Origin of the sequence: Psychrobacter sp. AOP22-C1-C5, from assembly GCF_052378885.1 — a bacterium.
In the GTDB taxonomy this organism is placed as follows: Bacteria; Pseudomonadota; Gammaproteobacteria; order Pseudomonadales; family Moraxellaceae; genus Psychrobacter.
Map to the genome: position 1 here is coordinate 57,672 of NZ_JBQSYC010000005.1, position 57,671 is coordinate 115,342.

50 protein-coding genes and 1 tRNA gene (2 of these 51 cut by a window edge) are annotated in these 57,671 nt (G+C 42.9%); 19 read left to right on the plus strand and 32 right to left on the minus strand.

All coding sequences use genetic code 11. The annotated features are described in order from the left end of the window. A protein-coding gene (gene icmH / locus ACT3TH_RS08500; protein WP_444755415.1) for a type IVB secretion system protein IcmH/DotU crosses the window boundary here: on the plus strand, window positions 1-548 show its 3' portion. 265 nt of this gene lie to the left of the window's left edge; 548 of the gene's 813 nt are visible here — the last part of the coding sequence; the start codon falls outside the window, past its left edge; its stop codon occupies window positions 546-548. A 189-nt stretch (window positions 549-737) separates the two neighbouring features. Here icmH and ACT3TH_RS08505 read toward each other — a convergent pair. Together ACT3TH_RS08505 and ACT3TH_RS08510 are read right to left on the minus strand one after the other, a co-directional pair. Next, window positions 738-813: transfer RNA gene (locus tag ACT3TH_RS08505), tRNA-Asn, on the minus strand. Window positions 814-1,098: 285 nt separating this feature from the next. After that, on the minus strand, window positions 1,099-2,301 hold the full coding sequence (locus ACT3TH_RS08510; RefSeq protein WP_444755416.1) for a pyridoxal phosphate-dependent aminotransferase: 1,203 nt from the start codon (window positions 2,299-2,301) through the stop codon (window positions 1,099-1,101). 366 nt (window positions 2,302-2,667) lie between these two features. Between ACT3TH_RS08510 and ACT3TH_RS08515 the strand changes: the two genes are divergently transcribed. The 7 genes from ACT3TH_RS08515 to ACT3TH_RS08545 all read left to right on the plus strand — a co-directional run bounded on the left by ACT3TH_RS08515 (window position 2,668) and on the right by ACT3TH_RS08545 (window position 10,235). Further along, complete coding sequence (locus ACT3TH_RS08515; protein ID WP_444755417.1) at window positions 2,668-3,405, plus strand: SDR family NAD(P)-dependent oxidoreductase; 738 nt, start codon at window positions 2,668-2,670, stop codon at window positions 3,403-3,405. 73 nt (window positions 3,406-3,478) lie between these two features. Continuing rightward, window positions 3,479-5,197, plus strand: a complete 1,719-nt coding sequence (locus ACT3TH_RS08520; RefSeq protein WP_444755418.1) for an NAD(P)/FAD-dependent oxidoreductase — start codon at window positions 3,479-3,481, stop codon at window positions 5,195-5,197. A gap of 41 nt (window positions 5,198-5,238) precedes the next feature. Beyond that, entirely contained in the window at window positions 5,239-6,207 is a 969-nt protein-coding gene (locus ACT3TH_RS08525) for a DUF1365 domain-containing protein (protein WP_444755419.1), read from the plus strand. Between the two features lie 110 nt (window positions 6,208-6,317). Beyond that, a complete protein-coding gene (locus ACT3TH_RS08530; protein WP_444755420.1) occupies window positions 6,318-7,790 on the plus strand; it encodes a class I SAM-dependent methyltransferase in 1,473 nt (490 codons plus the stop codon). Window positions 7,791-7,827: 37 nt separating this feature from the next. Continuing rightward, window positions 7,828-8,238: a DUF2177 family protein gene (locus ACT3TH_RS08535; RefSeq protein WP_444755421.1), complete on the plus strand. Its 411-nt coding sequence runs from the start codon at window positions 7,828-7,830 to the stop codon at window positions 8,236-8,238. A gap of 137 nt (window positions 8,239-8,375) precedes the next feature. Next, window positions 8,376-8,930 carry an acyl-CoA thioesterase gene (locus ACT3TH_RS08540; RefSeq protein ID WP_444755422.1) on the plus strand — a complete coding sequence of 185 codons (555 nt, stop codon included), beginning with the start codon at window positions 8,376-8,378 and terminating at the stop codon, window positions 8,928-8,930. A 219-nt stretch (window positions 8,931-9,149) separates the two neighbouring features. Further along, window positions 9,150-10,235, plus strand: coding sequence for a cation diffusion facilitator family transporter (locus ACT3TH_RS08545; RefSeq protein ID WP_444755423.1), 1,086 nt, complete (start codon window positions 9,150-9,152; stop codon window positions 10,233-10,235). Window positions 10,236-10,383: 148 nt separating this feature from the next. On the opposite strand, the gene dps is transcribed toward ACT3TH_RS08545, so the two are convergent. After that, window positions 10,384-10,866 (minus strand): DNA starvation/stationary phase protection protein Dps, encoded by a 483-nt coding sequence (dps, locus tag ACT3TH_RS08550; RefSeq protein ID WP_444755424.1) that lies wholly within the window; start codon window positions 10,864-10,866, stop codon window positions 10,384-10,386. A 430-nt stretch (window positions 10,867-11,296) separates the two neighbouring features. Here dps and uvrB point away from each other — a divergent pair, with 430 nt between their 5' ends. After that, entirely contained in the window at window positions 11,297-13,408 is a 2,112-nt protein-coding gene (gene uvrB / locus ACT3TH_RS08555; protein WP_444755425.1) for an excinuclease ABC subunit UvrB, read from the plus strand. 294 nt (window positions 13,409-13,702) lie between these two features. Beyond that, window positions 13,703-14,071: a hypothetical protein gene (locus ACT3TH_RS08560; RefSeq protein WP_444755426.1), complete on the plus strand. Its 369-nt coding sequence runs from the start codon at window positions 13,703-13,705 to the stop codon at window positions 14,069-14,071. A 121-nt stretch (window positions 14,072-14,192) separates the two neighbouring features. On the opposite strand, the gene ACT3TH_RS08565 is transcribed toward ACT3TH_RS08560, so the two are convergent. Together ACT3TH_RS08565 and ACT3TH_RS08570 are read right to left on the minus strand one after the other, a co-directional pair. Further along, window positions 14,193-14,582: a hypothetical protein gene (locus ACT3TH_RS08565; protein ID WP_444755427.1), complete on the minus strand. Its 390-nt coding sequence runs from the start codon at window positions 14,580-14,582 to the stop codon at window positions 14,193-14,195. A 274-nt stretch (window positions 14,583-14,856) separates the two neighbouring features. Beyond that, window positions 14,857-15,372 (minus strand): hypothetical protein, encoded by a 516-nt coding sequence (locus ACT3TH_RS08570; protein ID WP_444755428.1) that lies wholly within the window; start codon window positions 15,370-15,372, stop codon window positions 14,857-14,859. Window positions 15,373-15,676: 304 nt separating this feature from the next. Here ACT3TH_RS08570 and recJ point away from each other — a divergent pair, with 304 nt between their 5' ends. After that, entirely contained in the window at window positions 15,677-17,515 is a 1,839-nt protein-coding gene (recJ, locus tag ACT3TH_RS08575) for a single-stranded-DNA-specific exonuclease RecJ (protein WP_444755429.1), read from the plus strand. 30 nt (window positions 17,516-17,545) lie between these two features. Here the strand turns inward: recJ and ACT3TH_RS08580 are convergent, their stop codons facing one another. The 6 genes from ACT3TH_RS08580 to ACT3TH_RS08605 form a co-directional block, all read right to left on the minus strand. Next, a complete protein-coding gene (locus ACT3TH_RS08580; RefSeq protein ID WP_444755430.1) occupies window positions 17,546-18,211 on the minus strand; it encodes a trimeric intracellular cation channel family protein in 666 nt (221 codons plus the stop codon). Window positions 18,212-18,317: 106 nt separating this feature from the next. Beyond that, window positions 18,318-18,953, minus strand: coding sequence for a trimeric intracellular cation channel family protein (locus ACT3TH_RS08585; protein WP_444755431.1), 636 nt, complete (start codon window positions 18,951-18,953; stop codon window positions 18,318-18,320). Between the two features lie 104 nt (window positions 18,954-19,057). Continuing rightward, a complete protein-coding gene (locus ACT3TH_RS08590; protein WP_444755432.1) occupies window positions 19,058-20,203 on the minus strand; it encodes a multidrug resistance efflux transporter family protein in 1,146 nt (381 codons plus the stop codon). 60 nt (window positions 20,204-20,263) lie between these two features. Then, complete coding sequence (gene queE, locus ACT3TH_RS08595; protein WP_444755433.1) at window positions 20,264-20,989, minus strand: 7-carboxy-7-deazaguanine synthase QueE; 726 nt, start codon at window positions 20,987-20,989, stop codon at window positions 20,264-20,266. Between the two features lie 411 nt (window positions 20,990-21,400). Next, complete coding sequence (gene dapD / locus ACT3TH_RS08600) at window positions 21,401-22,222, minus strand: 2,3,4,5-tetrahydropyridine-2,6-dicarboxylate N-succinyltransferase (protein WP_444755434.1); 822 nt, start codon at window positions 22,220-22,222, stop codon at window positions 21,401-21,403. A 148-nt stretch (window positions 22,223-22,370) separates the two neighbouring features. Next, complete coding sequence (locus tag ACT3TH_RS08605) at window positions 22,371-23,327, minus strand: alpha/beta fold hydrolase (RefSeq protein ID WP_444755435.1); 957 nt, start codon at window positions 23,325-23,327, stop codon at window positions 22,371-22,373. Between the two features lie 529 nt (window positions 23,328-23,856). On the opposite strand from ACT3TH_RS08605, the gene ACT3TH_RS08610 reads away from it, so the two are divergent. From ACT3TH_RS08610 to ACT3TH_RS08620, 3 genes are read left to right on the plus strand one after another with little or no spacing between them, the layout of a single operon-like run. Further along, window positions 23,857-24,879 carry a TAXI family TRAP transporter solute-binding subunit gene (locus ACT3TH_RS08610; protein ID WP_444755436.1) on the plus strand — a complete coding sequence of 341 codons (1,023 nt, stop codon included), beginning with the start codon at window positions 23,857-23,859 and terminating at the stop codon, window positions 24,877-24,879. Continuing rightward, the gene (locus ACT3TH_RS08615; RefSeq protein WP_444755437.1) at window positions 24,860-25,399 is read left to right on the plus strand and encodes a DUF1850 domain-containing protein; all 540 of its coding nucleotides are present in this window, start codon (window positions 24,860-24,862) and stop codon (window positions 25,397-25,399) included. Before ACT3TH_RS08610 ends, ACT3TH_RS08615 begins: the two co-directional genes overlap by 20 nt. Next, window positions 25,374-27,431, plus strand: coding sequence for a TRAP transporter permease (locus tag ACT3TH_RS08620; RefSeq protein ID WP_444755438.1), 2,058 nt, complete (start codon window positions 25,374-25,376; stop codon window positions 27,429-27,431). The genes ACT3TH_RS08615 and ACT3TH_RS08620 overlap by 26 nt, the downstream gene beginning before the upstream one ends. Window positions 27,432-27,543: 112 nt before the next feature. Here the strand turns inward: ACT3TH_RS08620 and lipA are convergent, their stop codons facing one another. After that, a complete protein-coding gene (gene lipA, locus ACT3TH_RS08625; RefSeq protein ID WP_444755439.1) occupies window positions 27,544-28,587 on the minus strand; it encodes a lipoyl synthase in 1,044 nt (347 codons plus the stop codon). Window positions 28,588-29,128: 541 nt separating this feature from the next. On the opposite strand from lipA, the gene acnB reads away from it, so the two are divergent. Next, window positions 29,129-31,732 (plus strand): bifunctional aconitate hydratase 2/2-methylisocitrate dehydratase, encoded by a 2,604-nt coding sequence (acnB, locus tag ACT3TH_RS08630; RefSeq protein ID WP_444755440.1) that lies wholly within the window; start codon window positions 29,129-29,131, stop codon window positions 31,730-31,732. Window positions 31,733-31,930: 198 nt separating this feature from the next. Next, window positions 31,931-32,371, plus strand: a complete 441-nt coding sequence (locus ACT3TH_RS08635) for a DUF805 domain-containing protein (protein WP_444755441.1) — start codon at window positions 31,931-31,933, stop codon at window positions 32,369-32,371. Window positions 32,372-32,483: 112 nt separating this feature from the next. On the opposite strand, the gene ACT3TH_RS08640 is transcribed toward ACT3TH_RS08635, so the two are convergent. Further along, entirely contained in the window at window positions 32,484-33,281 is a 798-nt protein-coding gene (locus ACT3TH_RS08640; RefSeq protein WP_444755442.1) for an enoyl-CoA hydratase/isomerase family protein, read from the minus strand. Between the two features lie 273 nt (window positions 33,282-33,554). Here ACT3TH_RS08640 and ACT3TH_RS08645 point away from each other — a divergent pair, with 273 nt between their 5' ends. Beyond that, window positions 33,555-34,367 (plus strand): alpha/beta fold hydrolase, encoded by an 813-nt coding sequence (locus tag ACT3TH_RS08645; protein WP_444755443.1) that lies wholly within the window; start codon window positions 33,555-33,557, stop codon window positions 34,365-34,367. 283 nt (window positions 34,368-34,650) lie between these two features. Here ACT3TH_RS08645 and ACT3TH_RS08650 read toward each other — a convergent pair whose 3' ends face one another. The 7 genes from ACT3TH_RS08650 to ACT3TH_RS08680 form a co-directional block, all read right to left on the minus strand. Continuing rightward, entirely contained in the window at window positions 34,651-35,727 is a 1,077-nt protein-coding gene (locus tag ACT3TH_RS08650; RefSeq protein ID WP_444755444.1) for an HpcH/HpaI aldolase/citrate lyase family protein, read from the minus strand. A 108-nt stretch (window positions 35,728-35,835) separates the two neighbouring features. After that, window positions 35,836-37,017 carry a cysteine protease StiP domain-containing protein gene (locus tag ACT3TH_RS08655; RefSeq protein ID WP_444755445.1) on the minus strand — a complete coding sequence of 394 codons (1,182 nt, stop codon included), beginning with the start codon at window positions 37,015-37,017 and terminating at the stop codon, window positions 35,836-35,838. A gap of 48 nt (window positions 37,018-37,065) precedes the next feature. Beyond that, the gene (locus tag ACT3TH_RS08660) at window positions 37,066-37,908 is read right to left on the minus strand and encodes an HAD hydrolase family protein (protein ID WP_444755446.1); all 843 of its coding nucleotides are present in this window, start codon (window positions 37,906-37,908) and stop codon (window positions 37,066-37,068) included. After that, complete coding sequence (locus tag ACT3TH_RS08665; RefSeq protein ID WP_444755447.1) at window positions 37,905-38,579, minus strand: hypothetical protein; 675 nt, start codon at window positions 38,577-38,579, stop codon at window positions 37,905-37,907. The genes ACT3TH_RS08660 and ACT3TH_RS08665 overlap by 4 nt, the downstream gene beginning before the upstream one ends. Continuing rightward, a complete protein-coding gene (locus ACT3TH_RS08670; RefSeq protein ID WP_444755448.1) occupies window positions 38,566-39,864 on the minus strand; it encodes a phosphoribosyltransferase domain-containing protein in 1,299 nt (432 codons plus the stop codon). The genes ACT3TH_RS08665 and ACT3TH_RS08670 overlap by 14 nt, the downstream gene beginning before the upstream one ends. Window positions 39,865-39,908: 44 nt before the next feature. Then, on the minus strand, window positions 39,909-41,126 hold the full coding sequence (locus ACT3TH_RS08675; protein ID WP_444755449.1) for a trypsin-like peptidase domain-containing protein: 1,218 nt from the start codon (window positions 41,124-41,126) through the stop codon (window positions 39,909-39,911). Window positions 41,127-41,199: 73 nt separating this feature from the next. Beyond that, on the minus strand, window positions 41,200-42,342 hold the full coding sequence (locus ACT3TH_RS08680) for an ATP-grasp domain-containing protein (RefSeq protein WP_444755450.1): 1,143 nt from the start codon (window positions 42,340-42,342) through the stop codon (window positions 41,200-41,202). A gap of 343 nt (window positions 42,343-42,685) precedes the next feature. Here ACT3TH_RS08680 and ACT3TH_RS08685 point away from each other — a divergent pair, with 343 nt between their 5' ends. Beyond that, window positions 42,686-43,978 (plus strand): TerD family protein, encoded by a 1,293-nt coding sequence (locus ACT3TH_RS08685; RefSeq protein WP_444755451.1) that lies wholly within the window; start codon window positions 42,686-42,688, stop codon window positions 43,976-43,978. A gap of 104 nt (window positions 43,979-44,082) precedes the next feature. Here the strand turns inward: ACT3TH_RS08685 and ACT3TH_RS08690 are convergent, their stop codons facing one another. From ACT3TH_RS08690 to queC, 12 genes are all read right to left on the minus strand, one after another. Then, window positions 44,083-44,691 carry a TerD family protein gene (locus ACT3TH_RS08690; protein WP_444755452.1) on the minus strand — a complete coding sequence of 203 codons (609 nt, stop codon included), beginning with the start codon at window positions 44,689-44,691 and terminating at the stop codon, window positions 44,083-44,085. A gap of 60 nt (window positions 44,692-44,751) precedes the next feature. Further along, window positions 44,752-45,504 carry a TIGR00266 family protein gene (locus ACT3TH_RS08695; RefSeq protein ID WP_444755453.1) on the minus strand — a complete coding sequence of 251 codons (753 nt, stop codon included), beginning with the start codon at window positions 45,502-45,504 and terminating at the stop codon, window positions 44,752-44,754. 219 nt (window positions 45,505-45,723) lie between these two features. Beyond that, window positions 45,724-46,299: a TerD family protein gene (locus ACT3TH_RS08700; RefSeq protein WP_444755454.1), complete on the minus strand. Its 576-nt coding sequence runs from the start codon at window positions 46,297-46,299 to the stop codon at window positions 45,724-45,726. Window positions 46,300-46,573: 274 nt separating this feature from the next. Continuing rightward, window positions 46,574-47,494, minus strand: a complete 921-nt coding sequence (locus ACT3TH_RS08705; protein WP_444755455.1) for a glutaminase — start codon at window positions 47,492-47,494, stop codon at window positions 46,574-46,576. Between the two features lie 202 nt (window positions 47,495-47,696). Beyond that, window positions 47,697-48,761, minus strand: coding sequence for a DUF475 domain-containing protein (locus tag ACT3TH_RS08710; protein WP_444755456.1), 1,065 nt, complete (start codon window positions 48,759-48,761; stop codon window positions 47,697-47,699). A 193-nt stretch (window positions 48,762-48,954) separates the two neighbouring features. Then, a complete protein-coding gene (locus ACT3TH_RS08715; protein ID WP_444755457.1) occupies window positions 48,955-49,530 on the minus strand; it encodes a TerD family protein in 576 nt (191 codons plus the stop codon). A 244-nt stretch (window positions 49,531-49,774) separates the two neighbouring features. Continuing rightward, entirely contained in the window at window positions 49,775-52,081 is a 2,307-nt protein-coding gene (gene rlmKL / locus ACT3TH_RS08720) for a bifunctional 23S rRNA (guanine(2069)-N(7))-methyltransferase RlmK/23S rRNA (guanine(2445)-N(2))-methyltransferase RlmL (protein WP_444755458.1), read from the minus strand. Between the two features lie 124 nt (window positions 52,082-52,205). Continuing rightward, window positions 52,206-53,393, minus strand: a complete 1,188-nt coding sequence (locus ACT3TH_RS08725; protein WP_444755459.1) for a mechanosensitive ion channel family protein — start codon at window positions 53,391-53,393, stop codon at window positions 52,206-52,208. A 119-nt stretch (window positions 53,394-53,512) separates the two neighbouring features. Then, entirely contained in the window at window positions 53,513-55,009 is a 1,497-nt protein-coding gene (locus ACT3TH_RS08730) for a dihydrolipoyl dehydrogenase (protein WP_444755460.1), read from the minus strand. Window positions 55,010-55,137: 128 nt separating this feature from the next. Continuing rightward, window positions 55,138-55,635 carry a peroxiredoxin gene (locus ACT3TH_RS08735; protein ID WP_444755461.1) on the minus strand — a complete coding sequence of 166 codons (498 nt, stop codon included), beginning with the start codon at window positions 55,633-55,635 and terminating at the stop codon, window positions 55,138-55,140. Between the two features lie 196 nt (window positions 55,636-55,831). Continuing rightward, window positions 55,832-56,161: a hypothetical protein gene (locus ACT3TH_RS08740; RefSeq protein WP_444755462.1), complete on the minus strand. Its 330-nt coding sequence runs from the start codon at window positions 56,159-56,161 to the stop codon at window positions 55,832-55,834. A gap of 221 nt (window positions 56,162-56,382) precedes the next feature. Then, a complete protein-coding gene (gene queC, locus ACT3TH_RS08745; RefSeq protein ID WP_444755463.1) occupies window positions 56,383-57,165 on the minus strand; it encodes a 7-cyano-7-deazaguanine synthase QueC in 783 nt (260 codons plus the stop codon). Window positions 57,166-57,421: 256 nt separating this feature from the next. On the opposite strand from queC, the gene ttcA reads away from it, so the two are divergent. Further along, window positions 57,422-57,671 carry the beginning of a tRNA 2-thiocytidine(32) synthetase TtcA gene (gene ttcA, locus ACT3TH_RS08750; protein ID WP_444755464.1) on the plus strand. 902 nt of this gene lie beyond the right edge of the window, so only the first 250 of its 1,152 coding nucleotides appear in the window; the start codon lies at window positions 57,422-57,424; its stop codon lies off the right edge, out of view.

A 57,671-nucleotide genomic window follows, 5' to 3' on the forward strand; every position in this document is an offset into this window, starting at 1 on the left:
ATGAAGCCAAGTATGCTTATTGTGCCTTGATTGATGAGACGATCATGACGTCACAAGAGCCGGAGTTTCAGACGCTAAAAGATGCGTGGGAGCTTAACCCTTTACAGTTAGACTTGTTTGGCTCACAAATTGCTGGTAATGAGTTCTTTGAGCGCCTAGATGGTTTACGTGAGCAAGGAGAGAAGCGCCTTCCTGCCTTAGAAATTTATCATTACGCCATGCTACTTGGGTTTCAGGGTAAGTATCGTTTGGAAGCCCCAGAAAAGATCCGCTATCTTATTTCACGCTTGGGTGATGAGATTGAGCATCTGCGTGGCAATAAAAACGAATTCTCGCCATTTTGGGCCATTCCTGATCAAATCAAACATACGCTCACGAGCGAAACACCGCTGTGGGTGATTCTTGCCGTCATTGCAGTGTTATTAAGTGCGATATTTGCTACCATGTGGCAGCTTACAAATAGCTTCTCTGACACTCAGCTCTCAGCATACAGACAGGTGATTCAAGAAAACAAAGAGCAAGCGCATATTTCAATTTTCTTACCTTAACTGCTACTTATTATTAGTCCAAAATAAAAAACCAATTGTTGCAGTAGCATTTCTTTTCAAGGCGAATTGAGATGCTTTGTTCAATTGGTAAAATCAATAGGCATAAAAAAACCCCCATCAAAGTGATGAGGGTCTTGGCAAATGCCATAATTGAATCAAAGGTGACTCAAGAACTTTATAACTACAATGTGGCTCTCCAACCTGGGCTCGAACCAGGGACACACGGATTAACAGTCCGTTGCTCTACCAACTGAGCTATTGGAGAATAAGCTGTAAGTGTTTCACTTCTTACAACGAGCCTTAGAAGTCTCTAACGAGTTCTTACTAAGTGGGGCGTATTCTAGCAAAAATAAAAAATACGTCAAGCCTTTTTTGCATAATTCATGAAGATTATTATTTTAATGGCATAGTGCACTATTTTTTGACAAAGAATGGTTCCTTAGAAAGGAAAATAGTAGTCGCTTAAACCTTTATGACAAAGGCGCCTCATATCATTTATGAGGCGCCTTTGTTTATCAAAGTACTCTTTAGACCAATCGCTCGTTAGAAGTTATTCAGCAACGTCTAAATCAGCAACTGCTTTTTCGATACGTGATAGAGCATCTTTTAGCGTGGCTTCATCAGTTGCGTAAGAAATACGCATGTAGCCGCCAAGACCGAATGCGTCACCCGGTACTACTGCAACGCCCACTTTATCTAATAACCATTCTGAAAATTCTGTACAAGAGGAGAGGCCAGCTGCTTTGATAAGTGGCTTGATTTCTGGATAGACGTAAAATGCGCCATCAGGACGCAGGCAAGTAATGCCTTTAATGGCATTCAAACCATCAACGACAAGATCACAACGCTTTTCAAATGCCGCTACCATCGGTTCTAGTACGCTTTGGTCACCACTAATAGCGACTTCTGCAGCGACTTGACTGATAGAGGTTGGGCATGACGTTGATTGTGATTGTACTTTTTTCATTGCGCCAATCAGTTTTGCAGGGCCACCAGCATAGCCGATACGCCAGCCTGTCATTGCATAGGCTTTAGAGACACCGTTTAAAATAATTGCACGGTCTTTAAGCTCAGGCGCTGCATTTAAGATATTGTAGAACTTATCACCCGTCCAGCGAATGTGCTCGTACATGTCGTCTGAGGCCACATAGACTTGTGGGTGCTTTTTCAGTACTTCAGCGATGGCTTTTAACTCATCTAGCGTGTAAATCATACCGGTTGGGTTAGAGGGACTATTCAATACCAACATTTTGGTTTTGTCAGTGATAGCCGCTTCTAACTGCTCGGCGGTGATTTTGAAATCTTGCTCAGCGGGGCATTCAACAATAACTGGCACGCCTTCTGCAATGATTACCATGTCAGGGTAGCTGACCCAATATGGCGCTGGAATGATTACCTCATCGCCTGGATTGATAAAAGCTTGGGCAAGGTTAAAGAATGATTGTTTACCACCGACTGATACTAAGATTTCGTTAGGCTCATAGCTAATATCATTGTCACGTTTGAACTTATCAATGATGGCCTTTTTAAGCTCTGGCGTACCATCAACAGCGGTGTATTTGGTAAAGCCATTATTAATAGCTTCAATTGCCGCTTTTTTAATGTGCTCAGGTGTATCAAAATCTGGTTCGCCTGCACCTAGACCGATAATATCTTTGCCCGCAGCCTTTAGCTCTTTGGCTTTATTGGTAATTGCTAGCGTAGGTGATGGCTTGATGCTGTTGACGCGGTCCGACAGTTGCAACTCGCTCATAAGAGATCCTTTTTATGGTGGGGATGGGTTAGTGAGACTATATTCGCTTTTCCTTTTGGCATTGTAGCATGCGCCAATTATACTGTCTTATAGAGGTGGTAACAGAGAATAACGGATTCATCAACGGTTTTAATCCTATTGTAATGGATAAACAAGCTAAGTGAGTTAGGTCTAGGAATAATTGCGAAACCACAACAATAAACCTATCGCTTTAATCTATTATTGTTTAGATTTAATAAATAAAATGGATGATAACTTAATAAAATGCGATTAATATTGTAGGTGGTATAAGAATAACAATTGGGTACTTAAACTTGGGTAAATTGTGGATTTTTCACTACAAAAATGACTAAAAGGACGTTTACGATGACAGATTCTTCAAAAAGACTTCATATCCTCATTACTGGAGCAACTTCTGGTATTGGTTATCAATTAACAAAAGATTATCTGCTAGAAGGCCATCATGTATATGCTGTTGGTCGTGATGATAACGCCTTAGCTGAGCTCAAATCATTGGGAGCCGAAACCATTGAGTTGGATTTGATGGATCGTGACAAGGTGCTAGAAGCTTTTAACAAAATCAGTGAGGTTGATTTGGCAATTTGCGGCGCAGGTATGTGTGAATATTTGGACATGCCAAACTTTGATAGTGCGTCATTTATGAAGGTCATGTCAGTGAACATGGGTACGTTAGCACATGCCATCGAAGGCGTATTGCCGAAGCTAATCGCCTCAAAAGGTCGTTTGGTGGGGATTGGCTCAGCCTCTGCTTACGTACCGTTTGCCCGTGCGGAAGCCTATGGTAGCTCAAAGGCCGCCATTCATTATCTGATGAAAACTTTACAGATCAGCTTAGCAGAGCATGATGTCTCAGTCAGCCTAGTCGTGCCTGGTTTTGTCGAAACCCCAATGACCAAACAGAACGATTTTCCTATGCCATTTATCCAAACACCCGAGCAGGCGAGTCAGGCCATTCGTGATGGTATAGAAAGTGGTCATGACGTGATCGAATTTCCCAAAAAACTCACGTTGCCGTTAAAAGCGCTGGGTACGTTGCCAGATTTGGTTTGGCAGCAGGTTAGTGGGAAACTCAATAAAAAATAACCCATCATCGTTGCCACAAGCATGGTCCATTAAAGAAAATAGTCCACCAAAGAAAATAGAAAGGAACGCCAGTATGCCGTTTATCAGCTTCAAGCGTGCAAGTAAGCAAACAACAGCGAAGAAAAATAGTAATAGTGCAAAAAGTTCTGACAATACTCAAACTAAAAAACGTATTGCTATCATCGGTTCGGGTGTGTCAGGACTGACTTGTGCGCATTATCTGGTGGCGCAACATGACGTGACGGTGTTTGAGGCCAATGATTATATCGGCGGTCATGTAAATACCATCGATGTGACGCTACAAGAGGGCAAAAAAGCCAAAAGTAGCAAAGTAGAAAGTAGTGCGATAGACACAGGTTTTATTGTGTTTAATGAACGCACCTATCCCAACTTTTTCCGTTTGCTTTACGACTTAAAAGTGCCGTTTCAAACGACAGACATGAGCTTTTCGGTAAAGAATACGTCGCGTCGTTTTGAATACAATGGTCATACGCTCAACACACTATTATCGCAGCGTAAAAACGTTCTCAATCCTAAATTTTGGCAATTTATCAAAGATGTCTTACAGTTTAATAAACACATCAAGCAGCTACGTCAGGACTATGAAGCTGCCCGCGCACAAGGCAAAGATGTCAGCGCCTTCACTGAGCAAACGCTCGGTGGCTATCTCGCTGAGAAACGCTACGGTAAGTTGTTTGTAGATAACTATCTGTTGCCAATGGTCTCTGCTATTTGGTCAACCAGTCTGAGTGACGTGCAAGATTTTCCCTTGGTGTTTTTTGCTCAGTTTTTCGACAACCATGGTTTGCTCGATGTGGTGAATCGTCCGCAATGGTTCACGATTAAAGGCGGCTCAAAACAATATGTCAATAAGTTGGTGACTCGCTTTGTCAAAGCGGGCGGCAAGATACAGGTCAATTGCCCTGTGCAGTCTGTAACTCGTAATGTTGATCATGATAACGTGAGGTTAACGATTCAGGACAAAAGCAGTGTCAATGGCGAGCCTGAAAGTCTTGTGTTTGATGAAGTTATTTTTGCTTGTCACGCTGATACTTCACTTAATATTCTAAAAGATGCCAGTGCAGAGGAAACTGAGGTGCTGAGTCAATTCCGCTTTACTAAAAATACCGCTGTCCTTCATACCGATACCAGTGTGTTACCCAAAAAACCACTGGCATGGGCTAGCTGGAACTATTTGATAGACGAGAAGTCTACTGGCAAAGCGAGCGTCCAAACCAAGCCCGAAGACATGGAGTCGCCCGCAAAACCAGTGCTGACTTATCATATGAATATTTTGCAGCGCCTCACCAAAAAACATAATTATTTAGTCACGCTTAATCAAGATATTAATGAAAAACAAGTCATCAAACGCATTGATTACAGTCATCCAGTTTTTGATAAAGCGATGATCGCCACTCAAACCAAGTGGACAAGTATTTCTGGTAGCGGCTTGCACACGCATTTCTGCGGGGCTTATTGGTTCAATGGTTTTCATGAAGATGGGGTGCGCAGTGGTTTGCGAGTGTGTCAAGCACTCGGGCATCATATCGATATCAAAGACAGTGTGGATCCGACTCATCTGCCAGATGCCGATAGCGCCCATACACCATTTCTTTATAAAGACCTGCCTATCAAAGCAGATACCAAGTTGCGCACACTAAATCACCGTCAGGTCACAACCGCAACTACCAATCAGGAGCTTATCGAGTACGTTGAGCAATTACAAACGGCTCATATGGATAGCAGTTTGAATAAAAAACGCGGCTTATTTGGCCGTCGTAAACAACAATAATTTTGCCATAAAAATGCAGCAACCCTAACGAAGAGAGTGCTATGCCTGTCAAAGATGATTCGTCTAATAGCGCCTTACCGCATCAATTATTCCATGGCACAACGTGGCACAGCCGGCTGCTGCCAAAAGTGCATAAGTTTGTCTATCCATATCGCTATTGGGGCGTCAATGTTAGCTCATTAGCCACCGGGCAAACACTTCCTGAGGTCAAGATGGCAACTTCTGGTAAAGGTAGAATTTTAGGGAAATTACCGTTATTTTCAGCGAAGAAAAAGGCATTACAGCAGTTTTGTCCTGATGATTATTTACAGAGCTTAAATAGCCTAAGCATAAATAGCGGTGTGAATAACCTTAACAATAAAGAAAACGGATTGAATAGTTTTCAAGCACTTGAACATCGTCTACAACAAGCATTTACTGACCAGACTGGTAGCGTGCCAACAGGTGATATGCTTGGACTGTTGGTTTGCCGGAATGCTGGTTTGTATTTTAGCCCCGTCAATTTTTATGTGGGTTTTGATAAACAGCAGACGCCGACCCATTTATTGGCTGAGGTTTCTAATACGCCATGGGATAAGCGTCATTACTATGGATTTTTACTCGATGGTACAGACACTGAGTTTCGTCATGACAAAAACTTTCATGTGTCACCCTTCAATCCTATCGACCAGCAATATCGCTGGCAAGTGACTATAAAGAATACGACGAAAAACGAGATGGAGAGCAAGCTAGATAACGGTTTACAAGTTCGTATCGCTATTGATATCAGTGATGAGCGCGGTGAAGTATTAAAAACTGGTATAAAAATGTCGGGTGTACCGATGACAGATGATTCTATCCGCAAAAGCTTGCGACAAAATCCATTAATGAATATAACGTCTTTAACACGTATCTATTGGCATGCGTTTAAGCTCTATGCGATAAAAAAAGTACCCTATATCAATTATGATGAAAAGCTGGCCGACAGTCAGCAGCAAACAGCAACGACTCAAAAAGATACTTTTTCATGAGAGGGTGCAGGTCAACAATAGGGTGCTGGACGATTGGGCAGTAAAAATTTCAAAAAATGTCACAAATTTAACATCAAAATTTAGCACACTTAGACAAGGATAAATACACGATGCCAGCACGACCGACCGACCGAGCACCAATCTCGACATTAGAGAAATTGACGGCACGAATGAATAAAGCAATCAATGAGAGCGTTATTTTGCAACCAGTGGGTAATGGTGTCAATCATTTGGCAAGAAAGCTTATCTTTCGTGCATTAACCCATATTCAGTTTGGTAGCCTAACTATTATCGAAGCATTTGACGAGCAGTCATCTTATACACGTCGTTTTGGTAGCAAGTCTACCGATACGATGAGTAGCTCGTCAGTCGGTCGACATCCATTACAAGTAACTTTAACAATCCATGATTGTGCTGTTTATCGTCAATTGCTACTTGGTGGCTCTATTGCCCTAGCAGACAGCTATATTAATGGTGAGTGGGATACAGATGATTTGACTGGATTGATTCGCTTGGCGGCGCGTAATTTGGCAGTACTGAACAAACTGGAGAATCGCTTTGCTGGTGTGAGCAAGGCATTTGAAAAAGCGAAGCATCAGTTACGTAGTAATGATAAATCTGGAGCCAAGTCCAATATATTGGCACATTACGATTTGGGTAACGACATGTACCAGCGTTTTTTGGACGATACGATGATGTATTCATCAGCGGTATATCGCACACCTGAGGTGCCACTTAGCGAGGCACAGCAGCATAAATTGGCGCTTATTTGCCAGCGATTGCAACTGACTGCTGAGGATCACGTTATCGAAATCGGCACTGGTTGGGGTGGTTTTGCTATTTACGCTGCCACACATTACGGTTGTCAAATAACCACGACGACTATCTCAGACGCTCAGTATGATGAGGCACAGCGCCGAGTCGAAGCGGCTGGGCTGTCTGATAAAATCACACTGCTGAAACAAGACTATCGTGAGCTGACAGGCCACTATGATAAATTGGTCAGTATTGAAATGATTGAAGCGGTCGGGCACGAATATTTACCGACTTTCTTTGCTAAGTGTAATAGCTTGCTTAAACCCACGGGGCTAATGGTACTGCAAGCGATTACCTTTAATGATCAAAACTATAAAGAGTATGTAAATTCAGTCGATTTTATCCAGACACACATTTTCCCTGGTGGTTGTCTGCTCTCAAACCAAGAATTGAATACGCAATTTGCTGAGCAGACAGATATGGTCATCAAGCAATTGCACGATTATGGCTTTGACTATGCGCATACGTTACGGGATTGGCGCAAAGCATTCATGGCACAGCGCGAAGAAATAATAGCGCTCGGTTATGACGACGCCTTTATTCGTTTATGGGATTTTTATTTCTGCTATTGTGAGGGTGGTTTTTTGGAGCGGACGATTGGAGTGGTGCAATTGACAGCCGTGAAGCCAGATAATATCGATACGATGCATTTCTCTGATTTGCCGGCTAATGACTCTCTTAGTGAGACGCAAAGCAGCCACTTAATTCACGATTTGATGCATGATGATGGTGATTGTACGTGCGGACATCACACCATGTCTTCGTAAGCTGTGATTGAAATAATCTAACTAAAAGGAGTTTGTTATGGGTTATGTATTTATCTATCTTGCTGCTGTGGTCATATTTTTGGGTATCGATGCGGTTTGGCTCACGACCATGAAAGGGGCTTTTTATGAGTCGCGTATCGGTCATTTATTGGCTGACGAGCCAAACATGATTGCCGCAGGCGTGTTTTATATGTTCTATGTATTGGCACTATGTATACTAATCTTATATCCACAAATCAAAGCGAGTGCATCAATTGGTCATATTTTCTTACTCGGTGGTTTAATTGGGCTGATGGCTTATGGCACGTATGACTTTACTAGCTTAGCCTTATACAAAGGTTTTACATTGGATACAGCATTGGTCGACTTCGCTTGGGGAGGGATTTTGACAGGGTCTGTTAGTGCTATGGTTGCTTGGTTGGCTTATCGCTTTCATTGGTTGAGTTAAACCAGAGTCGCATCGTTAAGTTATCCATTTACATAACCGAGACCATTAGTCGACAGATGGCAATTTGCGCTATGTCTTACGCTACTGTATAAATGACATTCAGAATAAACAAGTTTTAGACAATCGTAAGGAACGTTATGCCGCAATACAATACCAGCTCAACTGCCAAGAAAGCCCCTTTAAATCATGAGCTATACATGTCGATACTAATGACACCTGATATGGCGAATTTCATTGGCAATGTACATGGTGGAGATTTGCTCAAAATGCTTGATCAGGTCGCCTATGCGTGTGCCAGTCGCTACAGTGGCAACTATGTAGTGACGCTATCTGTTGATCAAGTGATGTTCCGTGAGCCTATCTATGTTGGCGAGTTGGTGACTTTTGCTGCCAGTGTCAATTATGTGGGCAATACCTCTATGGAGATTGGTATTCGTGTCGAAGCAGAAGACGTCCGTGCCCGTAAAGTACGCCATACCAACAGCTGTTATTTTACGATGGTGGCTATTGATGACAATGGTAAACCAACAGCAGCGCCGCCTCTTAATATTAAAGATGAGATGCAGCAATGCCGCGCTGATGCCGCGCTAGAGCGTAAAAATTTGCGTATGGAAAGCTCTCATCGTCCAAGTTGCGATATAAAAAACAAGGTGGGCGAGCTGACTTACAATCAAGAAGATCATGGTAAATAACACAGTCGCTCATGGTTCAATGAGGACGCTTGTAAGACTTACTATATAAAATTAACAACCACTCACTAAAAAGCCACTGATACTTTATGTAAGAATACGCTATCTTGCCTCCAAGCTATTTAGACCCTTCAAACCATTGGATGGATTCAGTAAGTTCTACTAAAAGTAAAACCTCCTAGAAAACCGTGGTCAACCATTCGCTATTTTATTGAGACTGTCATGAGTGTCAGACCATCAGAACCCCCTTCACATCGTCCTGATTCTATTCAGTCAGTACCGCGAAACAGTCGCACTCGCGGTGCTGGCAAGTCCATAGATAATCCTGCTGATTCCAAGAGTGCCTCTAGTCCTGCAACCGATAAAGAGGATCAACACTCCGGTTCATTAACGACTGTACTAATAGCCGTTGGAGCAAATCTTATCATTGCGATTGCAAAGACGGTAGCAGCATTTATGACGGGCTCTGCGTCTATGATAGCGGAGTCAGCACACTCATGGGCAGATGCAGGGAACGGCACTTTATTGATTGTTGCCGAAAAAAAGGCGATTAAACCTGCTGACGACAGTCATCCGCTAGGCTACGGTAAAGAATCCTATGTTTGGTCAATGATTGCAGCTTTTGGCGTCTTTATGGCGGGCTCTATTGTCTCCATTTATACTGGCATCACTGAATGGAATGCAGCAGAAAGCGAGACCAACTATACTATTGGTTTTATCGTATTGGCGGTTGCCTTTTTACTCGAAGGGTTTTCGCTCGTACAAGCATATTTACAGAGTAAAAAGCATGGCAAGGCGATTAATATTAGCGCCATCGGTTATGTAGTCAATACTTCAAACCCGACGTTGCGTGGTGTATTTTTTGAAGATTTAGCCGCTGTGACTGGGTTAATCATCGCTGCCGCAGCGATGGGTATGCATGCTTATACAGGAGAGCCGTTTTGGGATGCCTTAGGTTCTATCATTGTTGGCTTATTATTGGGTGTGGTTGCTATCTTTTTGATCAGTCGCAACCGAGACTTTTTGGTTGGTCATAAAGTGTCAGAGGACATCCACTTTTACGCATTAGAGAAACTACTCAACCATCCAGATATTGATAGTGTCTCCTACTTACACTTAGAGTGGGTAGGACCTAGAAAAATATTTATGGTGGCAGCAGTAGACATCGCTGGCAATCAAAAAGAACAAGAGCTTGCGCAAAAATTTGAAGACATTGAAAATGAGTTCCGTGGTAATCCTTTGTTCCAAGAGGCGATATTAACCCTATCAATACCCAATGCCGAAATCTTAGTACTGCCTGACAGTTAAAAGATTTATCCTAAGCTTGGTTATTATCAATTGCATTTATGGCAAATACTGCTGTTTTCTCAAATAGACATAAAAAAGGTCACCCCTTAGAGTGACCTTTTTACTTTGTGTAGACTAAGGCTAACAATTAGCCAAAACTATAAAAGCCTTATTTCTTCGGCGCGTTTGCACCAATGAACCATGCATCTTTATCGATGATACGGCTGGCTTCAGTCAACAAATCAGCGGTATCTTCATCACCAGCATCACCCGCAGTATCGATAGCTTCACGTAGCGTTTCAGCAACTTGCTTATAACGATCTGTAATTTCACGGACATGCTGATCTACTTCGGTAATATCGGTTGGATAATCAGCCAAAATAGAGTCTTTTGCTACACGACTGGCTAGACCATTTGGTTGACCGCCCAAAATGACAATACGTTCAGCAATGGTATCTGATACTTCACGGATACGATCTGCTGTGTCATCTAATAACTGATGAACCCCAATAAAGCCAGTACCTTGTAGGTTCCAATGGCACTGTTTACCATCTAATGTAAGATCGATAACATTGGCCAAATTTGCATTTAGCAATTCGATCATTTTTTTGGCGGTATCGTCTGAAATTCCACTTGCGTAACGTTCTCTCATAATTTACTCCGTTATTTTAGTTTTACTAAATCGTATTTTAATGAATATGTTGTTATTAATATTATGCGTAATATTTATCTAATTATGTTTGATGAACATATATAGATTTACTGCTTGTTAATTCAGTATGAATAATAACAGCTTACGCAAAGGATAAAACCCTCAAGCGTTATGCTTTGTTAAGTGGTCGTGTAATAGGTTTGTTAACCATGAAAAGCTTTGTAAATTTAGCTCAGACTGTGTGCGTTTTATATAACCGTTTCATGGTTATTTAGCGCAAATGCACTATAAGTAATGCGTGGATATGTCCATACATTGGGTTGAATTAGTGGAAGTAATAACTGAAGAAAGCCAGTCATTATTCTTTAAAAACCTACATTTAGACCCCATATTGTTCTAAACCTTAATAATTAATAAGAAGAAAGCCATTATGCGAATGCCTGAACCGCGCTCATCGCGTCAGTTAAATCAATTGGCCACTCAGCTCCAAGGTGAAGCTGAAATCAGTGGTGTTAATGCGTCAGGGACGCAAATATCGAGTCGTGCTTTTGAGATGGTGACAGACTTCGAGCCAGCAGGGGATCAGCCACAAGCGATTGAAAAGCTTGTTAAAGGTATTAATTCTGGGATGGACGAACAGTTGCTGCTCGGTGTGACAGGTTCTGGTAAGACATATACGATGGCCAAAGTCATCTCTGAGTGCCAGCGTCCGACAATCATCATGGCGCACAACAAAACCTTGGCCGCACAGCTATATGGTGAGTTTAAGTCGTTTTTCCCCAACAACGCGGTTGAGTATTTCGTCAGTTATTATGACTACTATCAGCCTGAGGCGTATGTTGCGGCCAGTGATACCTTTATCGAAAAAGACAGTGCCATAAATGATCATATTGACCAGATGCGCTTATCAGCCACGCGTGCACTGTTGGAGCGCCGTGATGCAATTATTGTCGCTTCGGTATCATGTATTTATGGTTTGGGTGATCCTGAAAGCTATTTGAAAATGCTATTACATATCGTCGTCGGCGATAAGATCGATCGTACTGCGACGATTAAGCGTTTGGTTGAAATGCAATATACACGGAATGAGTTGGATTTTGGTCGTGGTACTTATCGCTTGCGGGGTGAATTGCTCGATATTTATCCTGCTGAATCTGAGCAGCTAGCAGTGCGTGTGCATCTGTTCGACAATGAAGTAGAAAAGATCACTTGGTTTGATCCTTTAACAGGTAAAACCGTGCGTAGCGTCCCACGTATTACCATTTATCCAAAATCCCATTATGTGACACCGCGCAACAAGCTTGAAGCGGCAAGCCATACCATTCGTGAGGAGCTAGAGCCACGTTTAGAGTATTTCCGTGAAAACAACAAGCTGATTGAAGCGCAGCGTCTAAAAGAGCGTACTCAGTATGATCTTGAGATGATTCAGCAACTTGGCTACTGTAATGGTATCGAAAACTACTCGCAGCATCTCTCAGGTCGTCCATCAGGAGAAGCACCGCCGACCTTATTTGATTATATTCCAGAGGACGCGCTACTGTTTCTTGATGAGTCGCATGTGACCGTCTCGCAGATTGGCGCAATGTATAAAGGCGATAGATCTCGCAAAGAAAACTTGGTTAACTATGGCTTTCGCCTGCCAAGTGCGATGAACAACCGTCCAATGAAGTTTGAAGAATGGGAGCGTATCAAACCCAAAACTATCTATGTAAGTGCCACGCCAGCTTTGTATGAGCTAGAACACAGTGAACAAGTGGTCGAGCAAGTTGTGCGTCCAACGGGCTTGATTGATCCAGAGATTGAGATACGTCCTGTATTTACTCAAGTCGATGATGTGCTATCGGAGATTACCAAGCGCCGCGATAAAGATGAGCGCGTACTGATTACCACATTGACTAAGCGTATGTCAGAGGATTTAACCAGCTATCTAAAAGAGTACGATGTAAAAGTCGCGTATTTGCATTCGGACATCGATACCGTCGAGCGCATGCAGATTATCCATGAGCTACGTACTGGCGTCCATGATGTCTTGGTCGGTATTAACCTGTTGCGTGAGGGTTTGGATATGCCAGAGGTGTCATTGGTCGCGATATTTGATGCGGATAAAGAAGGCTTTTTGCGTTCGGAGCGTTCACTGATTCAGACCATTGGCCGTGCGGCGCGTCACATCAATGGTAAAGCCATCCTTTATGCTGATCGCATTACCAATAGTATGCAAAAGGCGATAGATGAGACGGATCGTCGCCGTGAAAAACAAGTGGCGTTTAACCTTGAACACAATATAACGCCAAAAGGTGCGCGTCGCAGTATCACCGATAAAATCGACACGGGTGATGACGAGAATGCCAATGACAATCAAGTGATTCCTATCAAGAGCAATCTGCCCGATGTGGATATCAACATTTTGCGCAGTCCTGATTTGCTGGCCAAAGAGATTAAGCGGCTTGAGAAGCAAATGCAGCAAATGTCGCGTGACTTGAAGTTTGAAGAAGCGGCAAAAACGCGGGATAAAGTGCTTGAGCTCAAAGCACATTTAATCTAGATAGCATTTAATAGTTAAAGAGGTGAGTTGCATGGTTTGCAGCTCGCCTTTTTTAGTTCAATATCTGAAAAAAATACTTCGTATTTAAGCCAACTCCAATATCTTGAAACAGAATTCTCGCGTTTTTACTAACATCAAACGCAGTTTTACATATCCCACCTTAAAAAACGCCAGCATATCTTATAGGATGTATTAATAAAGCACGATCTACCAAGCACGCTAACAACTGCTGGATGGTAGTCATAAAATCAGGCGTGCTCACGTACTATATAAATTAAAAGCTAGGGAATTGTTATGTTTGATATAAAATCGTTTTTTAAAAGAGAAGTAGAAAAAAAACTTATTGATGTTGATGATTATATTTTTATGCCTGAGCGTGTAGAGATGGAGCTGGAAGGCGGGTCACTAAACTGTGTGTTAAATAGCGATGGTCGAGTTGATATTTTTTATACTAAGGATGGTATAACTGAGGTTGGTTCGGCAACCCGTAAGCATCCCTTTACTGCTTTTGAAACTGAGTTACATCATGGTGTCTATGATGATGTTATCGGAGATTTAGTCAAAGAAGTAGAAAAAGTAATTGATGGGTCTTCTAAATATTTCCGTCGAAACAGAGTATTGCCTTCTACTTCTTTATTATCCAATCCTTCGGACATAAGTTAATTGTAGATGGAACGAGAACGTTAGCAGAGCAGAAAGTTTAATCGCAAAAAGGGGCATCATATACGATGCCCCTTTTTTATTTTAAAATCTAAGTATCACTTAACTGTAGATACCTGACAATTTATTTGGTAAAACTTGCATAGCAGCTTTGTAGAGACTTTGCGACGACTTTTGCGACGAGCTGCGTACGGTACTGTGAATCTATGGCAGCATTTCCCAATTCAACAAGAGTTACTTGCTGCGGTGCTTGCTCACTGACGCAGCCACACACATTACTCTTTACTGCTTCCTGTTGCGTTTCGGTCATAGCAACGCTAGCAATACGCCAAGCACTTTGTTTCTCAATTTGGCTACGGCACTGGTTATCAATGGCTGACTTAAAGACACTCATACCGATCTCGTTTGCCGTACCGATCGCATTACCAGTTGTATTATTAGCGCCATCTGTCGTTGCACATCCGGTCAAAGCAAAAGTCGCGAGTAAGATGGTTGAAGCAAAGCGTTTTTTCATAGGGTAATCCTCAAAGGTAGTTGATTGGTATTATGATGAAAACTCATATACGTAGAAGTATGAGTCGCTTGATTATGGTTTGTGAAATTATGGTCTGTGATTATTACATACTTTTAAAACAGTTATTCATTACTTGCATAGCAAAAGTAAGGGTGTTTTAAATTCCCCTCAGCAAAAAGTTTTTTTGATCATCATGCATCAAAAAACCAGCTAAGACATAATATCTTAGCTGGTCAAAGTTTTACAAGACTGTATGATTGCTCATTTGACTGTCTTAGACATTCTTACCATGTTGTTTTTGTTGAATATCTTTCGCCAATTTATAACATTCATTAATATGGTCATTAGCGATTTTCTTAAAGATAGTATAGCCCATCGTCGCTGCAACCAGCTGGCCACCCAGTGGGATGAATTTGGTTACTTGCTTAGCTGCGATACGACCGCCAAAGCCTTGAATGGTCTTTTTAACAATACCGCGTGTTGCCATGAGTCCAGCAAAATCGACAGTACGGTCTTTAACTGCGCTCCAATGTACTTCTCTTGATTGCAAGTCGATAGCAGACTTACGGCTCTCAATTAGACCAAAGCGTTCACTGATCTCAGGTAGAAGATGAGTCAACATACCTGCATCAATGGCTACATCAAAAAATGGAACAGGTACTACTGCCACACCAGCAGAAACTCTAGCACGGCTTTTCACCAGTTTTTGGCACTCTTTTTTGACTTGTTCAAGATCCAAACTTGGATCAATAGTATTTGGTAATTTTTCAGCAACTGGAGTGGTTTTCATAGGATATCCTTATAAAAAATTAATTAAAATAAATAACAAGTGTTTCAGATAATGACTATTCTATGCATTTATAGACAGCATACAATCATTGCTTTGTAGCAAAATGCAGACAATTACTGTGACTGTGCACCGTTTTTGTAAATATAGTATGGTTTCATAAGGTAATGAACACGTTATCGAGGATATTTATCAAAATATACTCTCAATAATCATAGCTAACGCAATATTATGAAATCATAGAGCCTGTACTAAAGTGATAAAAATTGTCATTGTGAGCCTCTCTTAAAGTCAGTAGAATACGCACATGCTAAATTTAACCCCCCGTTGTACCCATACTCGTATCGACGAGTTGCCTCCCGCGTTGCAAACACTTGCTGCTCAATCATTCACTCTTGCTCGTCTGTACGCAGGTCGCGGTATTACTGAGCCTGATGAGCTTGATACCGCATTGTCTGGCTTATTGCCTGCCGAGATGCTGCATGGTGTTACAGAGGCTGTTCGTCTACTAGACGTGGCGATTGATGAAGGTCAGCGCATCTTGATCGTGGGCGACTTTGACTGTGATGGCGCGACCAGTACCGCGCTGATGATGCGCGCGCTCAAAAAGATGGGTGCTATGGTCGATTTCTTAGTACCGGATCGCTTCAAATATGGTTATGGTCTAACACCAGAGATCGTCGAATTGGGTATAAAGACGTTTCAGCCAGACATGATAGTGACGGTAGATAACGGTATCTCTAGTCATGAAGGCGTGGCGCGGGCGCAGGCTGACGGTCTTACTGTCATTATTACTGACCATCATTTGACTACCAAAGAGACGCCACCTGCGGAAGCTGTGGTCAATCCCAATCAGCTCGACTGCGACTTTACCAGTAAAGCACTGGTCGGGGTGGGCGTAGCGTTTTATGTGCTCGGCCGTTTGGCAAAACTGCGGCGCGAAGCTGGTAAGTCTACCGTACAAGTTAGTCAGTATTTAGATTTGGTGGCGCTTGGTACGATTGCCGATGTTGGTGTACTCGATAAAAATAATCGTATCTTAGTACATCACGGACTGGCAGCTATCCGTCAGGGACGTTGTTGTTTAGGTATTTTGGCACTTCTTGAGCAAGCAGGTCGTGACCCCAAGCAACTGCATGCACAGGACTTCGGGTTTGTTTTGGGTCCACGTATCAATGCTGCTGGACGTATGGATAATATGCGTATCGGTATAGAGTGCTTATTGACTGAAGATTGGAGCACAGCGCAGCGTCTGGCGCAGGAGCTTGAGCAGTTAAATCGTACTCGTCGTCAGGTCGAAGGTGAGATGCGGGCACAAGCAGACAATATTGTTCAGACGTTGGCTGATAGTAATGCCAGTAATAATGAAGACACTGATACTGCCGCTAATAGTAATGAGAACAGCGATATCATTGTTCAACATGTAACTAATAAAAAGGCTATCAATAGTAATAAGCGCAGTATCGTCTTATATCAGGACGATTGGCATCAAGGTGTTATTGGTATCGTCGCTGGGCGTTTAAAGGAAAGTCACTATTTGCCTAGTATCGTCTTTGCACCAGCAGACACACAGCAGACTGGTGATGATGACGCCATCAAAGGGTCAGCGCGATCTATTGCTGGCGTGCATATTCGTGACGCGATTGAGCAAGTTGCTGAGCGTTATCCCGATCTCATCAGCCATTTTGGTGGTCATGCAATGGCAGCAGGTTTGACAATTAAACGTCGTAATTTTGAGGCGTTTGAGTCAGCTTTTAACGATGTCATGGCACAGATGGATGATGATGTGTTTGCAGAGCAAAAATTTACTGATGGGCCGTTGCAAGCCAGTGATTTTAGCTTATGGTTCGCTGAGCATTTGGCTCATGCGAGTATCTGGGGACATGGCTTTGCGCCGCCGATATTCGATGGCCTATTTGAGGTACTGAGTTTTAAGGTTTTAAAAGACAAACATCTCAAGTTGTCGTTACGGTATCCTAACGTACAGTATCCAATTGAAGCAATTTATTTCAATTTTGACAGTAGCGCTTGGGATTACCGCGCCGAGCAAGTACATTTGCTCTTTCAGTTAGATATCAATGAGTGGAACGGCAAACAAAGCTTACAGCTCATGGTGAGGGACTTGGCGGTGGTAGAAAAAACCTAAGACATGAAGGGCTGTTAAAATTAAGGGCCTTTAATACTTCCATTCAAGTGTCGGAAATTGCCAATCATAGCGTATCGCAAGCATGCGCAACGTAAAAATCGTACTCATGGTAGCAATATCTGCAATCCAAGCAGTCACGCCAAGATTGTGCAGAGCAAAATAAAGAATACCGCCAGCCAGTGCGGCAGTGATATAAATCTCCTGCTGTAAAACCAGCGGGATTTCGTTGCAGATCATGTCACGAATGATACCGCCAACCACAATGGTGATGACGCCTAACAATAAAGCCACGGGGACATTTGCGCCCATACTATCAGCGACTTTGATACCAATTAGCGTAAAAGCGGACAGTCCAATGGTATCTGAGAGTTTGAGGAATTTATTAACGCGTCTTGAGTTGGGATGGAAGAATATTTGCATGATCAATGAAGAGAGGGTGATAACGGTCAGATAACTCATGTCCACCATCCAAAACAAGGGATGACGATTCAATATGACGTCGCGGACAGTCCCACCACCGATAGCAGTCACGATGGACACCAGTAGACAGCCAAACACATCGAAGTTTTTGTGCTTGGCCAGTATCGTGCCCGAAATACTACAAGCGACGATACCAATCATATCAAACAAATATATCAAAGAGCGCGGGTCAAAAGTGGTGATCAGGGCGGCAGTGTCCAATGCAATAGCCAACATGAGCAAGTCTCATTAATTATGGATGATTATCAAGCAGTATCGAATGTGTCTCAAGTTGAAACGAACACCACAATACTCCTAATCCCAAGTTGCTACTAAGCTCAAGTTAAGCAACTAAGCGAATCGAGGGCAAGTGCCAATCAAATTTAAGCGCTAGCATACGTACAGCAAAGATGACAAATAGCATAATGAACTCATTGATACCAGCGCTAACACCGAAGTACTGCAAAATCAAATACGTGACGGACCCTGCAATACTGGCCGTAATATAAATCTCACGCTGTAGTACCAGCGGAATCTCATTGCAAATGATATCGCGTAACAGTCCACCAATAATAGCAGTCCAAACACCCATCATAACCGCGATGAGAGGTGATAAGTCTTGCGTTAATGCTATCTTAAAACCGATGACGCTAAAAGCTGCCAATCCAATTGCATCAAAGAGTTTGAGCGCATTGTCGATCTTATGATACAGATGAAAAAACATTTGTAGAATAAGGGAAGTCACTGTAATGACGATCACATAGTTGAGGTCAGTCATCCAAAACAGCGGATGGCGATCTAATGCCATATCACGTAGCGTACCGCCGCCAATGGCATTGACCATGGATACCAAAATACAGCCAGAAATATCTAGGCCTTTGTGTTGAGCCAGCAGCGTACCTGCTATCGCGCAAGCAATCACGCCAACCATATCTAATAAATATAACAAAATATCCGGAAAAATTAACGCATTGACCATGGTTGTAGTGCCAAGTAGTGACTATGAAAGTAGCTTAAGGGTGTTTGTCTTAAACAAAATTTATACCGAGAATTTAAAGAAAAGCCGTGTGTTCTAAGGGAGTTTTAGCCATCTTTTGCAAACAGTATTAGGCCTATTATAATCAGGCCGATACCAAGTAAGCCCATTGCTGGTGGCATAGAGTTGTTGAGCAATAACATACCCCCAATCAATGCAAATATCACTTCACTGGCTTGGGTAGCATCTACCCCAGCAACTTCACTTGAAGTTTCTGCTTTTTCGCGGGCATACAAAAAGATGCTGGTTGCTCCCACACCTGCCAACAACGCAACGAGCAACGTGTTAAAGAGTTGTGAGGTGTCTGGCATATTAGGATGAATGACAAGACCTAAAAGTAACCAAAATGGCAAACTACCGAGTGTCATCAGCCACACTTTGTTAAAAGCGTTTTGTAATAAAGTAGTTTCAATCGCAGGTATGCGAGCGATCAAATTTTCTAAAAATGAGGAAGGCGGCTGTTGGCTAGCATAATTGGCATTTGAGGTATTGGCTGTGTGGTCGATATCAGATGGCAAGACAGGTGCCTCTGTGATCAGTGCGTTTGTGTTTTCGCTCATCTGACTTGTTGGAATGGTTCCTTCTTCAGTAGACAGCGAATCAGCATGCCGCTTACGAGTATTATAAGAAACTTGCCAAACCAACTGATTACCAATAGGATAGCTAAATGCTGCTACTAGGGCAGGCAAGGCCCCATAAAGAAGCATGTCTTTCATAGGTGCTGCATTAGTATCCAATACAGAAGCCGCATGTAGACCTTCACTTACGTTCACCATGACCACACCAATAAACACTAACAGCGCATACACAATGAATTTTTTGTCAAATCGTTGCCCAAATGCGAGTAACACCAGCAAGCTTGTGACAACAGTGAACATAAAGGTTGCGGCGACTACCCACCCTGCGACATGGTCAGCCGCGTAGCAAATGCCCGTATAAAAGATACCAAAACCAATACTGCCTGTAATACACCAAAAGCCCCAATGCTGACGGAAGATAGTCGTTAATTCTTTGATACGCCCAAAGCCGTGCTGCATCACAATGAGAGCAGTGACAATCACCCACATAAAGACATAGCGCAGACTGGCTGACCAAAACCAGTGCCCACCGGCGGCGCTCATGACCTCATTTAAGATGAACGTCGAGCTAAAAAACGCACCCGCCAATAAGCCCAATAAAATCAGTTTGACCATACCTGTACCCTTATCCTTGGTGCCTTAACTATTAAGATCGTCCATTTAATTTTTTGGTTTTTATTTGCCTTTGGCGTCGGCCCAAATAATCTTATGCAATTGCAACTGGAAGCGTACGGGTAGGGCATCAGCCAGTATCCATTCAGCAAGCTCGCGTGCTAATACTGGCACGTCGGGACCGATTTCTGTATCGACATCCTCTGCAACATTAAACATAGGAGAAAACCAAACGGTACCGACCAGTGTGTCTAGGTTATGTTCTGCGAGTTTGGCTTTTGCCCAGTCGTAGTCTGTACGGTTCATAATGACGAATTTAATCTGATCGTGCTGAGTCAGCCAGTCAAGGTTTGACCATAAGTTTTTGTCGACTTCGCCTGAGCTTGGTGTCTTAAGGTCCATCACTTTACTGACCGCTGGTGGCACGTTTTCTACTGTGAGCGCGCCCGCTGTCTCAAGAGATATCTCATAACCATCGCTAAGTAGACGTTTCATCAGCTCAATCGCATTTGGCTGAGCTAACGGCTCACCGCCTGTCAGGCAGATGCGCTTGCAAGGATAACTTTTAATGGTCGCGATAATAGCTTCTAGTGACTGACGTTCGCCGCCAGTAAAAGCATATTCAGTGTCACAATAGACGCAGCGTAGCGGGCAACCGGTAAGGCGCACAAATATCGTGGGCAAGCCTGACGTCAGTGCTTCCCCTTGTAAGGAGTAAAAAATTTCTGTTAAACGCAGACCCGCTTCAGGGTCAGTGACGGGAATGGCGGCATTACGTAAAATTGACATAGTAGGACACAGTATAAGAGTAAGAATAAAAAAGTTAAGGGCGAAGGAGCAAATCCATATTCGTCACTTTTGGGGCCGTCATTATACGCTGATAGTGAGCAGTAAGCCTTATTTTGCAAAGAGTAACATATTTTATGTATTCAAATCAGGATTGTCCCAGTCAGTATTAGGGCGAGTCAGTCAATCAAGTCCGGCACGCCGCTCTGAGACGACATTTTCAATCATATTATTTAGCATTTCTTGCGGATTTATGCGGGCATTTACGCAAGCCAAGTGGTATCGACTATGACAAATTATAAGATCATAATGATTTCTATAGCACAACTAAAATGACGGACAGCATAAAGGTGCTTAGAAAACTCTAAGCACCTTTTATTGAACATACTAAAATTGATTAAATGCTAATTAAAATTAGTCTAAACGTAAAAGCTCGTTTACCGCTGTTTTTGCACGCGTTTGTGCATCTACTTTTTTCACGATAATAGCGGCATATAAGCTGTGCGTGCCGTCTTCTGACGGTAAGCTGCCTGGTACGACAACCGATCCTGCTGGTACACGGCCACGATGAATCTCGCCTGTTTCGCGGTCATAAATACGCGTAGATTGACCGATGTAGACGCCCATAGAGATCACAGCGCCTTCTTCGACGATTACGCCTTCAACGATTTCAGAGCGGGCACCGATGAAGCAGTTGTCTTCAATAATAGTTGGGTTGGCTTGTAGTGGTTCTAATACGCCACCGATACCAACGCCACCTGACAAGTGGACGTTTTTGCCGATCTGAGCACATGAGCCAACGGTTGCCCAAGTGTCTACCATTGCGCCTTGATCGACGTAAGCACCAATATTGACATACGATGGCATCAACACTGCACCTGCTGCGATGTATGAGCCTTTACGGGCAACTGCTGGTGGTACTACGCGCACGCCAGCTTCTTTAAATTGAGCTTCAGTCCAATCAGCAAACTTAGTCGGTACTTTGTCATAAAACTGTACATGTTCGCCCGCTGCCTGAACGTAGTTGTCGTTTAGACGGAATGACAATAACACCGCCTTTTTTGCCCACTGATTGACGACCCATTCGCCGTCCTTTTTTTCTGCAACGCGCAAGGTGCCGTTATCTAATTGTTCAAGCACTTGCTCGACAGCATCACGGACGTCTTGTGGCATTGTGCTTGGGCTGTATTCGTTGCGATTTTCAAAGGCTTGTTCGATGGTTTGTTGTAATGACATAAAATTTCCTAAAATTGATGAAAGGTTAATACAAGTAAATATTATAGTTAAATGACCCGTATGATTTGGACTAAAAACTCGACTGCCATATTGTCGCTAATTTGGCGACTTTTAGCAAACCTGCCGGGCACAAACATCGCCGCTGATCCTAATTATCAGCAGTAGCGTCCTCTAACCACTCTAAAATATCTTGATAGACAATTTGATTGTCTTTTTCATGTAAGGGCTCGTGGCGCATATCAGGGTATAACTGAATATCTACAGTGCTAAAGTTTTGCTTATTTAGGCGAGTGACAATTTTACGAATGCCTTTGCCCATATTGCCAATCGGATCATCTTCACCGCTGATAAACAACATCGGAAAGTTTTTAGCAATCGTTGTAGACCAACGTTTATTCAAACCCGCTTGCATAAGTGCAAATAATGTCATAAAGCCATTATTGGTAAAAGCAAAGCCACACAGTGGATCCGCTTCAAAAGCTTCAATGTTGTCCGTATTTTTACTTAGCCAAGCAAATGGTGAAGTAGAGGTCCGATCGTTGAGTTGGAGATTGAGTACTTTATTCATGACAGTAGCCAGCACCGTATTTGGCTGTCTGGGTATGACTTTTGCCAGTAGTTTGTTGACTGGCAATAGCACTTTGGTCAGCGGGTTGGCATCTGCCGTTCCCATAAGGATTGCACCCGTAAAATTGTGCGCGTGATGCTTGAGCACGTTGCGTACAAGAAACGAACCCATAGAATGACCCATGACAAAATGCGGCACATTAGAGTGTCGCGCTTTTAATTCATCTGCCATTACGATGACATCTTTTAGCAGTGATTGTACAGGATGTTCTTCACCAAAAAAGCCCAAGTCTGCTGCTGTTTTAACGGTTTGACCATGGCCTAGCTGATCATAAGTTGCTACTGCAATACCTTGATCTGCTAAAAATTGAGCAAAATCGGCGTAGCGACCACTATGTTCTGCCATACCATGCACAATCAGCAAAGTGGCTTTTATAATAGTATCTTTATTACTTGGTTCAAAGAAATAATGATGTAAGTAGTGGATGTTATCAGAAGATAGAATATGGTCGTTACTCGTATCAGGGTTGGTACTCATCTCGGGTTCCTTGAAAGGTTTTGATTGTTTGTAATTTTAATAGACATTACGAATAAAAAGTTCAAGTAGGGTTTTAAACATATCTGCGTATTATACGTCGCATCATGCATGATTGTACTAGATGCTAGTAATCGTTTTGTTTTTTTAAACCGTTTTTTTAAAACCGCTAATGTAAATTGAGAAATGACTTCAAGATATTTTATATCAATTACAGCTGCTATATGATTTTAAAAAAGTCAGAGGCTCATTTGGCCGTTTATAAAGGTTTACAATGTATCTAAATTTTGCTTAAATGGTTTAACTAATGAAACTTTGTTTCGCTTAGCAGAACATCTTATATAGTATTTATTGGTACTTTTATGCGTTTTTTGCTTTAGATAAAGCATATGGTATGTATAAGAACCATAGATAAAATAACCTGTGGCTTATTTATCAAAACAATTGCTATATTATTACACGTCTGTAATGCATTAATTGAACCATTGATGCAGTTAGAGTTATTAACCCGATTACTTCAAGGATGAATTCGATGCTCAACTCTCTAAAATCCCCATTACTTTTATCAGCCATGTTAAGCGCTATTTTAGGGCTAACGGCATGCTCATCTCCAAGCTCTGAAGGCACTGACAATACGGGTGCTGATAGTGCTTCTACTGGCGATGCTGGTGCGGATAAACTTGATACCAAGTTCCTCACCATCGCTACAGGCGGCGCATCTGGTCCTTACAACATCATCGGTACGTCATTATCAGAAGTTTATGTCAAAACCTTTGGGGTGAATTCAAAGACGCAAACCACAGGCGCGTCAGTCGAAAACGTCAATTTGTTGACCCAAGGTAAGGTCGATATGGTGCTTGCGCTGAGTGATGTGGTCACCGACGCCGTCGAAGGTACAAATAATTTTGATAAGCCAATAACGAACATTCAACAGCTTGCTGTTCTATATCCTAATGTTGTGCAAATTGTCACGACCAAAAAGTCTGGCATCAAAAACATCGAAGACTTAAGAGGCAAGCGCATTGCGGTGGGCGACCAAGGCTCTGGAACCGAAGTAAATGCGCGAACATTATTAGAAGGATTTGGTATTACTTATGATGACGTGACCGTCGACTACTTAAGTTTTTCTGAAGCGGCTGATGGTATGAAAGCTGGTAAAATTGAGGCGGCATTCTTCAGTAGTGGTCTACCAAATTCATCATTGATGGAGCTAGAGCAGGGCTTAGACTTACAGCTGGTGACCATCAACCAAGACAAACTAAAAGAAATCATTGAGACAAAACCTTACTTCAAAACCTTTGAGATCCCTGCGGGCACTTATGGTAACGAAACAGCTGTTCCAACCGCTGCCATCATGAATGCGTTATTGGTCAGCTCTGATTTGTCTGAAGCGGATGGCTACAAACTGATCAAAGCGTTGTTTGATAACTTAGACGGTCTAAAAACGGCGCACCAAGCAGCCAACGACATCAGCCTAGAAACTGCTCGTGAGGGTATGGTTGCTCCTATCCATCCTGGCGCGAAAAAGTATTATGATGAACAAGCTGCCAAATAAGCAGCTATGGTTGTGTATTGGCGCAGTGCTGATTTTAGCGCTGATTGGATTGATTTTATGGTCTTTGTTTGACCGTCATTCTGTCGTTGAAGTACGCGTTGAAGGCAGTGATGGGGCAAGTGACAAGGTTTGTTATTTTGTTGAACCTAACTTCCAACTGCGCTGGATGCATTCTGTAGAAAAACAGTGGTGGGAAGAGCAGTACCAGCGGCAAAATGATGGATTGCTCTTGACCACTACTTATTTTGAGGCTTTTGGTGCAGGCACGCCTTCTACTGAAACGCTTGCGCCCATACAAAAACCTGGGTATCTGGGGTATCAAATCAATGAAAAGTTGCCCAGCCTTAATTGGGTAGTATCAAGACTGACTAAAGGCGAGATTGATTATGATAATCATCGGATTCTCATTCACCGATGGGTACCAGACTATTCCGAAGTAACGATCATGCCTACAGCGTATGGTTTCATTGATAGATTTAAAAAGGACTTGTGTCATGAACTCCAAAGGGACGGCTCATAGCAATGATTTACCCATACATTCCAACACTGATTCTGAGACTAATGTCGACGCTGAACTTGAGGTGCAAGCCCATAATAGAGCTATATTAGAAAAATACGATCGAGAGTCAATCACGCGGCACATCACCCAAGGGCCAGTTAAATATATTATCGCTGGGCTCTGCATTTTCTATTCAATTTTCCATCTATACATTACCTTTAATCCGATGCCAGCGTTGCTACAGCGCTCTGTGCATGTGGGCATTGGTTTTGCGCTGATTTTTTTGATTTTTCCAGCGAGTAAAAAAAGCAGTCGTAAGCGGGTAGCATGGTATGACTGGGCTTGGTTTGCTTTTTCTTTATCTGGAATGGCTTATCTTATCTATGAATATCAAGACATCGTGACCTCGCGTGGCGGTATGGCAAATCAGATGGATGTGATATTTTCGCTGATTACTGTGATCTGTGTATTAGAAGGCAGTCGCCGTATTACAGGTTGGATTTTGCCTATATTGGCAGGCATATTTTTGGCCTATCCGTTTGTGAGTCATTTGGATTTCATGCCAGATAGGCTGCTTACGCGTCCTTATGATATGGGCGATATTTTTGGTCAATTGTTTTTAAAAACGGAAGGCTTGTATTCTGTTGCGATTGGCGCGTCAGTTACGTTTATCTTTTTGTTCATTCTTTTTGGCGCGTTCTTGGCACGCTCAGGAATGGGTCAGTTATTCAATGACTTGGCACTGGCTATCGCGGGACACAAAAAAGGTGGTCCGGCAAAAGTGGCGGTCATTTCTAGTGGCTTTATGGGTAGTATTAACGGTTCGGCGTTATCAAACGTGGTGAGTACAGGTGCTTTTACCATACCTTTGATGAAAAAGGTCGGTTATCACAAGGATTTTGCTGGTGCCGTTGAGGCCAGTGCGTCTGTTGGCGGACAAATATTGCCACCGATCATGGGTGCCAGTGCTTTTATTATGGCTGAGACCACAGGATTGCCTTATAGCACGATTGCATTGGCAGCATTGTTACCAGCGATATTGTATTATCTCGGCGTCATTGCACAGGTGCATTTTCGTGCTGGACGCCGTGATTTAAAAGGTATTGCTAAAGAAAGCTTGCCCGCAGTGAAAGAGGTGTTAAAAGCGCGCGGTCATATGTTACTACCGATCGTCTTTTTGATTTTCTTATTAATCAGAAATGTACCAGTGGGCTATGCAGCTGCTTACACCATTGGTTTTACCGTCGTGATTAGTATGTTACGTGCTGAGACTCGCATGAGCTTTTCTGACATTTTGGGCGCTCTAGAAGATGGTGCTCGTCAGTCGCTTGCGGTAATGGCCGCCTGTGCGGTAGTCGGTATTATCATTGGGGTCGTGAGTCTGACCAGTTTCGGTACGGTGATGACCTCATCTATTGTGACCCTTGGGGCAGGATCGTTATTCTTGACGCTGATCTTAACCATGTTGGCATCTATGGTCTTAGGTATGGGGCTGCCCTCTATCCCAGCATATATTATTACGGCGACTATGGCTGCACCTGCATTGGCTGGGTTTGATGTTCCAATCTTAGCGGCGCATATGTTCGTATTTTACTTTGGTATTTTTGCTAACATTACACCGCCTGTGTGTTTGGCGGCCTTTGCTGGAGCGGGAATCTCTGGCGGTGATCCGATGAAGACTGGGTTTTTGTCTCTTAAACTTGCTCTCGCCGGATTTATCGTGCCGTTTATGTTTATCTACAATCCAACGATGCTAATGATAGACCCGACTGGCCTTGCGGTAACAGCCAAAGATTTCCCGCTACCGCCTATTTTAGATATTATCACGGTAGTTGTGACTTCGGTCACTGGTGTCATCGCGCTTAGCTCGGCATTGGAAGGTTATTTTAAAGGTGACATGAATCCTCTAACCCGCGCTATTTTGGCTATTGGCGCGTTATTATTGATTTATCCTGAAATTACTACGAGTTTGGCAGGAGGCATCATCGTTGTTGGTATTGCTTTGTTCAACATCAAGACGAGTAAGACACCAACAAAACCTGTGAGTGTTTAACGGTTGAGTAGCGACTTTTTTAGCGCTATAAAAAAAGGGTGGATAACAATATCTGTTATCCACCCTTTTCATTTCTTAGCCAATACTTTATTGCTAATCATTAAGCCATTAATTAACAGCCAAGTTTGCCTTCTGCTTCTAAGGCTTTTTTGCTACGGATTGGCGCTGGGCAATCTTCGCCATAATACTGACGATCAGCGAAGTAGCTTGAGCGTACCATTGGGCCTGCCCAAATGCTAAAGAAACCAATCTTTTTGCCATAATCCATATAACGCTGGAATTCATCTGGATGGACGTAACGATCCACTGGCGCGTGATTCTTACTTGGTTGTAAGTACTGACCAACCGTGATCATATCGACGTCATGTGCTTTTAGATCATCAAGTAGCGCATAAATCTCTTCTTCAGTCTCACCAAGACCAACCATAAACCCGCACTTGGTAGCGATATCAGGACGACGCTCTTTATACAGTTTGAGCAAGTCGAGTGAATGCTGATAGTCAGAGCCTGGACGGAAAGCCTTATACAAGCGTGGCACCGTTTCGATATTATGGTTAAAGACATCTGGCGGTGTTTCTGTCAGTAAGTCCAATGCGATATCCATACGACCACGGAAATCTGGCACCAATATCTCAATCAAGCAGTTTGGGCTAAGTGCTCTTGACTCATTGAGTACTTCTACAAAATGACCAGCACCGCCATCTTTGAGATCATCACGGTCAACAGAAGTGATCACCGCATATTTAAGCTGTAGGCCTTGAATGGTCTCAGCAGTATGACGTGGCTCATCAGCATCTAATGCATTTGGGCGACCATGACCCACATCACAGAACGGACAACGACGCGTACAGATATCGCCCATAATCATAAAGGTCGCCGTACCATCAGCAAAACATTGCGGTAGATTAGGGCAGGCGGCTTCTTCGCAGACGGTATAAAGCTTTTGCTCACGCAACGTGGCTTTAATACGCGCAACCTCAGCAGGCGACGACATTTTTACCCGAATCCAATCTGGCTTTTTCTTTGCCTCAACGGTTGGGATGACCTTAATTGGGATACGTGCAACTTTGTCGTAGCCGCGCAGCTTCTCGCCTTGGATGGCTTTTTTGGGTTTGGCCTTGGCGGCAGGGACGTGTGTTTGTACGGCAGTTGTCATAATAAATTTATCTCTTAACCCTTTATAGCATAAGGGTTTATGGAATTATTAGCATGTTTTCTGAGTAGAAGTATTATAGCAGAAATTTAGAGACCGATTTTTACTCAATATGATTAAGATTGCGATGTAATTAAGAGTACTATGACGCTTATATTTCGCATAGTTTTAAATATCAATATCGATATTCAACTCATTCAGCATTTCTATGGCAGCATGGAATGCTTCTTGAGAACAGTATAACCATCATATGGTATTTGCTTTGGCATAAATCAAGCAGCTATTGCCAAAAGTAGTAATCTTGATTCCAATTGTAAAATATGAATAATAAGAACAGCATCAATCATATTTTTGATAGTACTATTTTTCTACTAAATGTCCAATATGGCCCTATTACGTGCCTTTTCAAAGTTCAGCCATTAACATTTAGAGCGTTTTAAGCTATGATTGCACGACTAATTATTCTACATAGTACATAGGCGCAGGCTGTCATGTTGACTACCCACGTAATGTACTAATCCCCCAACTGACGAGGACGACTATTGTGTTAGAAGCTTATCGTAAACATGTCGAAGAACGTGCTGAGCTAGGAACCGTACCACTACCACTTAATGAAAAACAAGTAGCAGAGTTGGTTGAACTATTAAAAAATCCACCAGCAGGCGAAGACGCTTTCTTAATGAACCTGCTAGAAAACCGTATTCCTGCTGGTGTTGACCAAGCAGCTTATGTTAAAGCGGCATTTTTGGCAGCGATTCTTAAAGGTGAAACGTCTTCACCGCTTATCAGCAAGCAAAAAGCCGTTCAAATCTTAGGTACTATGCAAGGTGGCTACAACGTTCAACCATTGGTTGCTGCATTAGATGATAGCGAAGTTGCTCAAGATGCAGCTGATGCGCTGAAAAAGACATTGCTAGTGTTTGATGCGTTTAATGACGTGACTGAAAAAGCAGAAGCAGGCAACGACATCGCAAAAGGCGTTGTTCAGTCTTGGGCAGATGCTGAGTGGTTCTTGAGCCGTAACGCTGTACCTGAAAAAACAACGTATACTACATTTAAAGTGACTGGCGAAACTAACACGGATGACTTGTCACCTGCGCAAGACGCGTGGAGCCGCCCTGACATCCCATTGCATTCATTGGCTATGCACAAAAACTCTCGTGATGGCATTACTGCTGACGAAGAGGGCGTCGTTGGCCCAATGAAGCAGATTGAAGCGTTAAAAGAAAAAGGCCATCCATTGGCTTATGTTGGTGACGTCGTTGGTACTGGCTCTAGCCGTAAGTCTGCGACCAACTCAGTATTGTGGCTTATGGGCGACGATATCCCGAACGTGCCAAACAAACGTGGTGGAGGTCTAGTATTGGGTAACAACATTGCTCCTATCTTCTTTAACACCATGGAAGATTCAGGCGCATTACCGATTGAAAAAGTTGCCGTTGATAACCTAAATATGGGTGATGTGTTTGATATCTATCCGTATGAAGGCAAAATCACCAAGCATGACTCTGACGAAGTATTGTCAACGTTTGAGCTAAACTCGCCAACATTGCTTGACGAAGTTCGTGCTGGTGGCCGTATTCCACTAATCGTTGGCCGTGGTTTGACCAATCGTGCGCGTGAGTATATGGGTCTTGGTCATTCAGACGTATTTGCTAAGCCAGAAGAACCAGCTGATACTGGCAAAGGCTTTACGCTTGCACAAAAAATGGTTGGTAAAGCTTGTGGCCTAGAAGGCGTACGTCCTGGCATGTACTGTGAACCAAAAATGACCACTGTAGGCTCTCAGGATACTACTGGTCCCATGACACGTGATGAGCTAAAAGACTTGGCATGTTTGGGTTTCCAAGCAGATCTCGTTATGCAGTCATTCTGTCACACGGCTGCTTATCCAAAGCCAGTTGACGTTGAAACTCAGCACACACTACCTGATTTTATCATGAACCGTGGCGGCGTAAGCTTACGTCCAGGTGATGGTATCATCCACTCATGGTTGAACCGCATGCTACTTCCAGATACTGTCGGTACTGGTGGTGACTCGCATACCCGTTTCCCAATGGGTATCTCGTTCCCAGCCGGTTCTGGTCTGGTTGCATTTGCTGCAGCGACTGGTGTCATGCCATTAGATATGCCTGAGTCTGTCCGTGTGCGCTTCGTTGGCGAACGTCAGCCTGGTATCACCCTACGTGACTTGGTTCATGCGATTCCTTATCAAGCCATCAAAGAAGGTCTATTGACGGTTGATAAAAAAGGTAAAATCAACGAGTTCAACGGCCGTATTCTTGAGATTGAAGGTCTTGAAGAGTTAACCGCTGAGCAAGCGTTTGAATTATCTGATGCGTCAGCTGAGCGTAGTGCTGCTGGTTGTACCATCACATTATCTGAAGCGTCAGTGACTGAGTATTTGAACTCAAACATCACTTTGCTTAAGTGGATGATCTCAGAAGGCTATGGCGATGCACGTACTATTAGCCGCCGTATTGAAGCGATGCAAGAATGGTTGGCAAATCCAAGCCTTTTACGCGCTGACGAAGATGCCGAATACGCCATCGATATGACGATCGATATGAGCGAGATCAAAGAGCCAATCCTTTGCTGCCCGAATGATCCAGATGATGCCAAAACCTTGGCTGATGTCGCGGGTGATACCATTGATGAAGTATTCATTGGTTCATGTATGACCAATATCGGTCACTTCCGTGCCGCTGGTAAATTACTACAAGACGTACCAGCAGGAAGCTTAAAAACTCGTCTATGGATTGCACCGCCTACTAAGATGGATGCACGCCAGTTGATGGAAGAAGGTTACTACAACATTTATGCGCAAGCTGGTGCTCGTACTGAGATGCCTGGTTGCTCACTATGTATGGGTAACCAGGCACGTATCGCACCGAAGTCTACTGCGGTATCGACGTCTACGCGTAATTTCCCGAACCGTTTGGGTCAAGGCGCTAATGTTTATCTAGCATCTGCTGAACTTGCAGCTGTCGCAGCAGTACTTGGTAAATTGCCTACGAACGAAGAGTATCAGCAATATGCTGGTATGCTAAACAGCATGGGTGATGAAGTGTATCAATACATGAACTTCGACCGCATGGAAGACTATACGGAAGAAGCAGACAAAATCAACGTAGCTCAGTTGACTTAATCTTGGTTAAAAATTAAGTTAGCGTTTTTAAGTTTTAAAGAAAACCCCGTATCGTAATGATGCGGGGTTTATTGTTTGACCATTAAAAATATTTTAATAAACATTTGCAAACTTTTATTGAGTGCTTATAATCAGGGTCATAAGTTAGACATTTGTACGTGTAAACCCTGCCTTTAGAGACAGTTAACGATAAATTTAATGGAACCTAAAAATATGCTTGATAAAGCAACACCGCCACCACTACCAAAAACTATGAATCCAAGTAGTTACAATATTGAAGAGAATTACGGCATTATTGACTGGTTTAAAAAAGGAATGCGAAATTACGTTAACTTTTCTGGTCGCGCTCGTCGTAAAGAGTATTGGTATTTTTTATTGATGCAAATAATCTTGATCATCATTGCGATGGTGCTAGATACCATAATATTTGACTCAGAAATTGGTTTATTTTATTTAGTAGTAGCGCTTGGTCTATTTTTACCGGGTGTTGCCGTTACTATACGCCGATTGCATGATACCAGTCATTCAGGGTGGTGGTTTTTGATATCTCTTGTACCGTTAATAGGTATTGTGTTAATCGTATTTCTTGTTAGAGAAACCAAGTTTGAAACCAATCAATGGGGCCCGCCAGCCAAGTAAGTTGGATAGTATTAAACATTTCAAGCCGTATTCAAAATACCTCGAAATATAATTTTTAGATAATAAAAACCCAAAAGCCCTTTTATTAGAAAAGAGCTTTTAGGTTGATGAACTACTTACCCTGATAAACCGGCTTGCGCTTTTCTATAAAGGCGCTGACTCCTTCTATAAAATCATCAGTTTTTGCCATCATCGTCTGTTGTTCAACCTCCATATCTAAGGCTTCGTTCAAACCAGCAAAAGCGTGTACATTGAACATATGCTTCATAGAAGCCAAAGCCTTGCCTGGCAATTGGCTTAATCGTAGGGCCAATGCTTGTACAGTGGCGTCTAGCTCATCAGCACTAACCACATGGTTCACAAGATTTAAGCGCGCCATATCGTCAGCTTTAAGTTTATCGCCCAGCATCACAAGCTCAGTGGCTTTTGCTGTACCAACCAGTTGATTTAATAAATAAATACCACCCGCATCGGGAATCAAACCAATATTAACAAAGGCTTGAACAAACTTTGCGTTGTCTGCTGCAATACGAAAGTCGCAAGTGAGCGCCAAGTTCATGCCAGCACCTGCCACTGCACCTTCTAGTTTGGCAATGATCGGTTTATGGACATGACGCAACTTTAAACTGACTTCTCCTGCGCCCTCTACCATCCCTTTTAGTTTGTTAGAAACAATGTCCTTGTCCAATCCTTCAGACAACATCTCTTTAATATCACCGCCACTTGAAAAATTACCACCAGACCCTTGTAAAATAATCACCCGTACCTGATCATCGGCCGCTGCTGCATCCAGCGCTTTTAATACGTTGTTTTTCAAAGGCGTCCCAAAAGCATTTAAGCTCTTTGGATCGTTAAAAGTAATGGTGGCAATGTGCTGGTCAACTTGATAATCGACTATAGGCTGTGACATTCTATATTCCTTCAATGGTTTATTATTTATGCTGATTACTATAGCAGCTTGTCATAATTATAAAAGTCGGTTTCGTAGGCGCTTAAGACACATCGAATGTGGGTCGGGTATTTAAATTGCCATGCAGTTCTATGTCACCGCGTAAGTACACAGAGCAGTCACAAAAAGGCTATCACCTAATCTTTTAATGGATTATGCTAAATGCAAGACCCGTGTCAGGGGCTTATGCAGTAAGAAGCTTACCTCTCTAATCGATCAAAAAAGGATGTGGTTATGCCGACTATCAAGATTAATAACGCTGATATTTATTTTGAGGACAGTGCGCCAAATGATAGGCAAAAGCCAGTGATGGTGTTTGCTCATGGTCTACTGTGGAACACGCGGATGTATGACAAGCAAGTCGAGCACTTTCAAGAAAACTATCGTTGTATTGCCTTTGACTTTCGCGGGCAAGGTCAGTCGCAAGTGACCAAGGCGGGTTATGACATGGAGACACTCACTGAGGACACGCTTGAATTACTTACAGCGCTTGATATTGAACAGTGTCACTTTGTTGGATTATCAATGGGCGGCTTTATCGGACAGCGTATTGCAATTAAGCGTCCTGAGTTGCTGCTATCGCTCATCTTGTTAGAAACCTCTGCTGATCCTGAAGACCCCAAAAACGTGCCGCAGTATCGTAAACTTGTCAAAGCCATCCGTTGGTTGGGTATCAAGCGCGTGAGCAGCAAGGTGATGCCGATTATGTTTGGCAGTAGTTTTTTAGCAGATAAGTCGCGTCAATCTGAACGCAAGCAATGGCTAACGATGTTACAAGGCAATCGTAAGGGCGGCGTGATTAAGGCGACGATGGGTGTCATTGAGCGGATAGGTACTTACGAGCAGCTTGTTGATATTACGACGCCGACACTTATCATCGTTGGTGACGAAGACGCTGCGACCCCTTATGCAAAGTCTGAGCGCATGCATTTTGCGATTGCAGGCTCCAAACTTGCCGTCATTAAAGGTGCTGGTCATACAGCAACCGTTGAGGAACCTGAACAAGTCAACCGAGTTATGAGTCAGTTTTTAGAAAACTGTGTGTAAATTACTTGGTTTTGACCGCTCACTTCTGGCGTTCAATACCGTATAAAAAGGCCGCTATCATCATTTGATAGCGGCCTTTTTTTGTATAGTCTGGCATTTATACAATCTATAGTCAGTCTTAAATAAAATAATGAGAAGTATTGCAACGCGCTACTAAGATAATTGTTCCTTGCTTGCTGTTTTTGCGCAGACAGAGGCTGCGGCTGTGCAAAATTTATCTCAGTAGCGTTGTATTTATTTCATAGTAGACACCGACTATAGCAAGCAAATAAATCCTTAACGTCTACAACCCTGCGCTATAGTCGATACTACCGTCGTCAACTTTTCCAAACACCTCAGCTCGGTTCACAATTTCAGTCGCCCAAGCGCGATGTGTGGCAGGCTCAAGCATGGTGTTGTTGTATTTGAACACCGCCTTGGCTTCACTATGAAGTATTGCTTGCGCTTCATCCAAAATACTCGATGGTACGCGATATGCCTGCTGTACCAAAGCAATTTGGCTTGGATGAATGACGGTTTTGCCGACCAATCCTAAGCTGACATCATGAGTCAACTCTTGCATAAACAGCGTTGGCTGATCCAAATACTCAAAGACTGGCGCAGTCAGATAAAAGCCATGCGGCACAAAGCAACCAAGTAGTTGATAGGCGAGAGTGCCGATAGGGGTATCATAGACAATGCTGTTTTTGGGTCGTCGTAAGCGCAATGTGGCAAACAAGTCATTGCCACCGATACGCAGTGCAAAGACTGGCTGGCTAAAGGCTTCTTTAAAACCGATGGCAAGCTCTTGATTGTGATGCGGATTGAATAAAGCAGCAGTTTCAAGGGTTGGCATGAGCAGATGATCGGCACTCAGATTCTGACAAGCCATACGCCAATTGGACAAGCTACACATATCAACTTTTGGCATAACAAAACCGTCGATAAGATCAATATGGGCATAGTCAGCCAGCTGCTGTAGCATCAACGGATTGCGTGGACGTATAAATACCAATGGACGGGTAGGATGCTCTGCTTGTTGTTCGTTTTGAAGACCTGCTTGTTTTGAGGGGTCGTTGATACTATCGATGTGCGTGGCCCACGTGTAGAGCAGCGCTTGCAAACGTTCGAGTGCCAATTCGACATCGTTAGAGCTGACGGCATCTTCTAAACAAATGATAATACTATTAATCGTTGGGAGTTTATCACGCGTGATTACTTGCCAAATATCTTGGCGAGTCGCAGGCATATAAAGGCTGGCACCAAGCTGATAAGGATGATGGGTATGCGGCCTAACCATTGCATGACGCTCAGTAATCAGATGCGCGTAGGACTGGGTATGGCTATAAATATTTGGCTCATTTTTTAACAAATTTGACATAATCGGCATCGTAAGTAGTGAGTGGTTGTAAAGGTAGAATGTATGACGAATTGACAGGTTCACTCAGGCCGTCAAATGATTCATACACAGTTCTAAACGTAGCAATGATTAATGATCTTTGGTGCGCTGCTTGATAAGAGTAATGGCTTGGTAAGGCAGTATTTTATCACCTAATACACTGATAGTGATGTTTCTCTGCATGCATAAATGTCGCAGTAATATGGTGTCAGGGTGTTCAGCGCTTGCCAGTAGTATGCGCTCAGGCTCTCGTCGCAATATTGCGCGAGTCGCCTCAGCAATTGTCGGCTTGATACGGTTGCGATTGGTAATATTGTAGTCTGCTGCCAGTTTATCTATTAAATCAGCTGTCTGATAACGTGGTTGTTTAAACATTGGTAAGCATTGAGAAGTTTGAGATAAGCCGCGCCGTGCCGCATTGATATGATCGATAAAGGCTAAGCTATGATCTGTCTCAATTAAATTGTCATAAAAGACACTGCGATGTAGTCCGGATTGCGGTTCAGTATATAGGCTGCGTGATATGAGTCCTGATACCGTACTGTTTAGTAGTCCTGAGGGAATCAACCAATCATCTTCGCTGGCCGCAAGCCAAGCGACACCCGCTGGGTCAGCCAAGGTCAATAATGGAATGACATCTGTACCCTGATGAAAAATATTAGCAAAATTGGGATGATTTGGGTCACTGAATGCCTCTAAACTACGAGCCAGCTCTTGATAAATTGCGCCTTTACCTGTCCAACCGTCGACAAATACAATGGGACTATCTGGATAAGCTTCTAACAGCATTTGCAAGGCGATCGGATCAAGACCGCGGTCACGAATGATGCTGATACCATAATGTACACTTGGTAGCGAATAACTGCTGTCTCTATCGATAAGTGCCCTTTGTAACAATACGCCAATTGGTAAACCTGCCCGCACTAAACTGACTAATACTAATGGGTGCTCATCACTAACGTGTGGTCGAAAAACATGATTCAGTGTATAGGCCAAGTGAGCGATATCAGTCGCTGTTCGCTGAGTACCTTGCTCTAATGCCTGGATATACAGCTGCTCATGCATTGCACTCGGTGCATCTTCCAACGTCAACATGTCTGAATAATGACGTTGTCCACTTTGGATAAAAGCTTCTTTTTGACTGACAGGCACATCGGCGACAGCGTCTTTATTGACAATGTCGAGCAGTACCGTCACATCGCTGGCAAGATAGCTGCCTGAGCCGTAATTTTCTAAATCCGCTCTTTTTGTATGTTCATTATTTAAGATCATAGTAGAAATATTAGCACTCGTTGTGATGATAAGAAGAATATACGTCCATTACTGAGCATAACGTTGCTCATGTAGCTGACCATGATTGGGCATACCATACCAGTCGAGCAGTTGCAAAAATGGTAGGTCAGCTAGACTGTCACCAAAGCCAAAGCTTGGACGTAGACTATCTAAATGATTTTGCAATAAGAACTGCACTGCATGACGCTTATGAACCGCATGTGGCAGTATCGCAAGGTTGTTTGCATTCACATGAACATAAAAATGTGACTCAAAATCTGGTATCAGCGTCGGCAGCTGGTTTGCCAAATCTACCAATACTTGATGGTCTTTTTGTGCGTGTTTGATAGCTAAGTAAATGGTCAGTTGCGTATCGTTAGAACGGTTGTCAGAGCCATCATGAAAGCTGTCGACATGCGGCGTCAATACCAAGTTATTAAAAAAAGTTTCGGTTGTTTCAGAAAGACTGTCAATCAATGCCGTAAGCTGTTGTAGTTTCTCTTGTATTGGAGTTAACGCCCCATACATATACTGTTGCCACTCGCTGAGTAATTCACCATCGGTGTTTAAAATGATCGCGCCATGGGTCAGTACTTGCCAGCTATTAAAAGGCAATTTTACGCGTTTGATTTCGTTGCGATCACGTGCCGTCACGACGATTAAATCAGTGCTAGCCAGGAGCCAATTAAAAAACGTGGCTTGGCGCTGACTCATAAAACTTAACGGCGCACCTTGTTTGTTGACTGTGGCACAAACCAAGCGCTCAGATTCGGCAGTGGGTAAATCCCACGCGTCGATTTTACGCTGGGTTTGGAATAGAGTGTCGTCCAAATCCATTAGTGCATAAGGTTTGATGATATTTGGATTGGATTCGAAAAATGGGATAGTCATGTGTCATTCATACCTTGATTGTTTTTAAATAATTCGCTTTGATACAAAAAACTATCGATAACATCTTTTGTTCTTAAATATGCTTTTACTCCATCAATTCTCATCAGTAAATATATTTCCAACACGAAAATTGGCGCTACTGCCAAATAAAATAGCACCTTACTTTCTAGAAATGATACGAAGAAGACTGACATAATTACTATCCAAAATAAGAATCCTATAATAGTAAGAGCAGTGAGTTTTCGAAAATTATTCACCCAATAATTTGTCAAGATGTTGAAACTCTTTACATATTTACCATTTTCAAATTTTATGATATTGCTTGATTTCAAGTCACTAAGCTCATACAGGCTAATTTCTAAGCGACTTTGAGACATTAAAAATTCTATTTCTTCAACTTTATACTCTTTAAGTAGATAAAAGCGTCTATAAAAAAGTTGCTTGATTAAAAACGGTTGATTGCTTAATCGTTCAACGAAACTGTCATCATCGATGATTTTGTATAGCACCTCAAATTGTTTATCGTCTTTGGCATCGATACGATTGATAAGATAATTAAAAACTCTTGCCAATAAAAAAACGACTGCAAAAATGAGGGCGAGGACAGCCAGAATATTGTCACTAAGTCCCAACGCTATTTTGATATTGCTTAAAAACTCAGTGACGCCCACTGTCTGCACCTACCACCAGTACATTATCTAAACCCTTCCAAAGATCATCGACGCTGTCGGCTGACGTCTCTACGCATAAGACGATCAAATCCCATTCATTCGGATCAACATTGTAGGCAAAATTGGTCATGCCAAGCCCATAATTATCACTAAAGCTCAACATGGTCGTAATCGCGCCACCCAGTGCAATCGGCGAGCGTGTCAAAGCACTAAAGTTGACGGTAGAAAGAGTTGAGTCCTGGTTCTGCGCTTGTGTATCAAGCCATTCTGCCAATAAAAAAGGCAACCAAACAAACTCATTACTTCCTAACACCAATACTCGTTGTGGTAATGAGGCTTCATGAGCACTTTCTTGACTGTAGAATTTCTTAAAGCCGGCTTGAAAGCTTGCCAAATAATTATCAAAGCCTTCTGTACTATTGAGGGTTGGAAAGCGTCCCCAATTGCCAGTATTACCCAAAGCTTGGCTGCCAGCTTCAGTCGTATCGACCGAGGGCATAATAATAGGTTCAGGGTTAGGGGCGTCTGTCCACTGCCAAGCACCAGACAGTAAGTGATGACGATAGAAGTTAATACCAGCTAACCGAGCAGCCATTGGCTCAGGCGTGGCGTTATCTGCTGTTTCATGCGGCTTTTTTTGATCCAATGACCAGTCAACCAAAGTGGTTAGGTGTACCGTTTCTAATTGCGTCAGCCCTGCATTACGTAATGCGGTCACGACATTGATGCAGGTATTGCCCGTCGACGCTTCATCGTCGACCATAATTAAAGTCTTAGTAGCAAGCAACTGCGCTTGAGTGACGGCGTCTGAGCTTTGATAAATCAAATGCTGGCTGGCATGACTGTGATCTTCGCTAAAAGTCGTCAATAGAGTGTCGGTGCTATCGTCGTCATGCTGTGCGTGACGCGTAGAATTCAACAAAAGAGCCTGCGGATAGCGCGCTTGCAGTGCTTGATGCACACCAGCTGATAAGCCAACGGCAGTTTCGGCCATACCAATGACCAACATTGGCTGAGGTAAATCACTAGGGACTAAATTTGCCAACTCTGTAAAAGCATGACGCATTGTACTAGGCGTGACGGGAATGTGACGACCCAGCACTTTTGATACAAATAGGAATGCTCGCTTTGGATTGATACGCTGCGCAAAACCAAGTAAATCTTCTAATTGATAGCTGTTGTGGTTGTCTGAATCATGGCTACTGGTAGCAGAGTTGATTTGATAAACCAGATCGAGCGTACCCCGTGGCAGGGTAATGGCCGTACTGTGTTGCTTGTTTGACATTCATGTTCCTTTGTACTTTTTATTTTATAAATTTACCAGTTTTTTTAGCCCTGACACCCTACCAACCATAGCGCACCACGGCTTTGTTTGCTTAACTGCGGCGTGGTGAGCGCTGTCGTTTTAATACTGGACGCGTCTGCTAAACTGTCTAGGCCAATTCCCGCACTCGCGAGCAGCGCAGATAATAACTGAAATTTCACAGCATAGTTCATATTTTGTGCATGCTCATGAACGAGGCTAGAGGTCACCATTCCGATGACCTCACCAGTTGGTAGTAATAAAGGACTGCCACTAGAGCCGGGTTGAATGGGAGCTGTGAACTGCATGTAACGAATATCGTCACTAAACCCTGTCAGACCCGAGATACAGCCTTGCGTGACTTGCAGCTGGCTACTGACTCCTGACAACGGGAATCCCAAGGTCGTAATGGTTTCGCCCAAATTATCATAACACTGCTGCGCCAGCGGTAAATAGCTGGGAAGTGGCTCATTCACTCTAATAATAGCCGAATCGCTACCGACATCGCTGAGCACTACCTGCGCCTCACGATCTGGCTGACCTTGCTGCCGTATACCAATCATTGCCGCTGATTCAATCACATGATGACAAGTCAATAGATGATAAGAATCGATAGCAAAAGCAGTACCTGTCCATGTCTCACCTGCTTGCACTTGACGAGGTCGCCGCGTCTCATTATTAGCATGAATGCGCTGTTGCTCTGCTTCTTGAATGAGGGCATGCGCATTTGGCGAACGAGTATCAAGACTGACTTGCACTCGGTGCTCAAGGCTCGCTAATCCTTGAGTGGTTTCACCAAGTGCACGGCATTTAAACTGTCCATTGCGTCGGTATATTTCTAGTAAAATAGCCGCCTTGGCATGGCGCTCATTTGCTGTGAAATCATATTGAATAGCGCCATTATTAAGTATCAGACTGACATTGTCTAGCTCAGTAGCTGGTAAGTTAAGGCTAGGCTCGTGATAAGCGTATGCAATCAGTTGTAAAAAACTCACGCCTTGCGTATCAAATAGCTTAGGTAGATTCAACAGCCAAGTGCTTGCATCATTTAACGTTGCCCAATCTTTAGGTTCATGAAGATAGGCGGGACTACAAGCTGCTTTACGATGCTCATCTAACGGCAACCATATCAATCCAAGCTGTTGGCCAAACCTGAGATGACTTGCCGTAGAGAAGGCGACTGAACAATTCGGTTGCGCGATAACTGTATTTGCCCCTAACACTAATGTAGTCTGTACTGTCATCCTGCGCCTCTCATCCAATCTATGTTCGGTAATGATCAGTTCTTAGGTAATGATCAGGGTTAACGCCATGTACTTACTCAGTAGCGCTTTCTTCAATTTTTACACCCGTCATAATTGAGCGCACTTGGCATGGTGTGATTTGTTTCGTAATATCCGCAAGCTTTGGTTTATCGGTCAAACCCAACCAATACGCAAAGCCGATTTGTGTCAAATCCACCCCACTATGAGTCGTGTAACCAATGCCACCCGAAGGCCGACTGTTAATCTCGAGCACACGGTGCTGACCGTGATCATCCGCTTTGGTTTGTACACTAACGATACCATCACAGCCGAAGACTTTTATCAATGGAATGACGACATCCATAACTGTTTGCTCGTAGCCAATATGCTGAATTTTACCCGTTTTATAACGAGTGACGGCAGCTAGGACTTCTCCATATTCGCACACCACATCGATTGAATATTCTTGCCCGGGTAAATAAGGCATAAGTAGCATCGGAATAGGGCGCTCATGCAGCATAAAACTGTGTGCATAAGCATTGATAAACTGAGCGGTGCTGATTCTTTTTTCTTCGGTAAAGTATAAATGTTCAAAGCTGTCATACTGCTCGCCCGTCTCTTGACCTGAATCCAGTTGCCAAAATCCTTGTGCAAAAATACCTGTGACAGGCTTGATACATAGAGGCTGATGACCATGCTCGGCAAGTAATGCTTCAAGCTCTGCAAGAGTGTCAAAGCGCCAAGCATCTGCAACAGGAATGTTGTGCTGATGACACTGTTGCATGAAGGCAAACTTATCATCGATAGATTGCAACGCGGCTACACTGGTCGCTCCTGTCAATAAGCGGATATTAGCGGCGTCAAACTCTTCACGGTGATTTTCATAATCAATGTTATTGCGTCCAGTCAATACTACTTTGGCATGGTTTTGCTGCGCTTGTTCTAAGACAAATTGCCAGCGCGGCATAACTGATTTAACAATGTCTTGACCCTGGCTGTTTGCCGCGATTGCAAACGGCTCATAATAGACCTTATCGGCAAACTCAAAAATCTCAGGTCTGTTGTGGCGGTGTGAGGCAATGATGTCAAATGGCGTCGTAGATTGGGCTTTTAATACTTGTAGGCTGGCTAACATGTCGCGCTGGCTGGCTTGACCTTCGGCTAACCAAGCAGCTGTTGGCAGTATATGGTGGGTATCGTTAGCAGGGTTATCCATAATTCTCTCTTGTTGTAAATGTTGACTGTCATTGGATAACTCAGTGTCGTCATCGCAATACTACTAGCAATATAAGTTGGACTAAACAGGAATAAGTAGCTAAATAGACTTAAAACGACCACGCCCCATATTGCTGATGGCAGCGTATATTATATACAAATGCTAGACGTTATAAATACTTCTAAGAAGATAGTATTAAGTATTTTTAAGATAATTTTTTTGAGTATTTTTAACACTTTATGAGACGAGCGCGCTGATTAAAACAAAGAGATATCCGTACTACTATAGAATAATAGCTGGCATAATAAACCCGACGAATAATAAATCATTTAAAGGATCTATAATGAGCCAAACCCAACCTCAAAAATTAGTTGCTGGTGCCAATGCGCCACTACCGACGGACAATATTAGTATCCGCATTTTAAGCCAAAGTGCCATTGATTGCGCCGCTTATCGCCTGACTACCGAAGGCAAGGTGCGCGGTGACGGCGACATGATATTTTATGGACAGACGCGTAGCGATGATGGCAGCGTCAGCTTCCGTGGTCATGACAGCGATGGATTTTTTGATATCAATTTGACCGCTCAGCCTGCAGGTATTGAAAAAATAGCCCTAGCGTTTTCTAGTGCGCAAACGCTGGCTCAAGTCGGAGATGTGGACATTCAAGTTTTGCAAGGCAGCCAAGTGCTGACGACCTGTCAATTAAGCGCTGCTGGTCGCAACGAAAAAGCCATTATCTTGGCTGAATGCTATCGCAGACAGGGCGGTTGGAAGTTTCGTTTTATCGCACAAGGGTTTGAGGGAGGACTAAAACCCTTGTCTGAGCATTTTGGGGTCGAAATTGCTGATGAAGCGCCAAGTCAGCCTCAAGCTCAAAACCAGTCACAGAGCCAATCACAAAACCAGCCGCAACCCATCAATACACAGCGACCAATCAACACACAAAAAGCGGGCAGTGCGCCACAAGTAAGCACACCACCACCGATTCCAGCCAGTTCTTCGATCAATTTAAGCAAAATCACCTTAACCAAAAATCAATCAAGCATCAATCTCAAAAAACGCGATGACTTTGGTAAAATTTCTGTCAACCTAAATTGGAACCAACGTCCAAGTACTGATAAGCAGGCTCCTAAAAAGGGCATATTGGGTGATCTCTTTAAACAGCACAAAGCGGGTGGTATCGATCTTGATGTCGGTGCAATGATTCATCTTAAAAACGGTGAAAAAACCCTCATTCAAGCGCTAGGCAATCGTTTTGGTAGTTTGCAATCAGCGCCTTATGTTTGCTTGCGTGCGGATGATAGAACAGGACAAATAAGTGGCGGGGAGTGGCTTGATATCAACGGCCAGCAGTGGTCGCAGATAGAGGAAGTGTTTATTTTTGCCTTTATCTATGATGGCGCGCCAAATTGGGCGCAAACGGATGGGGTGGTAACCATTCATGTACCAGAGCAGCCGCCGATTGAAACGCGTCTTACAGAAGGTACGAGCAACTTGCCTATGTGTGCGATTGCACGTTTGGTAAACCAGCAAGGCAGTATCAACGTTGAGCGTATTAATCAGTACTTTAAAGGGCATCAAGAAATGGATAAAGCCTTTCATTGGGGCTTTAGCTGGAAGCGTGGTAGTAAGTAATACCTAACGTAAGATGTAAAAATCAGCCCCTCTATCAGCGATAAAGGGGCTGTTGCTTATAGAGTATTGGCTGTCTTGAACAAGGCAAGGACAGCTTAAACTACTTAGGCATGCGGTGTGATAGCTGGCATTAAATCATGAAAAGTACGACCAGATGCAGTTTCACCAATCGCATGCATTTTCCATTCATTGTTGTGACGATAGACTTTTGCCATAATCATAGCAGTGTGCCCACCTTGCGCTGATAAATTGTAGCGCGCGACCTCAGCGTTGTTATTGGCATTAATGATACGACAAAACGCGTTTGCTACTGTCTCAAATGTCTGACCTGTAAAGCTATTTACCGTAAATACGAGTGATACAACATTGGCAGGTATTTTTGAGAGGTCAACGTTGATGACTTCATCATCGCCGTCGCCGTCACCAGTACGATTATCGCCTGTATGAAGGATGCTGCCATCTTTTGATTGAAGCTGATTAAACCAAATAGCATCAATGGCTTGTTTGTTACTATCAAACATGATGCACGAAGCGTCTAGATCAATAGAATCGCCGCCGCTACCACCACCGAACAATTTGCCTAAAAAGCCTCCCTTTTTATCTTGAGGGCTTTGTGCAACATCCCAACCTAAACCCAATTTTACTTGAGTAAGCTCGCCGCCAGCTTCTTTGTTGAGAGATATTTTTTGACCTTTTTGTAAGCTAATCGCCATGAGAAAATCCTTGTAGTAATTGTGAGTAGAGCATTGAGTAGTTTTTTTTATAAAATATAGCTATAACACATTGTTTAAAAATCCGTTATTGCCGCCGCGTCCACCTGAGCTAGTACCCAAGATACTTTGCAGCCAGCCTTGATAGCTATCACGATTGCGTGAACAGATAATAACCTTACCAGTACCTGAGAAGTTCAAAACCATACCTTCACCACTGGTGACCGAATTAATGATATTGCTCATGATGCCTTTTTTCTTACTGGTCGAAACAGACAGTTTATAATCAAGATTTGAGTCCCAACACACCACATGCCCGTTATCAATAATGACATCTTTATCGGGTGTTACATCAATCTCGAATAATGAGCCAAAGCCTGACACAACCACTTGACCTTGACCTTGCGTTTGCATGACCATAAAGCCGCCAGTATCACCAAATACCGCACCGCCTAAGTTACGTTGAATACTGGCTCTGATATCGATGCCTGTCTGTGCCGCAACGAAAGCACCGTCACTCAATGTATATTGCTGTGTACCGACGTCGATGATTTGCATATCACCATCAAGTGTTGGTGCAAGTAAACAATCACCTTCACCGTTGACTGCTTCAATCTGTTGCTGAAACAAGGACTCATCGTTTGCAAAGCGGCGCATGAGTGATTGCATAAGGCCACCTTGCAGCTTGCCTTTGAGCTCAAGGTTGGATTCCATCATAACCATCGCATTGGCTTCACAAAAGATCGAGTCACCTTTTTTTAGATTACAATGTAAAAAGGGCTCAATAGTACCGATTAAACTGAATGTGGCGGCCATGAGTCACAAATCCTTATTCTAATATCTTTAAAATGTGTATTTACTATAGCTGGTTTTATGCACCTTACTTCTTCAAAACTTTATTTTTTATTTTAGCTTATCAGTTAAATTTAAAGCCACCAAATGCTTTAAAAGAGCACACTTGATGGCTTTTAAATAGCACGATTATGAGTATAAACGTGCCAGTTATCTTATTAAACGAACGAGTTGGTTATGGCGTTAAACGTTTACACCATAAGAAGCGGCTAATGGGCCAAGACCACCACTAAAACCTTGACCAACTGCGCGGAATTTCCAGTCACCATTATGGCGATACAATTCGCCAAAAATCATTGCTGTCTCAGTGCTGCCATCTTCTGATAGGTCATAACGAGCGATTTCAGAATCGCCATTGTCGTTAATGACACGGATGTAAGCGTCGCCAACTTGGCCAAAGTTTTGGTTACGACCTTGACCTTCATAAATGATAGCGCAAATTGCGACTTTACTGACGTCAGCTGGAATGCTAGCAAGGTTGATTTTGATTTTTTCATCATCGCCATCGCCTTCGCCAGTGCGGTTATCACCAGTGTGCTCAACCGCGCCATTGTCCGACTTTAGGTTGTTGAAGAAGATGAAATCTTGATCATTGCGAACTTTGCCTGCTTCATTGACCAAAAAGCCAATCGCATCTAAATCGAATTCTTGACCGTCAGTGGCGCGTGGATCCCAGCCAAGACCGACTGTAATATTGGTTAAACCAGGCGCTTCTTTTGATAGGTTTACGTTGCCGCCTTTCGTTAAGCTAATAGCCATATAAATATCCTTTAGATTAATAATTGAGTGGATGGAATGACAAAAAAATGAATTAAAAATAGCAATTCATTCGATAGATAGATACAAAACGTAAGCGAGTAGGCTAATAAGCTATGTCCTAACTATCATTACGTTTTACTATACTAAGCGTTTGCTGACTAAGCAAGCCGTATTTTGTGCGCTTACTATATGCTTACTAAGAGACATAATAGCCCTGCATCTTTGATACTTATAAACAATAACTTTGCTTTTGCTTAACTAAGGGTAGGCGTTTTTAATCTGAAAAAACTGACCAACCTGTTCTTTGTACAAGGCGCTCTAATGCTTTTGATCCAAGTTTAGAGTTTCCTATATGATCAAGCCCTGGTGACCACACAACGATGGAGCCTTTGCCAGGTGCTATCGTTAAAATGCCGCCGCCAACCCCACTTTTACCAGGCAGACCAACACGGTAGGCAAACTCACCAGAGCCATCGTAGTGACCACACATCATCATTAATGAATTGATTCGTCGTGCCCGTTGTGAATTGATAACCCTTACCTTTGTGTGTTGATTCACACCATTAGACACTAAAAAGAGTCCTGCGCGTGCCAACTGTTGGCAATTCATTGCAATCGAGCACTGATGAAAATAAACACCAAGCACTTTATCTACATCATGCTTTAAGCGACCAAAGGACTTCATAAAATGTGCCAATGATGCATTTCGGTCTTTGTGCGCCATTTCTGACGCTGCCACTTTATGGTCAAAACGTATCGAATCATCATCTGCAATAAAGTGCACAAACTGAAGAATCTCAGCCAGTGTTTCTTTGGGCTCGTGCCCCATCATAATGGCATCTACCACTGCAATCGCTCCAGCATTGATAAACGGATTGCGTGGCCGACCAGATTCGTGCTCTAGCATCATAATTGAGTTAAAAGGGTCACCAGATGGTTCACGACCAACATGAGTCCAAAGCTCATTACCTAACTTGCCTAGGCCAATAGTTAAAGTAAATACTTTAGAGATACTTTGAATCGAAAACATGGTGCTCGCATCACCCGCTGAATATATTTGGCCATCAGGTGTCGCTACTGCAATACCAAATTGGTTTGGATCTACATGGGCCAGTTGCGGGATGTAATCTGCCACTTTTCCGCGATCGATTTCGCTAGCCATTTCTGCGGCAATGTCATTAAGAATCTGTTGCATATGGTTGTATAGCCGTATTTCTATTGTGTTGTTAAAAAATGACGATTTTAACTGAATAATGGACAACAAGCATAGGGAAAATATATTTTGGTTGGTAGTTACCACCTCATTTTAGCGTCTTACTCACAGCGATAAAAAAAGCAGGCCATACCTGTTGATATGACCTGCTTATATACAAGAGACACTATACGGATGATACGTTCTAGTTCAGACGTGCCGCTTCAGCCTTACGGTGTTTAAGTGATGCCCATAACGCGAAACCAATAAACGCAATACCGATAAGACCAGTAATTAGCTCAGGTACATGGAACTTCACGGATAACAACATAATGATAGAAAGTGCGCCGATGGCATAATGCGCTCCATGTTCAAGATAGATAAACTCATCAAGCGTGCCTTTATCCACCAAAAAGATAGTCATAGAACGTACGAACATCGCACCAATGGCAAGACCCAGCATAATAACGATAACGTCATTGGTAATCGCAAATGCGCCAATCACACCATCAAAGCTGAATGAGGCATCAAGTACTTCTAAGTATAAGAAACCAATAATACCGCCTTTCATAATAGCGCTAGTTACTTCACCAGTACTATTACCCTGAGCATCAAGCTCTTCCTCAAGATCACCCTCAAGCATACCAGAGATTACTTGTACACCAAGATAAACCAAGATACCCCAAACGCCTGCGATCAATACCGCACCAGCTTGTTCAACTGGAGCCCAAGATACTGAAATCATCAAGACAATCAGTGCTACGAAGACGCTCATCGCATCAACTTTGCCCAGTTTTGCTAAGCGGCTCTCAAGCCATTCAAACCAATGTATATCTTTATCGTCGAAGACAAAATTCAAAAATACCAATAGTAAGAAAATACCGCCAAAGGCTGAAATTTCTGCATGGTGTGCCATTAGTCTTGCTGAATATTCTTCAGGATCGTTCAATGCCAAATCGATAACTTGCATCATACCAAGGTCAGCGGTGACTGCGACGATGACAATAGGGAATACCAAGCGCATACCGAATACAGCGATTAAAATACCAACAGTTAAAAATATCTTTTTCCAAAACTCGTCCCAGCCTTTAAGAACTGAGGCATTGACCACCGCATTATCAAACGATAATGAAATCTCCATGACGGCCAAAATAGCGGTAATAGATAGAGTGGCTATTAAGCCGCCAATACCGCCGTGTGAATATCCCCACCATGCCGCTATCGCTAAGGCAATGGCCGTGAAGATAAAGTCGAAATAAAAATGTCTCATGACACATCCTGTCTGGTTGCGTAAAGCTAAGGTGAGTCTAGTATAGACACACACCGCAAAAAAGTGGCTATTGCTAACCACTTCTTGTACATAAAATTAGGTGAAACATAACCCATTATCGGTCATTTGGCTATTAATAATTGCAACTATTTTGCAACTATACATGTTTTACAGTTTAATGCATAATATTTCTTTAGATATCAACACCATACTGCTGACACATTGCTTGCAAACCGCCTGAATAGCCTTGGCCCACAGCGCGGAATTTCCACTCACCGTTATGGCGATAAACTTCACCAAATACCATCGCTGTCTCGACAGAATAGTCTTCTGCTAGGTCAAAACGTACGACTTCAGTACCCGTCTCTTCGTTAACGACGCGGATAAAAGCGTTTGCTACTTGACCGAAGTTTTGACTGCGAGCAGCAGCATCATGAATGGTCACAGTGACCACAATTTTATCGACATCAGCGGGTACTTGAGTCAGGTTTACTTTGATAACTTCATCATCGCCATCGCCTTCACCGGTACGGTTATCGCCCGTGTGCTCAACCGCACCATTATCAGACTTTAACTGGTTGTAGAAGATAAAGTCATGGTCGCCGCGTACTTTGCCTGCATTGCTTAGCAAAAAGACACTCGCGTCAAGATCGAATTCAGCACCAGAAGTTGCGCGCTCATCCCAGCCAAGACCGATAAGCAGTTTGGTCAAATTTGGATCAGTTTTCGTCAGCGATAAGTTGCCGCCTTTATTCAATGATAAAGCCATGAGATTTTCCTTGTTATTAGAGTCAATGAAAGATTTTTATATATAAATGAGGTAAATAAAACCGATGTTAAATCAAAATTGGCGCACGCGCACCGCTTAATGCTGCTCTATCATAACAACAAAAAATGACCCAATCAAAACTGATTGGGTCATTATTTTGTTCCATATGGATTGAGCAAGAAAGCCAAGGTCTAGGCGGTGCTGTGGTGCCAAGTCATATGTTTAACCATTGATAGATAATGGATTACAGACTCTGGCAATGGCGAATCTCAAAACTTTGATGAATAGGCTTTTTAATATCAAAGTCAAACCCTATTGTTTTTTGTGTGATATTGATGATGTCGTAACGCTCAGTCAGTTGCTCATCTAGCTCAAAACGCGTGAAGTTGTTAGAGAAGTATAAGACACCATCAGAGGTCAAGCGGTTCATTGCACGGTTGATGAGGGCAGCATGGTCGCGTTGTACATCAAACGTCCCTTGGAACTTTTTGGAGTTTGAAAACGTCGGTGGATCAATAAAGATAATATCGAATTGCTCCGTATTGTCTTTAATCCACTCAAAGATATCGGCGGCCACAAATTGATATTTGTTGCGGCTGACATCCAAACCGTTAAGTACAAAATTCTGTTTGCCCCAATCCAAATAATTCTGCGATAAATCAACACTCACAACTTTCTTAGCACCTGCCAGCGCCGCGTGTACACTAGCTGTACAAGTATAGGCAAATAAGTTCAATACCGCTTTGCCGCGACTGTTGTCTTTGATGCGGGCACGCATACTGCGATGGTCAATAAATAATCCCGTATCAAGATAGTCGGTAAAGTTGACATAGAAATAGGCACCATCTTCACGAGCCACATAAAATTTGCCACGCTTTTCCGTACTGCCTTGTTTGCTATATTGATCGTTACCAGATTGGCGTGCGCGGGTTTTGATAAAAATTTGTTCACGGTTGATACTAAATACTTCACGAATACCCATTAACGCCAAATTAAAGCGTTTTTTTGCGGTCTCTGGTGGGATGGTTTTAGGTGGCGCATATTCTTGCACATGCGCGTAGTCGCCATATAGATCGATAGCTACTTTAAAGTCAGGCAGGTCAGCATCGTACACACGAACATTACTTACATTGTCCTTTTTGGCCAGTTTCTTGAGTTTGACAAGGTTTTTTTGCAAGCGGTTAATGAAGTCTTGTCCATCTTCTACGTCGATTTCATGCTTCTCAAAACGGCTGACAAGATTGCCAGTCTGCCCAGCGATCAATGTACCATAGCGGAAATAAACTGTGATAGCGCCATTGTGACAACGCAACGTTTTTGGTTCTTTGATAGGCAAAATATCAACTTGCTCGACGTTGGATGCCAATATGCCAAGCATTGGGTCAATACCACTACCCGCAAAACTGTCTTGTAGAATAAGCCCTAACGCTTGATATAATGGCTTAATCATCTCTTCATCGCCCAAGCGCTCACCATAAGGAGGGTTGGTAATGACAAGAGGGTTGGTTAATCTACCGTCATGAACCAGTGGTTGCAGAACCCTACTCAATTGGTCCAGTGCGCGGGTTTCAAGGTCAAGTAGTGGTAATAAATCTTGCAAACCTGCAGCGATTAGGTTTTTTTCTGTGGCTAGAATGGCACCACTATCTGCATCAAATCCTAAGATAAGCGGCAAGGTATCCGGCTGTTCGTTAGCGATTTCTAATGATTCGCGAAAACGCGTCTGTGCATCATCAATCATCTCTTGCCATAGCGTCTCATCATGATGCTGCCATTCATAGAAACCAAATTGATTGGCGGCTTTATCAATACCCACTGCATAATCGCAATGCATGAGTAGGGCTTCGATAATGAATGTGCCAGAGCCGCACATTGGATCAATTAGGGCGTTGTAGAAAGGCGCGTTGCCAGCCTCATTTTTCTTGTGCCAGCCTGCACTATAAAGCAAAGCGGCGGCCAAGTTTTCTTTCAAAGGCGCTTCAGTCATTGCCACACGATAACCGCGGCGATGCAAGCTGGTCCCTGATAAATCCAGATACAGCTCAGCCTGCTTATCATTTACGGTCGCAAAGATTGAAAAATCTGGGTTTTTACTATCGACATTGGGACGACTGTCGTAAACTTCGTTAAAAGTATCAGCAATCGCATCCTTGATACGCAGCATGGCAAACTGCTGACTGACAGCGACACGCTTATCGACGGACAAACGAATTGCAAAGGTCTGCTCTAAATTAAACTGTTCTGTCCAGTTGACCGACTTTGCCAAACCATAAATCTGCTCAGCCACATCGTATTCTGCATTGATGTTTCTGCGTTTAATCAGCATCAGTACCCGAGAGGCCACGCGCGACCAAAGACAAATAGTATATAAATCACGCAAAGTACCAGTGACCGCTAGACGGCCTGTGCTTTTAATGTCGCTTGCAATACCAAAACTTGTCAGCTCAGTCTGTAGCGGCGCCTCAAGCCCATCGGCACAAGTGATGATAAGATCAAGCGACAACTCTGATGAAGAAGTGGTTAAAGAGGCGGGCGCGGTTGTTACGGTCATACGGATACCTGTGGGCTAAATTGACAAAAATGCAAATAATAAAATAGGCGGTTTAACCAATAATTTTACCATAATTCAAGGCCAGATGGTTCAAAGTGCTTATGTTTAACAGACCTTAGTACTATTATTTATCGCTCTTTTTCATTGGTAGTGGTTCTGAAACTACTTGAGTTGTGGTCGCAAAAGGTTTGGTGGGGATAGGATAATCTACATCTTTTGGCATAAGCAAACGCATGTGCGGGTAGGGGGTAGAAATATCAGCAGCATCAAAAGCGCGTTTGATATCTTCTATTAAGTTTTCTTTGATTTTAGGTATACGGGCAACGCCCGCAGGTTTAACCCAAAAGCGCACGATAAAAAACACGCCATATTCGCCAATCTCTGCTACGGTAGTCGAAGGTTCAGGACGGCTAAGCACCACCTCGGTATCGGTGAGCACCTGTAAGATCTCTTTACGTGCCGTCTCAATATCATCTTCGAAAGCAATACGCACACGAATGTCAAAGCGTATAAAGCTTTTAGAGGTCAGGTTGATCACCTCAGACGAGGCAACATTGGAGTTTGGAATAATAACGGTGATGTTGTCACGAGTCAAAATGTGAGTGGTGCGTAACGCAATGAGTACGACGCGTCCTTCATTATCATTGATGTGAATCCAGTCGCCAACCTGAAAGGATTGCTCAAGCAAAATAGTAATACCAGCAATAAAATTAGCAAGCGTCGATTGAGCAGCAAAACCAACTGCCAGCCCGACGATACCTAAACCTGCGACCAACGAAACGATGTCGAAACCAAATTGTGCCATGACGCTGGCAAGACCGAGTACCAACAGTAGCACAGACAAAATATTTTTGAGTAGCTGCTCTATCGAAGCGTTGAGACCATAGTGCTGTAATACTCTATGAATAATTTGTCCTGACGATGTCCATAGTACGTAATAAATACCCGCCCAAGTACTGGCTTTTGCCGTGGCCTTAATAGTTTCTGGCTCAAAGTTAATCTGACTCATAATGGCAATCAAACTGGCTACAATCCAAATGTATCGAAGGACTGAGCGAACAATTTTAGTACGTTTTTCATTGAGCCGAACTTTTGCTCTACTTTGCTTAACAATGTACACCGCGAGCCAATAAAAAAACCCCAATACCGCAAGCAGTATTAGGATTTTGATGCCAGTGCTGGTCAGCTCTACCGCTTGAGACGTCCAATCAAACGTCTCTTCATCTATAGAACCGCCAAGCGCTAGGTAAAGACTGGTATGGAGATCACGAACAATCTCTTTAAAAAAGTCAGTAACACTAGCGATTGGCATTTTTTAGTCCATGCAAAGTTCTACTTTAGAGTATCTCAGATTGCGTTAACAGTTAACTACAACTTGAATGAGGGTTGACACCAAACATATTAGCTCTATAAATTCGACTAAACCAGTAACTAATAATTGTTTTCTTGCGTGTCATGGAACTGATACGGTATCTCCATTTTATGTTGAACATCACGTAGCGCCGTGCGCAATCCTTCTAGTATAGTAGGATGATAAAATGGTGTATCCAACATGTCTTTCACACTCAAATCATTGGTAATCGCTGTTGCCAAAATATGCCCAATGTACTCGGCATCTGGCCCGACCATACTGGCACCAAGTACTCTGTCGGTTTTTTTGCAGCCATAAATATTTAGCAGACCGCAGTTAACACCCATGACGCGACTACGGCCTTGATTGTCAAAGCTAACGCTACCAATAACGTACTCTAAATCTGGATCTTGTTGAATCTCGGGTAGCAACTTGCCAACATTGACGATTTGTGGAGAGCAAAAAACGATAGAAAAGGGTATAGCGGGCGGACGAATATAAGCATCATCTGTGTTTTTGCAAACCATACTTCCTGCACTATAACCTTCGTCACTGGCCACATGCAATAACGGAATATGGGCATTAGCATCACCAACGATATAAACGTTTAAATCACCAATTTGCCCCGTTTTTTTGTCTAAATTCTTTGGACGGTTTTTGTCATCAAGCTCAACGCCTAAATTCTCAATACCCAGCTGTTTTATGTTATTGCGGCGACCAGTAGCAACCAGTACATATTCACCTTGCCACTGCTGCAACTCACCTGCACTGTCTTTATACTTGATAAATGCTGATGAACCTTTATCGTTCTCAGTGGCTTGAGTACCGACATCTTGAATTTTACTGCCCAAATGCATGGTCAATTCACGACTTAAGCAGTCGATGGCCTTATTATTAATGTCTTCATCTTCAAGCCCGCCGACACGCTTATCTTGGTTAAATAGGGTGACGGCCACACCCAGACGTGTGAATGCTTGTGCAAGCTCAAGTCCTATAGCGCCTGCACCCACGACTGCTAGTGACGTTGGTAAATCGGTTAACTCAAACACAGTATCAGAGGTTAGCATAGTATCGCCAAGCTTATCTGCCCAGCCATCTGGAATAGAGGGCGAGCTGCCAGTAGCCACAATGATTTGACTGGCATCAATCAATTCATCGTTGACTTCGATCAAACCTTGTTCATTGATATGAGCATGTCCTGCTATTTTTTTATCATCAGGCCAGCTATCGACTTGTTTTTTGATATAGCTTGCGAAATGACTGCGCTCGTCACGCACACGCTGCATTACCTGCTTGCCATCTATCTGAGTGGTTGTATGAATGCCAAACGCTGTAGAGTGATTGGCATCGTGTGCACGATCAGCGGCCGCAATCAAAAGTTTGCTCGGCATACAACCGACAGTAATACAAGTGGTTGTCCAAAATCCTTCATTGATGATGATAGAATCATCATAGATTTTTCTGGCTTGACGAAAGGAATTTTGACCTGCCGTACCTGCACCAATAACAGCGACCGATACCTTACGAGTGACTTTAGAAGTTGTATTATCAGTAGAAGCGCCAGACGGTTTATTCATATTGTTCTCAAATAGTGGTGGTGTGATAGTAAGTGTTATGTTTATTGTTCGATATTAGGTTTTTATCATAACGATTGTTCACATCCAGTCCATGGCGTTTTATATGTTTTATGGTTTTAATTTGGTGATTAAGAGGCCAGTGTCTCACGCAAACGTTCGGTATAGCCCTTGGCGCGTAGATTGCGCTGAGCATGTGTGAGTTTGCCCTCTGTATCAAACACAAAGGCCGAACGTACCAGACCCAATGTTATGTTGCCATACATGTTTTTTTCTTTAATAACATCAAAGTGCTGGCATAGATTCTCATCGGTGTCGCTAATCAGTGCAATGTGTAAATGATGTTTGGCAATGAATTTTTCATGAGACTCGACACTATCACGTGATACACCAATGATGTCATAACCTAAATCATCAAACTCATTGAGGTGAGCGGTGAATTCTGTAGCTTGCGTAGTACAGCCTGGCGTATTGTCTTTTGGATAAAAATAAAGAATAAGACCCTTATTGGTGTTGGCTACCATTTCTGTCAAACTAATTTCATCGTGGATAAAGTGTCCGTCCAACTCCCGCACTATGGTTACAGGAAAATTGGGTAACGTAATATTCTCTGTAGTTGGCTTTGCCATTTTAAAATCCTTATTAGTTTTAGTTTTAGTTGTATGTTTGCTATGTTTTTAGTGATTTTTTTTAAGTACTTTATTCTAAGCCTCTCATTATAAGCAGATTCATAGGAATTCATAATGAGTTTTACACTTTGCTTCTGTATTGACAACAAAAAAGACTGGCAATGACCAGTCTTTTTTATATTGAATGAGTTGTCGTTTAAGCAGGTTTTTGCGGCTCTTTCAAATCTAGGCCAACCGTACACTGCTGTAGATCTTTTTGCATCTTCTTCACATAAGGCAGATTTGAAGGATCTTTTTTGTCTTGCGCGTAGCTTTCAATTTCCCACATTTGACCGATAGTCATGTTGCTTCGCACACCGATGGTACATTTACAAAGCTTCGTTGCATTGTTTTTGTCGGCGACTTTGTATTTGACCGCACCATTGACGCAAGTATTGATATTATTTTGCTTAATATCAGCAGCGTTTGCTTGTGGTATCGCAAAAATGGCAGCTAGGGCTAGAGGTAATACTGGCAAAAATTTCATAAACATTCTCTCAAGGGTGGTGTCAATTTCTCAAATCTCGTACTCAAATTAAAATGAACTTACTCGAATAAGAGTGTTTCATCTGCGTTGATACGTGCAAGCGCTCATACGATAGCAAGTATATTGGTTGAAATACAACGGCAGCTTGCTGTGTTAATGCAAGTAAATGTTTCTCTAATGTTGAGTACCGCCATTTCTTTCTATAAATGCAGTTTTATGATTTATTGAGGTTGATAATGAGTGGGATCGGCAACGCCAACTTGGGCAAACCCTTGACGGCGTAGCGCACAGCTATCACAGACACCGCAGGCTAGACCTTTTGAGTCCGCACGGTAACAAGAAATTGTTTGGCCATAATCGACGCCCAGTGACAAACCAAGCTCAATAGTTTTCGCTTTTGACAGTTGCTGCAATGGTGTTTGAATAGATAAATGATGACCGGTAACACCAGCTTTGGTCGCAAGATTGGCCATGTGTTCAAAAGCGGCAATGTATTCTGGACGGCAATCAGGGTAGCCTGAGTAATCGACTGAGCTGACGCCGATGACGATATGGTTGGCGTCGGTGACCTCAGCAACTGCCAAGGCGTAAGACAAGAAAATCGTATTACGTGCTGGCACATAGGTATTGGGTATGGCGTCATTATCGATCTCATCATGTTTCTTGTTAGGAAACTTATCGGCATCGCCGTCAGGAACAATCATACTGTGGTCGGTCAGTGAAGAGCCACCAAGTTGAGCGATGTCGATATCGATAATTCTGTGACTGACTTCGGCAGTCTCAGCGATGGTTTTGGCGGCGACAAGCTCACTATTGTGACGTTGACCATAGTTAAAACTGACCGCAGTGACAGAGGCATAGCGCGCCTTGGCCCAATACAAACAAGTGACCGAATCAAGTCCGCCCGACAGCAACACGACAGCATTTTGGCTTTTATGAAGTGCCAACAAGTTAGCATCAGAAACGTGGTTGTTAGGAGTGTTTTGCAGGGTAACATTCGTCATAGTGGTATCTATTATTGGTTTGCGAAAAACCGTTATTTTAGCAAAAATACAGCCATTACAGAACCATGTGCCCATGATAAAAACGTCATTTAACTTTATAATTTAATGTCATATTTTCAAACCATTAGCAATATTTGTTATAATCACGGCTTTTAAAGCATCCGTGCTAATACCTTCTTGCTAGTGGCTTTACCGCACCCTTTTATGGCAAACGGCTTTATAGCAAAACCACCTTTGTAAAGATATTGAGTAACTTATGACCGTAGCGACCTTGTTTACGCCAAAATTCACGCCTGAGTTTGATGAGAAGTCTGCTGATGCCGGCTTAACTAACCATGACCTAAAAACTGATATTGATAGTAGGGTATATGAGGATGTCGCTGATGATGAGATTGAGGAAGAAGGTCTTGTAGCAGGACAATCAGCGTCTTTGGAATCTGCTCAGTTTCTTAAGCTACAGAAAAAACTACGTAGACAAGTCTCTTGGGCGATTCGTGATTTTAATA

Coding starts and splice junctions, on each gene's coding strand:
- ACT3TH_RS08510 (WP_444755416.1), bottom strand. CDS start 2,301: ATGAGCGAGTTGCAACTGTCGGACCGCGTCAACAGCATCAAGCCATCA.
- ACT3TH_RS08515 (WP_444755417.1), top strand. CDS start 2,668: ATGACAGATTCTTCAAAAAGACTTCATATCCTCATTACTGGAGCAACT.
- ACT3TH_RS08520 (WP_444755418.1), top strand. CDS start 3,479: ATGCCGTTTATCAGCTTCAAGCGTGCAAGTAAGCAAACAACAGCGAAG.
- ACT3TH_RS08525 (WP_444755419.1), top strand. CDS start 5,239: ATGCCTGTCAAAGATGATTCGTCTAATAGCGCCTTACCGCATCAATTA.
- ACT3TH_RS08530 (WP_444755420.1), top strand. CDS start 6,318: ATGCCAGCACGACCGACCGACCGAGCACCAATCTCGACATTAGAGAAA.
- ACT3TH_RS08535 (WP_444755421.1), top strand. CDS start 7,828: ATGGGTTATGTATTTATCTATCTTGCTGCTGTGGTCATATTTTTGGGT.
- ACT3TH_RS08540 (WP_444755422.1), top strand. CDS start 8,376: ATGCCGCAATACAATACCAGCTCAACTGCCAAGAAAGCCCCTTTAAAT.
- ACT3TH_RS08545 (WP_444755423.1), top strand. CDS start 9,150: ATGAGTGTCAGACCATCAGAACCCCCTTCACATCGTCCTGATTCTATT.
- dps (WP_444755424.1), bottom strand. CDS start 10,866: ATGAGAGAACGTTACGCAAGTGGAATTTCAGACGATACCGCCAAAAAA.
- uvrB (WP_444755425.1), top strand. CDS start 11,297: ATGCGAATGCCTGAACCGCGCTCATCGCGTCAGTTAAATCAATTGGCC.
- ACT3TH_RS08560 (WP_444755426.1), top strand. CDS start 13,703: ATGTTTGATATAAAATCGTTTTTTAAAAGAGAAGTAGAAAAAAAACTT.
- ACT3TH_RS08565 (WP_444755427.1), bottom strand. CDS start 14,582: ATGAAAAAACGCTTTGCTTCAACCATCTTACTCGCGACTTTTGCTTTG.
- ACT3TH_RS08570 (WP_444755428.1), bottom strand. CDS start 15,372: ATGAAAACCACTCCAGTTGCTGAAAAATTACCAAATACTATTGATCCA.
- recJ (WP_444755429.1), top strand. CDS start 15,677: ATGCTAAATTTAACCCCCCGTTGTACCCATACTCGTATCGACGAGTTG.
- ACT3TH_RS08580 (WP_444755430.1), bottom strand. CDS start 18,211: ATGTTGGCTATTGCATTGGACACTGCCGCCCTGATCACCACTTTTGAC.
- ACT3TH_RS08585 (WP_444755431.1), bottom strand. CDS start 18,953: ATGGTCAATGCGTTAATTTTTCCGGATATTTTGTTATATTTATTAGAT.
- ACT3TH_RS08590 (WP_444755432.1), bottom strand. CDS start 20,203: ATGGTCAAACTGATTTTATTGGGCTTATTGGCGGGTGCGTTTTTTAGC.
- queE (WP_444755433.1), bottom strand. CDS start 20,989: ATGTCAATTTTACGTAATGCCGCCATTCCCGTCACTGACCCTGAAGCG.
- dapD (WP_444755434.1), bottom strand. CDS start 22,222: ATGTCATTACAACAAACCATCGAACAAGCCTTTGAAAATCGCAACGAA.
- ACT3TH_RS08605 (WP_444755435.1), bottom strand. CDS start 23,327: ATGAGTACCAACCCTGATACGAGTAACGACCATATTCTATCTTCTGAT.
- ACT3TH_RS08610 (WP_444755436.1), top strand. CDS start 23,857: ATGCTCAACTCTCTAAAATCCCCATTACTTTTATCAGCCATGTTAAGC.
- ACT3TH_RS08615 (WP_444755437.1), top strand. CDS start 24,860: ATGAACAAGCTGCCAAATAAGCAGCTATGGTTGTGTATTGGCGCAGTG.
- ACT3TH_RS08620 (WP_444755438.1), top strand. CDS start 25,374: ATGAACTCCAAAGGGACGGCTCATAGCAATGATTTACCCATACATTCC.
- lipA (WP_444755439.1), bottom strand. CDS start 28,587: ATGACAACTGCCGTACAAACACACGTCCCTGCCGCCAAGGCCAAACCC.
- ACT3TH_RS08635 (WP_444755441.1), top strand. CDS start 31,931: ATGGAACCTAAAAATATGCTTGATAAAGCAACACCGCCACCACTACCA.
- ACT3TH_RS08640 (WP_444755442.1), bottom strand. CDS start 33,281: ATGTCACAGCCTATAGTCGATTATCAAGTTGACCAGCACATTGCCACC.
- ACT3TH_RS08645 (WP_444755443.1), top strand. CDS start 33,555: ATGCCGACTATCAAGATTAATAACGCTGATATTTATTTTGAGGACAGT.
- ACT3TH_RS08650 (WP_444755444.1), bottom strand. CDS start 35,727: ATGTCAAATTTGTTAAAAAATGAGCCAAATATTTATAGCCATACCCAG.
- ACT3TH_RS08655 (WP_444755445.1), bottom strand. CDS start 37,017: ATGATCTTAAATAATGAACATACAAAAAGAGCGGATTTAGAAAATTAC.
- ACT3TH_RS08660 (WP_444755446.1), bottom strand. CDS start 37,908: ATGACTATCCCATTTTTCGAATCCAATCCAAATATCATCAAACCTTAT.
- ACT3TH_RS08670 (WP_444755448.1), bottom strand. CDS start 39,864: ATGTCAAACAAGCAACACAGTACGGCCATTACCCTGCCACGGGGTACG.
- ACT3TH_RS08675 (WP_444755449.1), bottom strand. CDS start 41,126: ATGACAGTACAGACTACATTAGTGTTAGGGGCAAATACAGTTATCGCG.
- ACT3TH_RS08680 (WP_444755450.1), bottom strand. CDS start 42,342: ATGGATAACCCTGCTAACGATACCCACCATATACTGCCAACAGCTGCT.
- ACT3TH_RS08685 (WP_444755451.1), top strand. CDS start 42,686: ATGAGCCAAACCCAACCTCAAAAATTAGTTGCTGGTGCCAATGCGCCA.
- ACT3TH_RS08690 (WP_444755452.1), bottom strand. CDS start 44,691: ATGGCGATTAGCTTACAAAAAGGTCAAAAAATATCTCTCAACAAAGAA.
- ACT3TH_RS08695 (WP_444755453.1), bottom strand. CDS start 45,504: ATGGCCGCCACATTCAGTTTAATCGGTACTATTGAGCCCTTTTTACAT.
- ACT3TH_RS08700 (WP_444755454.1), bottom strand. CDS start 46,299: ATGGCTATTAGCTTAACGAAAGGCGGCAACGTAAACCTATCAAAAGAA.
- ACT3TH_RS08705 (WP_444755455.1), bottom strand. CDS start 47,494: ATGCAACAGATTCTTAATGACATTGCCGCAGAAATGGCTAGCGAAATC.
- ACT3TH_RS08710 (WP_444755456.1), bottom strand. CDS start 48,761: ATGAGACATTTTTATTTCGACTTTATCTTCACGGCCATTGCCTTAGCG.
- ACT3TH_RS08715 (WP_444755457.1), bottom strand. CDS start 49,530: ATGGCTTTATCATTGAATAAAGGCGGCAACTTATCGCTGACGAAAACT.
- rlmKL (WP_444755458.1), bottom strand. CDS start 52,081: ATGACCGTAACAACCGCGCCCGCCTCTTTAACCACTTCTTCATCAGAG.
- ACT3TH_RS08725 (WP_444755459.1), bottom strand. CDS start 53,393: ATGCCAATCGCTAGTGTTACTGACTTTTTTAAAGAGATTGTTCGTGAT.
- ACT3TH_RS08730 (WP_444755460.1), bottom strand. CDS start 55,009: ATGAATAAACCGTCTGGCGCTTCTACTGATAATACAACTTCTAAAGTC.
- ACT3TH_RS08735 (WP_444755461.1), bottom strand. CDS start 55,635: ATGGCAAAGCCAACTACAGAGAATATTACGTTACCCAATTTTCCTGTA.
- ACT3TH_RS08740 (WP_444755462.1), bottom strand. CDS start 56,161: ATGAAATTTTTGCCAGTATTACCTCTAGCCCTAGCTGCCATTTTTGCG.
- queC (WP_444755463.1), bottom strand. CDS start 57,165: ATGACGAATGTTACCCTGCAAAACACTCCTAACAACCACGTTTCTGAT.